The following is a 57,671-nucleotide window of genomic DNA, read 5'->3' on the forward strand; positions in this document are numbered from 1 at the left end:
CGAGCTGTCGCTGAGGCAGCGCGGGATCAAGCCGCGGCTGATGCGGCGAGCCAACAAGCATCATCCGCGCCTGCCGGCGCGCCTGAAGCAGTTCAACCAGCTGATCGCCCGGCAACGCTTTGCCGTCGAGACAACCTTCGCCACCTTGAAGAACCGCATGCGACTTTGCGCCATCCGCTATCGCGGCCTGGCCAAGGCGGCAGGACAGGTCCTCATCGCGGCCATGGCCTTCAACATGCGCCGCTGGGTRACGCTGGCCACCTGAGCCTGGGTCGCACTGCGCCCGAAACCCACCGAATACGCCAACTCCTACCCTATCCGGCCGCAAACCAGCGCCGCAAAGCACCTCCCTGCGCCCCTGCCGCCTCTCCAGGCGTCCAAAGCCCGATAACGCAACAGGCCCACAAGGGGAGAAGGAAGAAGCGCCGCTCAAATCACATTCAATTCCCGGAACGCGCGCCCCTCGGCCACCCGTTCGTACCCAAACGCCGAGCAATCCACCGTCCTGTAGCCGCCATGCACCAGAAGCTCGGCCAGCGCCTTGCCGACGGCCGGCGCCTGCTGCAGGCCGTGGCCGGAAAATCCATTGGCGAAGATGAAATTGCCGACCTCGGGATGCGGCCCGATCACCGCGTTCTGGTCGAGCGTGTTGTAGTCGTAGTGGCCAGCCCAGGCGCGGGTCGGCTTGATCGCCTCGAAGGCCGGGATACGGGTTGCCAGCACCGGCCAGATCACCTCTTCGAACAGCGGCCAGTCGACGTCGAAATCCCGGGGGTCGGCGGGACCATCGCCCTCTTCCGGCTCGGCGCCGCCGGTGAGATAGACCGAGCCTTCCGGCCGGACATAGATGCCGGAGGGATCGACCAGCAGCGGCATATCGGCATATTTCTCCCGCGCCTCGAAGACGAAGACGTTGCGCTTGCGCGGCTCGACCGGCAGCGCGAGCCCGGCAAGAGCGGCGACCTTGCCGGCGTTTGGGCCGGCGGCGTTGACCACGATGCCGGCTTCGAGCTTTTCGCCATTGTCGAGGGTCACGCCAGTAACCCGGCCACCTTGGCGCTCAATGCCGGTAACATCGGCGGCGATGAAATCGATCTTCCTGTCACGCAGCGCCTTGCGGAACAGTGTCAGCATGGCATGGGCGTCGAACCAGCCCTCGCCGCTACGGCCAAAGGCGCCGGCGCTGATGCCTTCCGTCGACAGCCAAGAAAAGCGCTTTGCCAGCTGGTCGGCATCCTCGAGCAGAATGTCGGCGCCCTCGGCGACCTGCGCTTCGTGGTTGGCTTTGAGGATCGGCAGTCCGGCCTCGCCGGCAAGGATCAGATAGCCGCCCTCGCGAAAGCCGATATCGGCATCCGCGCCGAAGGTTTCCTTCAGCCGCCGGAACAGGGTAAGCGTGAACTGCGACAGGCGGATATTTTCCGGGATCGAGAATTGCTGACGGATCGAGGCCATGGAGAGCGTCGTCGCCGCATGGGCGAATTGCGGATCGCGCTCGACCAGAGCGATCGAGCCGGAAAAGCCTTCCTCGCGCAGATAGTAGGCGACCGAGGAGCCGACGATGGCCCCGCCGATGATGACGATGTCGTAGCGCACTCTTGTTCTCCAATCCGCTGGCCTTACGCGGCCGGCAAGGAAATCTCGAAGCGCGTGCCGCGCCCGGAGTCAACCAGCGCGATCGTGCCATCATGCGCTTTCAGGAGGGCCAGCACGATGCCGAGGCCCATGCCGGTGCCGCCGGATTCGCGCCGCGTGGTGAAGAATGGCTCGAAAATGCGAGCCCTGTTGCTCGGCGAAATGCCGGCGCCGTCGTCGCTGACCGTAATGGTTGCCTTGCCATCGGCGCCGGCTGCCGCCAGCAAGACCTGCGTCGCGCCATGCCTCGCCGAATTGTCGATCAGGTTGGCAAGGACGATCGCCGCATTCTCGGCCGAGATGCGCAGGCCGATGGCGCTGCCCGCCTCGACTTTGACCGCCAGCCTGCCGTCCACCGGCAGCAGCGCCAGCGCTGCATCGAGCGATGTGCTTTCGCCGCTCGGCGCCAGGTTTTCGGCGCGCGCCAGGTCGAGCAGGCGGCGAACCAACAGGTTGAGCCGGCCGGCATCGTTGACGATGTTGCCGGAAAACCGCTTGCGCTCGGCGGCGTCCATCGCATCGCCGGAATCGCGCAACAGCTCGGCCGCGCCCTGGATCGCCGTCAGCGGCGATTTGAGCTCGTGCGAGACATGAGTGGCAAAGGTCTGGATGCTGTCGGAGCGCGCCTGCAGCTTTTCAGCCATGTCGAGGAAGGCGGCGGACAGTTCGGCCATTTCGCGCGTGCCGTGGTGGTCGAGCGGCCGGATCGCATCACGGTCACCAGCGGCAATGCGCCTTGTTCGCTCCATCAGCGCGTAGATCGGCCGGCTGACGGTGCGCAGGAAGACCAGCGCGATCAGCAGCGTGCCGCAAAGCATGGCGATGGCCGCCAGCGTCACCTTGCCGCGCTCGCCATAGAGGTGTTTGACGATGTTGTTCGGCGTCCGCGACAGATAGATCACGCCGGCGACCCGGCCATCGACTGCAATCGGCATGGCAACAAAAACGCGGACCTTTGTGCCGCGGCTGACCGAATAGAGCGGCGGCGGCGGCTGGTCGGGAATGCGTTGCCTGAGCACGCTGGCGTAGTGGCCAGCAAGCGCCTCGCGCACCTCCTCGACATGGGCCAGCGACAATCCGACCTCGTCGCGCCCGGCAATGACGACACCGTGCGGGTCGAGCAGCCGGAAGCCCGCCAAAGTGGTTTTCTGCGTGGTGTCGAGAATGCCGGACAGGCTGGCGCCTATCGCCGCAAAGGCTGGATCGGTGGCGGTAGCGATGCCGGCGGGCCGGGTCGGCAGCAAATAGTCGGAGGCGAGATCGAGGCTGGGCTCGATCGGCTGGTAAGGCGAATCGTCGCCACGGCTGGCATCATCGCTCTCCGCCTCCACCGACCCGCCGAGCTTGTCCTGGGAAATGCCGGCGACGCGCACGTCCTGTGCATAGATGGCGGCAATGACGGCGCCTTGCGCAATCAGCTCGCCTTCGGTCTGGCGTATCAGCTGGTTTTCATAAAGCCGAAAGAAGAACAGGCCGACCAGCGGCAGCGCCAGCACCATGATGAGGATGGCGAGAACCACCGTGGCCAGCCTTGGCCGCCATTTGGTGCCGATCCATTTGCGGTCGCTCAGGCGCCGCATCGGCCAAGCCGGAAGCCGACCCCATGCAGGGTTTCGATGGCGTCGAGGCAGCCCACCGCCGCCAGCTTGGCGCGAATGTTGCGGATATGGCTGTCGACGGTGCGGTCGGCGACATGAATGTTGGCGGCATAGGCGCTGGCCACCACCAAATCGCGGCCCAGCACATGCGCCGGCCGCGCCAGAAACCCTTTCAGGATCGAGAATTCGATCGCCGTCAACGCCAGTTCCTTGCCGTCGAAACTGGCGCCATGGCTGGCCGGTGTCAGGCTGAGCTTGCCATGCGCAAAGGCCCTGTCGTCGGCCGGCTCCGGCACGGCGCGGGCGCGGCGCAAAATGACATTGACACGCGCCACCAGTTCACGCGGGCTGAACGGCTTCGTCACATAGTCGTCGCCGCCCATTTCGAGCCCAAGGATGCGGTCGATTTCCTCGTCACGCGCCGACAGGAACAGCACCGGCACGTCCGAGCGTTGCCTGAGCCGCCGGCAGACCTCCAGCCCGTCCATCTCAGGCATGCCGATGTCGAGCACGACGAGATCGGGCTCGCGGCGTTCGATCGCCTGCAGGGCGGCCGCGCCGTCAGACACGGCCTGTGTCTTCATGCCAGCCTTTTCCAGTGCAAAGCAGATGATCTCGCGTATGTGCGGATCGTCGTCGGCGACCAGGATCTGATGCGGCATGAATCTAGCGGTCCAGCACTGAAGGTTGCGAGGGTTGGGTAGGTTGCTGAGGTGGAGGAAGCACGAGCGGGCCTCTTTTGTCGAGAATCTGCACGAGCCTCCAGGCGCGAAAGCTCCAGGCGCGCCACTTCTTCTGTTCGGCGATATAGTCGTCGGCCGTCTGCAGGTAGACCACCCAGGTGGTCAGATGTCCGGTCTGATGCATGTAATAGCGGTCCAGTGCCGGCAGGGCGACGGCGCCGAATGAGCGCAGATACTCGGCATCGAGCGGGGTGCCGGAGCCAGACATTTCAAGCGAGTGGTCGACATTGAAGTTGGCGATCATTGCGGCGAAGTTGATGAAGCAGCAGGCATAAAGCGTCGCCGATAACGTCAGAAGATTGGCCGAGAACAGCCATTCGTTGGATTTTCTGAGAGCAATGCGGGCGATGATCAGCGCAAGCCCTGATGCCACCAGCCCCATCCAGACGAAAGCAGCGATGCGCCAATAGGTCAGCGCATAGACGCCGATATAGAGGTCGAGCCGCAGGATTGACGAGATGACCAGCACGATGTTCTGCGCCACCCAGACATAGACCAGCCGGCGGATCAGCGGATCGCTTGATGTTTCGCTGCCCGGCCGCAGCGCCGCCAGCACGAAGCCGGCGGCGAGCAGCGCGGTGACGATCAGCGGATAGGCACCGCGATGCGCATAGGCGGCATAGCTCATGCCATCGGGAAGGGCGACCCCACCCCAGAGATAGGCGGCGTCGAGCCCGGTCTGCAGCGCAAACAGGGCGTTGAAGACGATCAGCGCGCGCAAGATGGCGCCTTTGCCGAAGACGATATCCTCAACGACATGCCGCTCCGGTTTGGCCGCCGGCTGGGCGCCGGCAAGGTTCTGCCTCGGCCGCGGGATAAGACGCCGGAAGCGCGGCAGACGTGGCCGCAGCAAGGCCCAGACGCAGGCGAGCACGACCAGCCAGAAGGCAATCCGCGCCAGCTGGATGAGATCGAGGAGCTTCATCAGGTCGATCAGCGACAGCCAGTAGTCGATGACCGGATTGGCGGCGCCGAACAGCGTGAGGAAGACGGCGCCCAGCGTCAGCGGCATCACCCAGACCGCGATGGACGCGAACCGGATCCGGCGCCGGCCGAAGCGACGCGCCGTCTTGCGCCAGCGGATGAAATCCCGGATGAACCGCAGTGGCACCGCCAGCAGGAACAGCGCGATCTGGCCGGCAATGCGGGCGATGCGGTGTTGCAACCGCCCGGCCAGCGACAATGCAAACACCACCATGGCCACGAGCGCGACCGAGACCGACAGCGCGCTGACATTTTCAGCCAGCGGCAGCAGCGCGACCAACAGGCAGGCCGGCTTGAGCCACGGCATTGGGGAATTGAGGGCAGCGGGATGCACGGCGACAACCGCGCCGGCAGTCACGATGGCGAACAAAAGGACGGTAATGCCGGCAGGTTGGGCGTAGAAGAGAAAATCCGCCAGCGCGACGAGCAGGACGGCAATGCCGAAGCGGCTGCAGAAGCTGACGAACGATGTCATGCGCGGACTTTCCTGGTGGGCTGGATCCGGCCGACGGGCGGATGCTTGGGTATAAAAGGGAGCAGGCTTGCCTCCGGGCGATGGCGGGCCTCCGGCCGCGGCGGATCGACCAGCCACCAGCTTTCGCTGCGCAGCCGGTAAGGCAGGGACCAACGGTGGATGTTTCGCTGTTGCATGCCGCTGTTGTCGCGGATCCGCATGGATACGGCAGGGCGCAGCGAAGGAGGTTTTCCGCAGACCCGTGCAGTTTTCGTGCAGGAACCAGCCCCCTTCTCCCCGTTCACGGGGAGAAGGTCCCGGCAGGGGGATGAGGGGCAGCGCCGACTTCGGGCAAGCCGCACCCTTGCCTCACCCGCCTGTTGCCGGCATAGATCGAGCATGGAACCCTACCGCCCGCGCCGCTCTGTACTCTACGTCCCCGCCTCCAACGACAAGGCGCTGGCCAAGATCGCGACACTTACCTGCGATGCCGTCATTATCGACCTCGAAGACGCCGTTGCTCCCGCCGACAAGGTCGCGGCGCGTGAAAAACTGGCGGCTATTTTCGCCAGCCGGTCGAAGCGGCGCTGCGAGATGATCGTGCGCGTCAACGCGCTGTCCAGCGAATGGGGCAACCATGATTTGCTGGCCGCGGCGAAATTCGAGCCCGACGGCATCTTGCTGTCCAAGGTCGCCACGCCGCGCGACATCCTCGAAGTCGGCGACGTGCTCGACGATAATTTTGCCCCCGACAGCGTCAAACTATGGGCGATGATCGAGACGCCCAAGGCCATGCTCAACATCGGCGCCATAGCCGAACTCGGCCGCGACCCGGCCTCGCGCCTCAATTGTTTCGTTGCCGGAACGAACGATCTGGTCAAGGAGACCGGCATTCTGGCGACGCCCGACCGGCGCTACCTCGTACCATGGCTGATGCAAATGGTGCTGGCTGCCCGCGCCGGCGGAATCGACATGCTGGACGGCGTCTCCAACGATTTTCGCGACCTCGATGCTTTTGCGCGCGAGTGCACGGAAGCTGCGGCCATGGGGTTCGACGGCAAGACGCTGATCCACCCGGCCCAGATCGAAGCCGCCAACCGCGCCTTTGCACCGGCGCCAGATGCCCTGGCCGAGGCGCGCGCGGTGAAAGATGCCTTCGCCCTGCCGGAAAATGCCGGCAAGGGCGTGATTGCGCTGAACGGCAGGATGGTCGAGCGGCTGCATCTGGCGCAGGCCGAAAAACTGCTGGCGAAGGCCGCCGCCATCGGCGCATGATTGCCGAAGCCGGCTTCGAAAAAGATCCCGCCCGACAAGACAAACTCACGACAGGACTTGAACCATGAGACTCTACCGCTTTTTATCCGCGCCCGACGATTCAACCTTTTGCCACAAGGTCACCGCGGCGCTGAACAAGGGCTGGCACCTCTACGGCTCGCCGACCTACGCCTACGACAAGAAAACCAAATCGATGCGCTGTGGCCAGTCGGTCGTGAAGGATATCGACGGCCAGGAATACGGGCCGGATACGAAGCTGAGCGATTGGTAGGCTTTGCCAAAGCGCCGACGCAGGATGTGTCGAGATCCAGGTCAGGCCGAGTCGAAAATGGTGGCTTCCGAGAACCGGAGCGGAGCGTACTTTAAGTACGTGAGCACCGGAAGCGCAGGAAGCTACTATTTGCAGGCCGGCCTCACCTGAAGATCGGCACAGCCTTACTCCGCCGCCTCTTCAATCTTCTCCATATCATCGTCCGACAGGCCGAAATGGTGGCCGATCTCGTGGATCAGCACGTGGGTGACGATGTCGCCCAGCGTCTCTTCGTTCTCGGCCCAGTAGTCGAGGATGGCGCGGCGGTAGAGGGTGATGCGGTTCGGGCCTTCGCCGGTCTGCGGATTCCAACGCTCGGCAATGCCGCGGCCCTCGAACAGGCCAAGCAGGTCGAACGGCGTCTCCAGCGACAGATCGTCCATGATCTCGTCGGTCGGGAACTCGGCGATCACGATGACGATCTCGCCGGTCAGCTTGCGAAAATCGTCCGGCAGATGCGCGTACGCCTCCAGCGCCAGAAACTCCATTTCCTCGATCGAGGGCGAGAGTTCGTCGTGCCAGGTGCGGGTCTTGTAGATGCGGGCCATGCGTTGTCCTTTGATCCCGGCATATAGGCTTTCGCACCGGACTCGGCAATGAAGCGGCAATTTCATGACGTCAATGGCTATAGAGGAATAAATTCCTTCTGACTCCGCTTGACTCTTGGGGCACCCTCTGGAATCTATAGGAACATAACAGGAACAATTGTGAGAGAAACTGACCGTCATGGCGACATCAGCCGTGGCGCGGGAGACTGTTTTTGCCCTGCGCCGCCAGATCGCGAAGATCGAGGGAACGCTGCCCGAGCGCCTGGCCGCGCCGGCTGGCGAGCGGCCTCGCGCGCGTGCTTACGGCGATGCCGGCGGGCCAGAATCCGATATCGCACCGGACATCACCATCATCCGGCGCGGCCTTGCCGTAGCGTCACCGGATGCCTTCCTGCCCACCGGCCTTGAACGCCTCGATGCCACACTCAGCGGCGGCCTGCCGAAAGCCGCCCTCACCGAGATCCATGGCCTCGAGACCCGCAATGCCGGGGCGGTCGCCGGCTTTGTGCTGTCGCTGGTCAGCCTGATCCTCAGGGGGCAGAGATTGCCCGTGCTGTGGATCGGCACGTCGGAGATTTTTCGCGAGGCCGGCTTTCCCTATGCCAGGGGATTGCAGGGCATGTTCGGCATCGCGCCGGAGCAATTGCTGTTTTCCGAGGCGGCGAAACTCACCGATGCGCTGTGGGTGGCCGAGGAAGCCGCGAAGATGACCGCGCTGGCCGCAATCATCCTCGAAATCCGCGGCAGCCCGCAGCGGCTCGACCTCACCGCAACGCGCCGGCTGCACGCCCGCGCGCAAAGCGCCGGCCGGCCGGTGTTTCTGCTGCGCCAGGCCGGCGAGGCCGAGCCAACGGCGGCACCCGTACGCCTTATCGTGTCGACCGCAGCGGCTGCAAGCCGCCGGACCATCGCCGGGCCGCTCGCCGGCTCGATCGGCCGCCCCGCCTTCACCGTCAGCATCGGCAAGAGCCGTAGCGCTCTGCCGGGACAATTCACACTGGAGTGGAACCCCGATGAACACAGTTTCGAAGAAAGACGGGAAGAACGGCCAGAGAATTCTGTCGCTGTGGTTTCCGCATCTCGGGGCAGAGCGGATCCTGCGCCAGCGCCTGGGACGGTCGTGGCGTTCCCGGCCGTCGGATCATTTGCCTCTGGTGATCAGCCATCGCGACCGCAGCGCCCAGCGCATATCGGCCCTCGACGAGCGGGCTGAGGCGCTGCACCTGAAGCGTGGCATGGGTATCGCCGACGCGCGCGCCATGCATCCCTCGATCGACATTGTCGAGGCCGATCCGGAAGCCGACCGCCGGCTGCTCGAAGGCCTCGCCGACTGGTGCGACCGTTATACGCCGCTGGTGGCGCTCGATGGCGCCGACGGGCTTTATCTCGACGTCACCGGCTGCACGCATCTGTTCGGCGGCGAACGCGCCATGCTGGATGACATTCTTGCACGCTTTTTCCAGCAGGGTTTCGATGTCCGCGCCGGCCTTGCCGCGACGCCGGGCGCGGCCTGGGCGGCGGCGCGCTTCTGTGGCGACCGCATCGTTCCCTCAGGCGAGGAGGAAGCGCTGCTTGCCCCTTTGCCGCTGGCCGCGCTACGCATCGAAGCCGATATCCGCGCCAGCCTGGAAAGTGTGGGCCTGCGCACCGCGGGCGCAGTCATGGCCGCACCGCGCGCACCGCTTGCCCGTCGCTTCGGCTCTACCTTGCTGTTGCGGCTAGACCAGGCGCTCGGCCGTCTCGACGAGGCGGTGTCGCCGCGCCTGCCCGTAGCGCCGCTTTCGGTCGAGCGCCACCTCGCCGAGCCGGTCGTGTTGACCGCCGAGATCGAGCGGCTGGTGGAAATGCTGGCGGTGACCCTGAAGGCCGACCTCGAGCGCCGCGGCGAAGGCGCCCGGATGCTGGCGCTGCTTTTGTTTCGCGTCGACGGCGCCGTCAGCCGCATCGCCGTCGGCACCTCACGGCCTTTGCGCGAACCAAAGCTGATCCAGCGCCTGTTCCACGAGCGGCTGACAGCACTCGAACAGGACATCGATGCCGGCTACGGCTTCGACCTGGTGCGGCTTTCCGTGTTGGCAGCCGCAGCCTTCGACATGCAGCAGGCCGATTTGACCGGAGAGGCGCAAGATGACGGCGCCGACATCGCGCTGTTTGCCGACCGCATCCGCGCCCGACTCGGCGACAATGCTGTGCTCAAAGCGGTCGCCGTCGAGAGCCATCTGCCGGAGCGCGCCGTCGCCACCATCCCCTTCTCGGAGGCGCCGCAACGGACCACGCCGCCGAAAAGATCGGACCGGAAAGACGCGCCGCCGACAACCATCTTCCCGCCGGAGCGGCCGATCCGGCTGTTCCGTTCGCCCGAGCCGATCGAGGTGCCGGCGACCGAAATGCCGGAGGGACCGCCGATGAATTTCCGCTGGCGCCGCGCGCTCTACCGGGTCGCCCGCGCCGAAGGGCCCGAACGCATCGCGCCGGAATGGTGGCAGAAGGGCGAGGAGGACGCGCCGACGCGCGACTATTTCCGCATCGAGGACAGCGACGGCCGCCGCTACTGGCTCTACCGCCAGGGGCTCTACGGCGCCGGCCAGCCTTCGCCGCGCTGGTTCATGCACGGGGTCTTCGCATGAACGCGCTGACCATCATCCCCTATGCCGAATTCGGCATCCAGTCGAATTTCTCCTTCCTGCGCGGCGCCTCCAAGCCGGAGGAACTGGTGGTGGCGGCGAAATTCCTCGGCTTCTCCTCGATCGGGCTAGCAGATCGCAACACCGTCGCCGGCGTCGTGCGCGCCTGGCAGCAGGCCAAGGTTGAGAAGCTCGCCTACCACCCCGGTTGCCGGCTGGTGTTCGGCGACGGCACGCCGGACATTCTCGCCTATCCGCAGAACCGCAAGGGCTGGGGCCATCTCTGCCGCATGCTGACGCAGGCCAATCTGCGCGACGAAAACGAGAAAGGTGCAACTCTTCTCCAGCACAGCGACCTGCTCGAATGGGGCGATCTTCTGTCGCTGGCGGTGCTGCCGGATCTCTCGGCGAATACCGACGATCCCCTGGCATTGATCCGTCAGCTGAAGGATCGTTTTGGCGCCAACCTGCGGCTAGGCGTGGCGCCGGACTATCGCGGCAATGACCGCTTCCGCATCGAGCAGGCGGCCGCCATGGCCGATATCGCCGGCGTGCCGCTGATGGCGACCAACGATGTGCTCTATCACACAGCCGAGCGGCGCTCGCTGCAGGATGTGCTTACCGCCATCCGCCTCAATGTGCCGGTCGCCGAGGTCGGGCTGGAACTGACGGCCAATGCCGAGCGCCATCTAAAGCCGCCGCTGGAAATGGCCCGCCTCTTTCGCCGCCATCCGCAGGCGCTGGCCGAGACGCTGCGCTTTGCCGGCGAGCTGACCTTCTCGCTTGGCGATCTCCAGTACAATTATCCCGACGAGCCGACGCAATCGGGCCTCGGGCCGCAGGCCGAGCTCGAGCGTCTGGCCAGGGAGGGGGCCGCCACGCGCTATCCGGCGGGCGTCCCCGCTTCCGTCTCGCAGCGCATCGGCGAAGAGCTCGCTCTGATCGAGCGCCTGAACTATGCGCGCTATTTCCTCACCGTTTACGACATTGTCCAGTTCGCCCGCAACGAGGGCATTCTGTGCCAGGGCAGAGGCTCGGCCGCCAATTCGATCGTCTGCTTCTGCATCGGCATCACCGAGGTCGGCCCCGAGCGCATCGACACGCTGTTCGAGCGGTTCATTTCCGAGGAGCGCAACGAGCCGCCCGATATCGACGTCGACTTCGAACATGAGCGGCGGGAGGAGGTGATCCAGTACATCTACTCCAAATACAGCGCCAAGCGCACCGCGCTGGCGGCGGCCGTCGTCAGCTATCGCGGCCGCTCGGCATTGCGCGAGGTGGCCAAGGCCATGGGCCTGTCGGACGATGTCCGCAGCGCGCTGTCCAGTTCGATCTGGGGTTGGTCGACCTCGGAGCTCGGCGAGAAGGAGGCCCATGCCGGCGGCCTCGACCGCAACGAGACCTCGACCCGTCACGTGATCGCCCACGCCAACGAGATCATGGGCTTTCCCCGGCATTTGTCGCAGCATGTCGGCGGCTTCGTCATCACCAGGGACCGGCTCGACGAGATCGTCCCCATCGTCAAGACGGCGATGGAGGCGCGCAAGATGGTCGAATGGGACAAGGACGATCTCGACGCGGTCAAGATTTTGAAGGTCGACGTGCTGGCGCTCGGCATGCTGACCTGCCTGAAACGCGCCTTCACCTTGCTCACCAATCATTACCCGGATGCGCGCGATGAGTATGGCAGGCCCTATGTGCTGGGAAGCCTCCCGCCTGAGGACAGGCATGTCTACGACATGATCGGCCGCGCCGACACGCTCGGCGTCTTCCAGATCGAATCGCGTGCCCAGATGTCGATGCTGCCAAGGCTCAAGCCAAAGGATTTCTACGACCTTGTCATCGAGGTGGCGATCGTGCGGCCGGGCCCGATCCAGGGCGACATGGTTCATCCCTATCTGCGCCGCCGGCAAGGTAAGGAGAAAGCCGAGTATCAAAAGCCGGAGCTGGAGGCGATCCTCAAGAAGACGCTGGGCGTGCCGCTGTTCCAGGAGCAGGCGATGAAGATCGCCATCGTCGCCGGCGGCTTTAAGCCGGGCGAGGCCGACGAATTGCGCCGCGCCATGGCCACCTTCAAGCGCACCGGCACCATCGGCAATTATCGCCAGCGCATGATCGACGGCATGGTCGGCAAGGGATACACCAAGGACTTCGCCGAGCGCTGCTTCAAGCAGATCGAAGGTTTCGGCGAATACGGCTTTCCCGAAAGCCACGCCGCCTCCTTCGCGCTGCTCGTCTATGCCTCGTGCTGGTTCAAGACTTTCTATCCCGACGTGTTCTGCGCCGCGATCCTCAATTCGCAGCCGATGGGGTTTTATCAACCGGCGCAGCTGGTGCGCGACGCGCGCGACCATGGCGTCGATATCCGCGACGTCGACGTCAATTTTTCCGGCTGGGACTGCACGCTGGAGGAAGACGAATTCGACCCGGCCCGCATCCTGCCGCGCCATGCCGAGATGCGCGGTGTCATCGAGACAAAGCACGCCGTGCGGCTCGGCTTCAGGCAGATCAAGGGACTGTCCAAGGAGCGCATGGAGCAGTTTGCCGAGCGGCGCGGCGCCGGCTATTCAAGCGTCAGGGATGTCTGGCTGCGCTCCGGCCTCGATGTCGACGACATCGAAAGACTGGCGCAGGCCGACGCCTTCCGCTCGCTCGGCCTCGACCGTCGTGAAGCATTGTGGGCGGTGCGCGCGCTGGACGGCAAGAGTGCCGCCGAAAGACTGCCGCTGTTCGACCAGCCGGCGATCCGCCTGCGCGAGCTCGAACCCGAAACAAAACTGCCGACAATGCCGCTCGGCGAACATGTCATCCACGACTACCGCTCACTCGGCCTGTCGCTAAAGGCGCATCCGGTCGCCTTCCTGCGCGAGCGGCTCGACCGCGCCGGCGTCATCCCCAATGCCAACCTTGGCGCGGTTCGCGACGGCAGGCGGGTTTCCGTCGCCGGGCTGGTGCTGGTGCGCCAGCGTCCCGGCAAGGGCAATGCGATCTTCCTGACCCTGGAGGACGACAAGGCCGTCGCCAACGTCATTTTCTGGGAAAGGACGTTTACCCGCTTCCGCCCCATCGTCATGGGCGCGCGCTTCGTCAAGGTCACCGGCAAGCTGCAGTCGGAATCCGATGTCATCCACATCGTCGCCGAAAAGATCGAGGATCTGACGCCGTGGCTGACGGTGCTGCTGGAGGAGATGACACCGGCCGTGCCAGCCCGGCCGGACATCGCAACGCTGTCAGACAAGGCCGAGAGGGTCATGCCCAAGGGGCGGAATTTTCAATAGGGCTTTATGGAGACGCCCATCGCGTCGTCACCCTGGGGCGAAGCAAGGAGCGAAGCGATGCGGCGCAGACTCCCGGGATCCATGCCGTGACATTAAGGCGTTGAAACGGTGCAGAATTCTGCTCCGCTGCACCCTTCGATCACGTCGCGGCATGGATCCTAGAGTCTCCGCGACGCCGCTTCGCGGCTGCTCCGCCCTAGGATGACGAAGGGAGGAGCGTTTCGGTCAATCTCCAAGGTTTGCGATTTGCCCCCAAAAGGAACGATCAAGGGCTACCTGCCGATCAGCGTCCAGCCTGCGCCGGCCCACTCAGCCGCGGCGGCGACAGCACATCCTCCGCCGAAATCGTCCGCGCCTCCGAGGGCAGCATGATCGGGATGCCGTCGCGTACGGGGTAGGCGAGCTTGGCGATCCGCGAGATCAATTCGCCGCGCTCCGGGTCCCAAGCCAGCGGCCCCTTGGTCAGCGGGCAGGCCAGCAGCTCCAGCAGTTTTGGATCGACATTGGCCGTCTTGCCGTCACGTCCGTCCGCTGCCATCGTTCCTCTTTCAGCCAACCACCGGCCCAAGATGCGTTGACACACCTTACTGCAAACTCGAGCCAAAATCCTCATTCTCGCGCGCCAGTGCCATTTCGGTGATGGCGATCAGCGTCTCGGCACGGGCTCTCAAGTCGGGCGCTTCCAACAGCGCCTGTTTCTCGGCCGGGCCGTAAGGCGCCATCATAGACAGCGCGTTGACCAGCATGGCGTTTTCGGCGCGGCTGACGCTTTCCCAGTCGGCCTCGAGCTCATTGGCCTGCAGATAGGCGCGAAACGCTTTCAAGAGCGCCGGCCGGTCGACCTCGTTTGCCGCCTGGTCTTCGCTAAGATCGGTGAGGAACGGCGCCAGCTTGCATTGCCGGAACGGCGTCTTCACCGGCAGCTCATGCGTGATGCGGAACCGGCACACACCCTGCAGCGAAATCAGATAGCGGCCGTCGCCGCTCTCGGCCATCGAGATGATGCGCCCGGCGCAGCCGACATTGCACAGTTCGGGCTCACCATCGGCACGCAGCGCGCCGTCGAGGCTGGGCTGGATGATGCCGATCAGCCGCGGGCCGGCGATAGCCTCATCCACCATCTGCAGATAGCGCAGCTCGAAAATGTTGAGCGGCATACGGCCGCCCGGCAGGAGCAGCGCGCCCGCAAGCGGAAACACCGGGATGGTCGACGGCAGATCCTTGCCGACCCGGTAATGTGCGTTTCCGACCTGCACTTAAGTCCTCCGATCGCTTCGGGCGCGACAGTATCGGCCTAATCTGGCGCAGCCGACGCCGGCCGCAAGGCCCCAAAACCATTCCGCCGGTAATTTCGCCGGCGAACGGCTCAGGAAAACAGCAGCGACGACAATTTGCGCCGCGCCGCCAGCGTCGCCTCGTCGGTCATGCCCCAGGCCTCGAACAGCTTCAACAGCTGCGCCCTGGCGCCGTCCTCGTTCCAGGTGCGGTCGGCCTTGATGATGGCCAGCAGGTTGTCGGCCGCCGCATGGCGATCGCCTCGCGCATTCTGGACCATGGCTAGATCGAAACGCGCCTGGTGGTCGCCGGGATTGGCGGCCAGGCGCTGCTCGAACTCGGCGGGATTGCCAAGCGCTGCCGCTTCAGCCGCCAGCGTCATCTTGGCGCGCAGCGCGGCAAGTGCTGGCGCATCCTTCTTGGCCTCCGGCGCCGTTGCCAGCAGCGCCTCGGCGCCTTGCGCGTCGCCGGCCTCGAACAGAAGCTCGCCCAGCCCGGCGATCGCCTCGATCGTCTCCGGCGCCTGCGCCAGTATGGCGTCATAGATGTCGGCTGCGGTCTGCGCATCGCCCGCCGCATGCGCTTCGGCTGCCGCGGCCAAAGCTTCTGCGACCGGCGGCGCGCCATTACCCTTGCCGCCGACCTTGGTGATGAATTCGCCGATCTGGCTCTCGGGGATGGCGCCCATGAAGCCGTCAACCGGCTGGCCGTCCTTGAAGGCGATGACCGCCGGGATCGACTGGATGCCGAGCTGGCCGGCGATCGAGGGATGATCGTCGATGTTCATCTTGACCAGCTTGACCCTGCCGCCGGCGGCCTTGACCGCCTTTTCCAGCTGCGGCGTGAGTTGCTTGCAGGGCCCGCACCAAGGCGCCCAGAAATCGACCAGCACCGGCTGTTTCCGCGATTCCTGGATGACGTCGGCGGCGAAGGCGGCGGTCGTGGTGTCCTTGATGAGGTCTCCACCAGCCGGAACGGCGCCGGCTGCAGCCTTGGCCGGCTCGGCGCCGCCATATTGCACGGAGGTGGTGTACTGGCCGGAATTGCCGCCGAATTGGCCGCCAAACGGATTGTTGTTGTCGCTCATGTCGTCGCCCTTCCGGTCGCGCCCCTCGCCAGCGGAGCAGGCGCGACATCCATGCTAGAGGTCAGTTTTCGCCATCCATGTGGCGATCAAGCCGAGACTTTCAAGATAGCAGCATCATGGCCGGTTGCCTCGACGAATCTGATGAGGTCGGCGGAAGCGATCGACGTCGTCGCCTCATTGATCAGCGGATGCGCATTGATGACGTCATGCGCCATCAAATCCTGGTCGAGCACCACCTTGACCCGTCTTTGGGTGTCGTTGATCAGCCCGAACACGGTGACGGCGCCCGGAACGACGCCGAGCAGCTCCATCAGCATCTCCGGCTTGCCGAAGGAGACACGGCTGGCGGCGCCGATGATCGTGTGGATCTGCTTCAGGTCGACGACCGCATCCTCGCCGACGCTGACCAGGAAGAAATTGTCCTTCTTGTCCTTGAGGAACAGGTTCTTCGTGTGGCCGCCCGGTATCACGCCGCGCAGCGACTGCGAATCGGCGACCGTGTAGAGCGGCGGATGACGCACGGTCGACACCGATATACCGAGATCGGCAAGAAAGGAGAAAAGCTCGGCTTCAGTCTTCGGCATCGATGGTCTTTCCCTATCTGGTACAAGTCTGGCCACGCGCAAAGCCGTTTACGGCCAATGATGCCGCCGAGACAAGACCGTCCATGCGGGAAGTCAATGAACCACCAGGGTGGCCAACGAGGTTCGGCCAGGCGATTTGGCGCGACCAAAAAGCCCGTCATTTCCCTGTTGCAATCGCCGCGCTCTTCAGCCATATAGGCCCGGCTTGCGGCCCTAGGGCCGTGTGAGCGGGTGTAGCTCAGGGGTAGAGCACAACCTTGCCAAGGTTGGGGTCGAGCGTTCGAATCGCTTCACCCGCTCCAATTTCCTCAAAGGGAATCAAGCGATGAAGAGGCGCCTTTCGGGGCGCCTTTTGCTTACATGGCTTTCTAAACCGGCAATGAAGGCTCATTGTAGGCGCGTTGCGGGACTCTCGTTCTACCTTAGAACCAAGCGCGGGTAAGACGGCGTGGCGCATAATTCTTTGGTTTCCAGTTCGGCGAACGGCGGCACCGCTGCCGAAGCACTCGCGTGGCTCGCGTTGCGGAACGCCGCGTCGGATTGCGGCTCAGGTTTGCGCTCGATCGACACGCAGCCCCTGCGCGCGCTCCCGGCAGGACGCAAGTGGGCGGGTGAGATCGCCAGGGTGATCGTCGATGGCCTTATGGCGACAAGCCTGTCGGCGCCGGCGCAATTGGCTGCCGGATGGGACAGGTTCGGCGGCGCCATCACCGAGCTGATCGTCGGACTCGGCAAGATCTGGGACAATCCTGCGGCAGCTCGCCGCATCCAGTATCAGCTTGAGCAAATGCTTCTCGACGCCGACGATCTTGCCGCGCCGCGAAGGCTGACGCGGACGCTTGGAATTCGCGTCGACCCTCGAAACCCGACCGCAACCGAACTGCCTGAAGGCATCGATCAGATCTACGCCCACCTGATGATGGATGGCCAGATCGAGGCTATCGTACAGTTCGGCGTACTCGGGACAGTGACAAGGGATCATTGGATTGAATTGATCCAGAATGTCGTGCCCGCTGAGCGGCTTGGCCTTGCAGCTGAGGCATTGTCGACCTCAGCAGAACGCGGGCCAGATCCGGACAGCCATTTCGGCAAACTCGCCCAATTGGCCGCGCAAGCGCGGGAGTTGGTTCGGTCGAGCGCCGAACCTGCACAGCCTCCTGCAACGCCACGCCGAGCACGGACCGCGGACAGGAATGATCGCACGGCGTTCTGGAACAGCTATTTCGCGACCGAGGATCCGTGGAAATACGGCTCGCTCTATGAGCAGGAAAAATATCAGCGGCAGCTCGAAATCCTGCCTGCCGGTCCCATCGGACGGGCGCTTGAGCTGGCCTGCGCGGAGGGCCACTTCACGCGGCAGCTGGCGCCGCGTGTGGGCCATCTGGCCGCAACCGACATCTCCGCCATAGCCATCGAGCGGGCTCGTGCGCGATGCGGCGATCAGCCGAATGTTGAGTTCGGCGTACTGGATTTCGCTGCCGACACGTTGCCGGGCGAGATGGATCTGATCTTCTGTTCGGAAGTGCTCTATTATCTGGACGATCTCGCCGAGTTGCGGCGCATCGCCAAAAAATTCGCTGCGGCGTTGGCGCCTGGCGGCAGTTTCATCAGCGCACACGCATTCGTGCTGCGGGACAATGTCGAAAAGACGGGCTTCGACTGGAACACATTCGGTGCCCAAGCGATCTCGGAGACGCTGGCAGCGACCGAAGGCCTCGTGCTCGAGCAATCGATCCAGACCGAGCTCTACCGCATAGACCGCTTCCGCCGCCTGCCGCCGGACGATGTGGCGACGGAACCGGTGATCGATCATGTGCCAATCCGCGCGCCCATCGAAATCGGGGTCGCGCGAAACATCGTCTGGGGCGGTGCCCGGGCCTTGCGCCGCGACGTCGCGCGCAGCGAGCGGCGCCAACGCATCCCTGTTCTCATGTATCACGGCGTCGCCGATGAAGGTCCGGCGGCGCTCGCCCGTTTTCGGCTCGCGCCCGCCGCATTCGCCAGCCAGATGGCATGGCTGCGCGCCAATGGCTTTCACGCGATCGGGTCCGAGCAGCTGGAAGGCTTCATCGCCAACCGTCAGCCTTTCCCTGGCCGCCCTGTGGTCATCACCTTCGACGACGGCTTCCAGAATTTCGCCGACCACGCCTGGCCGATCTTGCGCGCCAACGACCTGACCGCGGAAGTGTTCCTGGTGACGGACCTGGTGGGTGAAACTGCAGGATGGGACGCCGACAGCGGTCCGCCGGCGCCGCTTATGGGCGCCGGGACGGTGCGACGCCTCGCCGCCGAAGGCGCGTTCTTCGGCAGCCATATGGCGACGCATCGCGCGATCGATGGTCTGTCGAGCGCTGACCTGGCCGCCGAACTCTTGCGCTCTCGCATGTTCATCGAACGGTGGACAGGCCGGCCAACCACTGCGTTCGCGGCACCCTTCTCTGTCACCGACCAACGGCTCGGCCGGCTGGCCAGGGAGTGCGGCTATCGAGTGGGCTTCGGCCGCAAACACGGGCCGGCGGACCTCGATAGCAATCCCATCGACCTTCCGCGCATCGAGATACGCGGGGACCGCTCGCTCGATGACTTTGTTGCCACTGTCAAGGCCGTGCTCGATGAACGCTGAACGTGTCAGTGTCCCGCCCACAATGCGCAAGATACAATCGACGAGACGCCCCGCAGCGTAAGCGCATAGTCCCGTGCGAGCGCCGCCCTAAGTCCTGAGACACGCGAAGGATTCCATCCATTCGCATCGGGCAGGATTTTTAGTAGGCTGCCGCAGGCAAATTGGGGATTTCGGCGTGATGGTGGTCAACGATCGTCTTCTCGAAGGCAAGATGACCGAGATCGAGCAAGCGCGAGCATGGAGTCCGCGCGTCATCTCAAAATTCGAAACGCTTATCAGGAGCGGCGACGACCAGGCGCTCTATCGCGTCAACCCGCTGGCCTTCGCCCGAGACCGCGCAATCGCCGAGCCTGAAGCAATCGACCTTTTCCTTTACGCGGCCCGCTGCGGCCTGTTCGATATGAGCTGGGACGTGCTTTGTCCCCAGTCCGGGATGGTACTCGACAGTTTCGGCGCCCTGCGCACGCTGCAGACGCATTACGTCTGTGGCCTGTGCGACGTATCGGGCGATACCGACCTCGACGACTTCATCGAGGTCTCCTTCTCCGTGTCGCCCCATCTGCGGCGCCTTCCGTTTCACGAACCCCAAACGCTCTCTGTCGAGGATTTTCACTGGAAGCTGCGCTTCGGCAATGACGGGCGGCTGCCCGGGCAGGATGTACGCTTTCTGGATGTTCTGCGAGGCTTCGTGCGCGGCATGACGTTCCTGCCGCCGGGCACCACAACAATGCTGCGCGCTGATCTCGGTCCGGGCTCCCTGTCGGGCGTCAACGTGCAGACACAGGCGGCATTCGCTGTACCCATATTAGGGGATCCGGTGTTGGCGCCGACACTTCTCAAGATCAACTATGACGGCAAGCGTTTCTTGCCGTCGTTGCCGGCAATGCCGCCCGGTCCGGTTGTCATTGAGGTTGCGAATACCGGACCCGATCGTGGCGCGTTGCTTCTCATCAACTGGCCGCCCGAGCTTGTCGCGTTGACGACCAAACCGACGCTCGATTTCGACCCATATGTTTCCGGCGGGGCGCTGCTCGCGCGGCAAACCTTCCGCCACCTCTTCCGTTCCGAGCGTGTCGACGAGAAGGAGGGGCTCGGCATCCGGCAGATCACCTTCCTGTTCACGGACCTCAAGGGGTCCACCGCCATGTATGAGCGCCTTGGCGACCTCAACGCCTATGCCCTGGTCCGCGAGCATTTCGCTCTGGTCAACGCGGCGGTTCAGCAACATTCCGGAGCGGTGGTCAAGACTATTGGAGATGCGGTGATGGCAGTATTTTCTCGGCCATCGGATGCAATCTCGGCCGCACTCCACATCTTTGAAGAAATCGATCGCTTCAACGGCGACCACGACGGGCCGGGGATCATCCTCAAGATCGGTGCCCACTGTGGACCGTCGATTGCCGTGACGCTCAACGACAACCTCGACTATTTCGGCCAGACCGTGAACGTCGCCGCGCGCGTGCAGTCACTGGCGGAAGCCGGACAGCTCTGCATCTCCGAGGCGCTCTATTGCGCGCCCGGCGTGAGTGACCTGCTTGCGGGTCGAAGCGTCGTCGCGTTTGACGCGCCTCTTCGAGGCGTAGAGGGCGATGCAACTGTCTATCGCATCATGCGAGGATAGAACGCGGCTGCGTGCCGCAGCCATTGCCTCGGCCCCAGTAACCCGCCTGTTTACCTCGTTCACAAGCCTATTGGGCGACCTGCGACACGGCTGACATCAGTTCCTGCGGGTTTGGCGCGCCAAACATGTATCGCCCACCCTCCGGCACCTCGGTGAAGCTCCAGCGGACGATCCCCTGCCGGTCCAGCAGGAACTGACCGACCAATTGCCCGTGTCCCGTTGCCATCATCTGCTGGTCGGCGTCGGTCATTTCGTAATGGTCCTTCTTGTCAAGGATTTCGCCGGCCGCCATAGGATTCATAGAACCGGGCAACTCGCCTGGTATGTCGACCCGCATATCCATCACCGATGCCATCGAGACCTTGTACGGCCAGTTCGTCTCGTTCTCGGTGAATTCGAGATTGGGCAGCCCAAAAGCACGATGTGAAGCGCGTTCCGGGTCCGAGGCCGCAAGCAGGTTCGGCATCGGGTGGTAGCGGAAATAGAGACGTGCCCGTTCGATCGGCGTGTTGACCACCGTCAGGCTCTGCACGCCCTTTTCACGCAGCTCCGGATCAAGCCGCGCCTGGGCGGCGATGTGGCGCCGGCAAAACGCACAATGCAGACCTCGAAACAGGCCGACCAGCACGGGCTTTTGTCCGCGAAAGTCGTCAAGCGCGATCTTGCCTTCCTGGGTAATGGCGTCGAGGACCACGTTCGGCGCACGGTCGCCCGGCTGAAGCGGCAACAAGTCACTATGCGCGGACATTTCCAACCTCCACCCCCGGCTAGTCGAGAAACGGCAGCACCACAAGCCCTTCCGGGTCGAGCCCGTGCTGGGCGCATATACCCTGCGCCAGGGAAAAGTAGCGTTCGGCCTCGGGCAGATTGTCGAGGTCGAGATTAAGCGTTGCAAGACCATCATAGCACGGAAACAGCAGTTGCGGTTCGCCCGTTTCGCGGGCTACGTCCAGTGCTTCGTGGAACAAGCCAACCGCCAGGTCCGGGCGGCCGTTGCACTGGTGGATCTGCCCAAGCACGATCAAGGGCACCGCCAGGTGTTCGCGCTGGTCTAGCGCCCGGTCGATCTCGATAGCCTTCTCGGCAGCAGGCACGCCCTCCGTCGGGCAGCGATCCGTGAAAGTACAACAAGCCACCGCCAGATTGACGAGGAGGCGCGCCTGGAAGCCCAGATCACCAATACGGCGCGCCACTTCAAGACCGCGCCGACAGACCTCCATCGCCTTGGCCGGATCGATGGTCGTGTAAAGCACGCCGAGATTGGTGTAGCCGCGGCAGGCCGCGCCCAGCAGACCGGCGGCTTCGGCCAATTCAATGCTGCGCTCGACCTCCCGCACGGCTTCATGGTTTCGCCCAAGGCGAGCCAGCGCAACACCCTTTGTATTGAGTGCCTCGGCCGTCACGAGAGTGGAATCCTCGGGGACATGCTCAGTTGTCAGAGCGCGTAGGCAATCCAGCGCCGCGTCCGCCCATTTTGCCGCGAGCGCGTGATCTCCGCTACGGAACGCCTGTCGGCCACGCTCTTGCCACAGATGCGCCTGCTCGATCGGGGCATCCGCTCCATCGAGGAGCGCCGCCGCTTCAGCATAGCGGGATTCCGCGTTGTCCCGCTTGCCGACGTCCCAGAGCAGTCGACCTATCTTGCGCAAAACGCGCGCCGCAGCGACGCTGTCGGCTGACGCGCGGTATGCCTGCAGCACCGTCTCGTAGTGCTGGTGCGCGATCTCGCGGCGGCCTGCCGGGCCGCTCAAATCGGCAATGCGCTCTGCAATTGCCAGTTTGAGCGGTGTTTGTGCCTTCTCGCCCAACGCGGTCAGCGCGCGCTCGTAGAAACGAAGGGCGTCGTCATTGGCGTATATCATGCGAGCGCGATCGCCCGCCGCCTGCAGGTAATGCGCCCCTCTCTCGCGCTCCGCGCTCAGTGCGAAATGGTGACCGAGCACGGTCAAATCCTCGAGCCGTTCCGGCTTGTCGCCGCACAATCGCTCCAGGGCGGCGCCGACCCGCCCGTGGATGTCGGTCCGGCGCTGCAGGAGCAGATTCTGGTAGATCACGTCCTGCAGCAATGTTTGCGTAAAGCGGTAGCTCTGCGACGAGACAGAACCAGATCCGGCAACTTCCTCGATGATTTCCGCATCGCAAAGCAGTTCGCAGCCGGCCTCCAGGCGGCCGGGGTCGGCCGTTACGGCCTTCAGAAGCGTGGCATCGAAGCGCGGGCCGATTACCGCGGCTTCCTGGGCCAACCGGCGCACGTCTTGAGGCAGCCGGTCGACGCGAGCAAGCAACATTGCCTGGATCGTGGCGGGGATGCCGGTTGCGACTTCGCCTGCCACGGTCCGCCATTGCTGGCCCTCGCGCGTCAATACACCGCGATCGATAAGGCCACGAACGATCTCCTCGATAAAAAGCGGGTTGCCGCCCGCACGCTCAAGGATCTGGTCGAGAAGCCCTCCCGCGGAGTTTACCCAGCTCTCACCGAAAAGTGCCGCCACCAGGCTGCGTCCGTCATGGCTGCTGAGCGGCGAAAGCCTGAGCGCTGTGTGACTGACCCGACTTGAGTCGAGCTGGTCGTTGTCCGGCGCCGGTCGATGCGTGACCAACAACATCAACCGCGTGCGTTCGAGCCTGTCCATCACGAAACGCAGTGCCTCGAGCGAGACGGCGTCGGCCCAGTGCAGGTCTTCGACGACAATTAACAGCGGCGACAACGCAAGCCGCCGTTCGATGATTGTGCGGACTGCGTAGAGAATTTGCCGCCGCAGCTGCTCAGGCTCGACATGCTGCAGAGTGGCATCGGGGTCGCCAAGGCCAAGCACATGGTAGAGCAAAGGCATCAGCCGCTTCGCCTCCTCACCCTGCAGGCCGAGATCGGTCAGCAAGGCTGCGAGCTTGTCTCGCATTTCGTCGCCATTGTCGTTTTGCATCATCCCGGCAGCGCTGCGCACCACTGCGCCCAGGGCGCCGAATGATTGTTCGCCCAGCGGTGAGCATGTGGCCTGCCGCACGGCGACATTGCGAAAACGATCCTCGTCGCCGACGCGGGCGACGAACTCCTTCACCAGCCGCGATTTCCCTATACCGGCTTCTCCGACGAGGCGGACAAGTTGGGCCGAGCCGCCGCACGCCTGGTCAAGGCTCGCCAGCATTCTGTTGAGCTCCGCATCACGGCCTATTATCGGCGCACTGAGGCCGAGCGCCTCGAGTCCACGCGCTGCACGCGGCGCGACCAGCGGTGCATCCAGTCGATGGACGAGCACACTGCCGGCCTTGCCGCGCAAGACGACATCGCCCAGCGACTCGTAAGAGAAGGCATGCCGGGTCAGCCTGTGCGTGAGCTCACCCACCAGCACCTCACCTGGCGCTGCCAGCGATTGCAGGCGTTGCGCCGTGTTCACCGTGTCGCCGGTCACCGAATAGGATTTGGCGGTGCCGATGCCCAATCCGCCGGTAACGACCGGACCCGTGTTTATGCCGATGTGGAGCAGTAGAGGCGAACCGGAGTGGGACGCGCTTTCACCGAGCCGCGCCGTCCGGGCGATCATGTCGAGAGCGGCGCGAAGCGCGCGTTCCGGATCGTCCTCATGCGCGACCGGCGCACCGAACAAGGCGAGCAGTGCATCGCCGATGAATTTGTCGACGAAGCCACCAAAGTTTCGCACGGCCGCCGTCAATTCCTTGAACAGTTCGTTCTGCAGCGCTTGCATGACTTCGGGGTCGAGCTGCTCGCTGAGTGTCGTGAAGCCGCAGAGGTCGGCGAACAGGACCGTTACCGTCCGTCGATCGGCGTCAGAGACGGGAGGCTGCCCTTCCTCGCTTTCGATGTTCGGCGACGGGGTTCGAGAGGGTGGCGCAATGGTCCGGCCTGGTGTCGGAGCAGGCCGTTCAACGGCTTTTGCGGACGCACCGACGCTTGCCCCACATTTCGGACAGAACTCGAAATCGGGTGCGCAGGCGTAGCCGCAACTGGCGCAAGGCACGGGCTGGCGCCGGCCACACTTCGGACAGAAGGCGTAGCCGCCCTCAATCTCGAAACCGCAGCCCGAGCAGTCCATAGTCACCTCACCAGAGCATGATGCCGAAAAGTGTAAAGCGGTTTTCGGACGACATCATGCTCTATCTCTTTGACCGGGGTGATAACGCGTGATCTCGCCACGCTCGTCACGGCCAGCACAAGGATGAACCGATAGCAGTCAACCGGCAAGCGGCAGCGCAAATGGGCATCCGGGTGGGTTCGGCGGCAGAGCGCTGCCGATACGCGGCGGCTAGCCGCTGTTTGCAAAAGTTCCCTCCCAGCCCCCATCTTCCTGTATCGTGGAGATGAGGAGGCGGACGCATGAGCGAGAACCGTAAGCTGGCCGCAATCCTGGCCGCAGATGTGGTCGGATACAGCCGGCTCGCGAGCGCGGACGAAGATCGTACCTTGGCGAGGTTGCGGACGCTGCGCAGCGACCTGATCGATCCGACCATCGCAGTGCACAACGGACGGGTGATCAAGCGCACCGGCGATGGGGCACTGGTCGAGTTCCGCAGTGTGGTGGATGCCGTGCGCTGCGCCGTTGAGGTTCAGAACGGCATGGCTGAGCGCAATGCCGGCGTGCCGCAAGACCGCCGCATCGAGTTCAGGATCGGCATCCATCTGGGGGATGTGGTCGAAGAAAGCGACGGCGACCTGATGGGCGACGGCGTCAACATCGCCTCGCGTCTGGAGGGCGTCGCGGCGCCCGGCGCGATCTGCCTGTCCGAGGATGCCTATCGCCAGGTCAAGGCGAGGCTCGACCTTTCGGTCAGCGATCTCGGCAGCACGCAGCTCAAGAACATCGCCGAGCCGATCCGGGTCTATTCACTGCAAGTCGGGACCAAGGCGGCCGCGACCCCGGAAACCGCGATGAGCCGGCCGGCCACGGCAGCGCCGCCGAAGCTGTCGATCGCCGTGCTGCCGTTCGCCAACATGAGCGGTGACGCCGAACAGGACTACTTCGCCGACGGCATCTCCGAAGACATCATCACGGCGCTGTCCAAACTGTCGCAGCTCTTCGTCATCGCACGCAATTCGTCGTTCACCTTCAAGGGCCAGAATGTCCATGTGCAGGACGTCGGCGCGAAGCTGGGCGTACGGCATGTGCTTGAGGGCAGCGTACGCAAATCGGGCAACAGGGTGCGCATCACCGCGCAGCTCATCGATGCAATTTCGGGCGGCCATCTGTGGGCGGAGCGGTTCGATCGCGACCTGACCGACATATTCGCCGTGCAGGACGACGTGACGCAGCAGATCGTCGGTGCGCTGGCGCTCAACCTGACTGATGGCGCCCGTCCGCGGCTGCCTCCGGAGCCCCCGCGCAACACGGAGGCGTATGACTGTTTCCTGCGCGGCCGGGAGCTGTGGCACCGGCTGACGAAGGAGACGAACACCGCGGCCCGCGACCTCTTGCAACGTGCCACCGAGCTGGACCCGAACTTTGCCTCTGCCTACGCCTTCCTTGCCCTCACGCACGGCATTGACTACCTGAACAGGTGGGGTGCGTCACCGCCGGAATCGATGGCGCAAGCCGAAGAGGCCGCAACGCGAGCGGTGACGCTGGATGACAACGATCCCTGGGCGCACTGGGCGCTGGCGATAGCCAAGCTGTACACACGACGGCACGATGAGGCCGTCGATGAGGTCGAGCGGGCACTGGCCCTCAATCCGAACTTCGCCGAAGCGCATGTCTGCCGCGGCGAAACGCTGTACTATTCAGGCAGACCCGAGGAGGCCCTCGAGAGTTTCGCCCGGGGAAAGACCTTGAACCCGTACTTTCCGGATGTGGTTCTGCACTTCCAGGCTTTGGCGTTGTTTCAACTGGGAAGGTACGACGAGGCCGTTGACCTCTTGCTGCAACGGCTGGCCCGCAACGCTGCCACCGATGTCTCGCGCGCGCTTCTGGCCGCCAGCTACGGCCATCTGGGCCGTTTGGAGGAGGCTCGCGCGGCATGGCAGGAGGTGCTTCGCGTCAATCCCGACTTTTCGCTGGAATACCGTCGCAAAGTCTTGCCTTACAAGAACCCTGCCGATTTCGAACTCATGGTCGACGGCCTCCGCAAGGCCGGCGTGGTGCAATGATCGGGTAGCGGCTTGCTCAGACGCCAAAGGCCCGGCCGATCTTGCGCCATCGGGCGTTTTCGCGAACCAGTTTCAAGTCGTCGGTCGTCTCCGCAAATGTCCGCAAACGGTATTGCCGGAGCAGATCCGGAAAGAGCGCCCCTTCCGGCAGGCCGGCAAGCTGCTCGCGGACCGAGATCTGTTCATCGATGACCCGCATGCCCCAGGCATTTTCCCGAACATGCAGTTCCGCAGCCAGATCGCGCTCCTCGGGAGCGTTTTCATCCAGCGCAGCCAGCAGGATCGAGTGGAAAAGCGCGACATAGCCAATCTGTCTCAGGCCACCCACAACCCGCACCCGCGGCAAAATGGCGAGCACAAGGAACATCAGGAACAAGTTCGGCAAAAGCACGCCGTCCAGCAGCGCCTGCCTGAGATGCAGCCGCTCGAACGGGATGGAAACACCATGCGGCCTGTCGGGCTCGATCAGGCGCCCGTTCTCCAGCACAAGCTTGCGCACGCGCTCTTCGCGAATGCCCCAGAAATAGTCGGTGGCATTGGGCAGGAATCTGCCGAATGGGCCCGATGAGGCCTCTTGCAAGGCATGGTCGAGACGCTGGCGCCTTGCGGGCTCAAAGAGCAGCCTGGAAAGAAGGCTGCCATCATCGTCCAGATGCCGCGCCATGGCGGAAGCGGCGAGCCGATCGTCGATGAAAACCGGCCGGGCCATGCCGGAACGATCCCAATCGGCGACCAGATCCCCGTTGAGTTCTGTCAGCGCATCGGCTGCGGTTGCAAACACCTTGTCCTGGCTGGCGAGCAGTGTACCCAGCCAGCGGCTGGCATCCGTCTCATCGCCCACCGCTTCGAGGGCGCGCTTGTTGAGGGAGACGGGACCGGCCGCGCAGACGCTTTTGCGGCACAGTTTGTGGCGCCCCATGCCAAACAAATTGACCTTGTCGTCGCCGACATCGAGCCATCCCGGTCCCTCCTGGCCGACGGTCTCCATGGTCATCGTCGTTCCCATGAAGCCGAAGAAGGCCGACAGCCCGTTTTCGACCGCGCCGAGCCAGGCAAGCAGCAGGGCATCGAAGGTGATCCGGTCCATCAGAAGCAGGCAGTGCAGGCCGGACTGGATCACTGGTCTGTGCTCGAATTCGTCGAGCGCCTTGCCGACCTCTTCGGGCTGCATGATCGCAGCAAGGCGCTGATGCAGAACGTCGCGCAGGATCGAGCGGGCAGCGATCGACGGGCCTGATGCAGGTCTTGCCACCGGTCGCCACAGATGGCGGGCGTAGTCGGAAACCGGCGCATTCCAGTTCTGCTCGATGTCATGCACCACTTCCGGGCAGAGCAGCGACAGCACGGCCAGAATTTCCGCCGGACGCGCAGGGGCTGGGGCAAGGATGGCGGTCATCAGAACCGCAGCCGCGCCATGCTCAGGAGGTCGTGGTACCGCCCGTCGGTAAAGCCGGCCTTCACATGCCGGCCTTCGACCTCGAAGCCGTGGCTGGTGTAGAGGCGGATGGCCGGTTCGTTGTCGGCATAAACGGTCAATTCGACCCGCTTCAGAGCGCGCCAGTTGTCGGCCACATCAAGCAGCGCGGCGAGTATAGCAGAGCCTATGCCCCTGCCGACAAAGCCGTCGTCAAGGCCGATGTTGATCTCGCCTATATGCGAACGGCGCGGCGAACCTTGCACGACCAGGCTGCCATGGCCGACCACCTTGCCGTCCATCTCGGCAACGATCCAGGTGGTTTCCGGACCGGACTTGGCGATGCGCCGCTCCACCTGCTCCACCATCTCGAACGGCATCCTGAGCGTGCCCCAGCGGAAGCCCGGCATGTTGAAGATGGCGCAAAGCGCCTCCGCATCGCTTGGCCGTACGGCCCGGAGCTGCGGCTGGATCTTCTCTAGGGATGGCGAGGTCATGGTTTTCCTGGCGAAGGCTATCAGCCCCGCACGATGCACCGGACATCACCTGAAAATCCAGCCGTCTCTGCAGCCTATGATGCCGATTGCGCGCTGAAATACCGGGAAGCGGCGGTGAGTTTGACGCCGCCACTGACGCCGATCCAGCCGAAAAGGGCGAGCCAGCACAATGTCCTGGTCGCCGTCCAGTCGATCCTGTGCACCGCAGCGTCGGTGATGATAAGGCCAAGAATGGCAAGCAGGCCAACCAGAAACTGCGCCAGGCCGAGCACCAGCAGCTCCTCGCGCGGTGCGCTTTTCGAGACGAGATATGCGCCGCCAGCGCCGGCGAGGAAGATGGCGCTGTAGACTTGGGCGTGAAAGGGATCGACCGGCCATGGCCAGGTGCTGCTGACCATCAGGGGAAACAGCAACATGCCGACGCCATAGAGCCCAAGGATCGCCGCTTCTGCCAACATGTAGCCGCGCCATGCGGGGTTCAGGGTCATGCCTTTTGCTGAAGGACGGGCCCTGGAACGCCACAGGAACAGCCCGGATACCGCGGCCGAGGCAAGATAGACCAGGAACCATAGCCAGGTCGCTTTTCGCCCGAAGTTGAAATAGCCGAGATTGATCAACGAAACCGCCGACACGATGACGGTGAAGATGAAGGCCATGACGAGCACCAGCCTGCCGGGCGACCAGCGATTCCAGAACAAGAGCGCCGCCATCACCGCCATTTCGGCGGTGTAGAAGCCGCCGAGGAAGCGGGCACTGAATGGCGTGACAGGCCAAGGCCAACGCGGCTCGACCAGTGCCGGCGCGAAAAACAGGCCGGCGCCCACGATCAGGACGATGATGACCCCTAAGGAGAAAATGCGCAGGGCCGCCGGAAATGGCGGGTTGTCGGATGTCGGCATGGAGAAAGCCCCCAAAATGCATGCCCAATGTAGCATCATAGTGCCGCTTGCGGCCGGTGAAAATCGGCGGACGGAAATTGAACTGTCACCAGGCTTGTCTATTCGAATGGCCGTACGGCCCGTTTCGGCGTAAAATGGCGGACTCGGACCAAGGTGCGGTCCGGCCAACCAACCTCGGGGCGCATTTTCCGGAGCCTGCACGATGAACGAAGCTCAGGATCTGTTCTCGCTTCTGCGGCAATCGACCGATGTCGATCCGCAGGCAATCGACGCGATCCGGCGAACCATCGCGGAAGGCAAGGACCGCGAACTTTGCCGCATCAACGCGCTGGCCTTCGCCAGCAAGCATGGCCTCGACGAGGAACGCGCCATCAGCGCCTTTCTCCATGCGGCGCGGGTGGGCATCTTCGACATTTCCTGGAATGTTCTGTGTCCCGGCTGTGGCGGCGTGCTCGACACCAACGCTACGCTGAAAACGATGCAGAGGGACGAATACACCTGCGCGCTGTGCTCCCAGGGCTATTCGCCGACCCTCGACGAGATGGTCGAGGTGACATTCACCGTCAGCCCCCGCATGCGCAGGATTGCCGCCCACAATCCGCACGAACTGCCGTTGATTGAATACTTCCGCCAGATCTACTGGGCGTCCGGCGCCGATCTGCCGGAAGAGGATTTGGCGGAGAAGATGGAAGCGTTCTGGCTCGAGGATATCGAACTTGCGCCCGGTGAAAAGGCGGTTCTGCCCATACAGCTTCCGTCCGAATTCGTCATCGTCTTCGAGCCGGTTACGCATTCAGCGCAGTTCATCGACGCCAAGGGCGAACCCACAAAGGAACGCCGAAGCCTTTCCCTGGTTTTCGACCGCGACCATGTCCAGAACCAGACGCTGGAGATGCAACCAGGTCCGCTGCGCATTTCGCTGGAAAACAGGACCGACACCCGCGTGCTGCCGACGGTCTTCATCGCCGGCCACGCATTGCATGATTTCCTGGGCAAGCGCCGGCCTTTCCTGACCGCCAAGCGCCTGCTCACCAACCAGACGTTCCGCGATCTCTATCGAACGGACACGCTGGACATCAACCAGCGGCTGAAGATCACCAGCCTGACCTTCCTGTTCACCGACCTGCGCGGATCGACCGAGCTTTACGAGCGGGTGGGCGATCTTTCAGCCTTCGATCTCGTGCGCGAGCATTTCCAGGTGCTGCACGAGATCGTCGCGGCGGAGGCAGGCGCGGTTGTGAAGACGATCGGTGATGCGGTGATGGCGACCTTCGCGACGCCAGATCGTGCGATTGCCGCGGCCCTCAGGATGCGCGATGCCATGCGTGCGCTCAATGACAAGAGCGGGCGCGAGGACCTTCTGCTCAAGATCGGAGTCCATGCCGGGCCCTGCATCGCCGTGTCCATGAACGAGCGGCAGGACTATTTCGGCCAGACGGTCAACATAGCTTCACGGGTCCAGAACCTTGCCAAGGCACAGGCGATCTTCGCCACGCGTGCGGTGATCGACGACAATCTCACCGCCGATCTGTTGCAAAGGAAGGCGCTGACGCCCGTGCCTCATGAGGTCTCGCTGCGCGGCATTGAGCGGGAGATAGCAGTCTATACGATCCCCTGAAGACTTGGTCCCTAAAGCAATTCCAGGAAAAGTGTGGAGCGGTTTTCCGTCCGGGAATTGCGAAAAACAAAGAGATAGAGCGGTTCGCCGTTTCCGTGAAACGGTGAAACGCTCTAAAGACCCGTCTCCACCCTCACACGCGCTTGCAGAGAAAATAACGATCGGCGGGCTCCGAAGTCGGCGCCGGCAGGCGTTGCAGCCGCGGGTGATCGAGCGGCGTGCCGCTCACCGCGAAGCCGCCGACGCGAAGCATGCCCGCAATCAGATCGGGAAGCCAGGTGGCGGTCACTGCATCGCGATCTTCATAGCCGGTGCCGATGTCGGCATGGACAAGAGCGGCGTCGATGCCAATGAATCTCCTCGCCGTCTCGCGTATATCGCCGAGCACGAGATTTTCAGCGTCGGGAATTGAGCTGGCGTGTGCGCCAACTTCGCGGTCGAACACCACGATCCGGCGTCCGGGCAGGCGCTCGCGCAGATGGTGGAACGTCCGGCCATTGCCGAGGCCGAGCTCGAACACAAGCCCCTCCATCTTCGCCACCTCGGGGCAGATTTGATTGAGAATGTCGCGCTGTGCGGTCATCCTGCTGATGAAATTATCGAGGCGACTCATATGCGATTGTATGTCCTGAACCAGCAGCCCCGATCGAGGCTTGCCGCATATAGAGGCGAATGACGAACCCTGCAACAACCGCATAGGCTGCCGACAAGGATCATACCGGGTGGAATAGGCGGCCCGCCGCCGCGCAACTGCGATGTCACTTGTAGGGGTCTGCGGCGTCCCGCAAGCCGTCGCCGAGGAAGTTGAACGCCATGATGACGAGGATAACGGGGAGCATCGGCAAAAGCAGCCATGGATAGAACGCGATCACGCTGACGCTGCGCGCCTCGGTGAGCAGGATGCCCCAGCTGGTTATCGGCGCCCTCAGGCCGAGCCCGAGGAAGCTCAGCGCCGTCTCGCCCAGGATCATGCCGGGTATGGACAGCGTCGCCGTCGCGATCAGATGCGACATGAAGCCGGGAATGAGATGCCGCCGGATGATGCGGCTGCTCCCGGCGCCCATCAATTGCGCGGCCAGAACGTAATCCTCCTCGCGCAAGGCCAGAAGCTTTGAACGCACCGCACGCGCCAGTCCGGTCCAGTCGAGCAACCCGAGGATGACGGTGATGCCGAAATAGATCAGGATCGGACTCCAGGTTATCGGCATGATCGCTGCCAGAGCCAGCCATAGCGGAATGCTGGGGATCGATTGCAGAACTTCGATTATCCGTTGAACGATCAGGTCGAAGATACCGCCGTGGTAGCCGGCCAGCCCTCCGATGACGATGCCGAGCAGGAAGCTGAAACTGATACCGACGAGGCCGATCGTCAGAGAAATGCGTGCGCCATAGATCATGCGCGAGAGCACATCGCGCCCGAGCCTGTCAGTGCCGGCCAGAAAGAGCTGGCCGTTTTCGGCCGGGCAGACAAAATGCCTGTCACCTTCGATCAGGCCCCAGAACTGGTAACTGTCGCCCTTGCAGAAGAAACGGAGCCGCTGAACATCATCCTGTTTGTCGATGTAGTTCCGCTTGAGCGTGTCCATGTCCAGCATCATCTGGCGGCCATAGACGAACGGCCCGATGAACTCGCCGTTGTGGAACAGGTGCACCTGCTGCGGGGGCGAATAGATGTAGTCCATGTTGCGCGTGTGCAGATTGTAGGGCGCCAGGAACTCGCAGATCAGTATCCCGAAATACAGCACCGCCAGGAAGATGCCGGATACAAGGGCAAGCCGGTGCTTGCGGAATTTCCACCACATCAGCCGCAACTGCGACGCCTGGAAGACCTTCGACTGCTCCGGCGTCATCGCCTCGACCGACTGCAGGTCAAAGGGCTCGATGGAAATGTAGTGCTGCAGTGGAGCACCCGGGGCGGGCAGCGGTGATTGCGTGTTCATTTGGTGCTGCCGCCCTGCAAACGAATTCGTGGATCAAGCATCGCCAGCGCCAGGTCGGAAATCAGCACGCCGATGACCGTCAGGAAGGCGAGAAACATCAGGAACGACCCTGCCAGATACATATCCTGGCTTTGCAGCGCCTTGATCAGCATCGGTCCGGTCGTTTCCAATGACAGCACGATCGCCGTGATTTCGGCGCCGGAGATGATGGCCGGCAGGATGGAGCCGATGTCGGAAATGAAGAAATTGAGCGCCATGCGCAGCGGATATTTGACCAGTGCCCTGAACGGATGAAGGCCTTTGGCGCGCGCGGTCACGACATATTGCTTGTGTAGCTCATCGAGCAGATTGGCGCGCAGCCGCCGGATCATGCTTGCCGTGCCCCCGGTGCCGATGATCAAGACCGGGATCCAGAGATGGGCGAGGATCGACTTCGCCTTGGCCCAGCTCATCGGCTCGCCGAGATATTGCTGGTCCATGAGGTGGCCGATGGACGTGCCGAACCAGATGTTGGCAAAGTACATCAGGATCAGCGCCAGCATGAAATTCGGAATGGCAAGGCCGAGAAGGCCGAGGAAAGTCAGGCCGTAGTCGCCCCAGCTGTATTGATGCGTGGCGGAGTACATGCCGATCGGAAAGGCAATGAGCCAGGTGAAGATGATCGTGACGAAGGAAACCAGCACGGTCAGCCACATTCGGTCCCCGACGACGTCGCGAACCGGCAGCTCATATTCGAAGGAATAGCCGAAATCGCCGTGTAGCATCCCGCCGACCCAGTAGAAGTAGCGAATGACCGGCGGCTGGTCGAAACCATATTCCTTGCGCATCATCTCGATGCGGTCGGAATCCACCGCTTCGCCCTGGGCCCGAAGCTCGGCGACATAGCTGTCGAAATAGTCGCCCGGCGGAAGTTCGATGATCGTGAACACCAGTGCCGATATGACCAGCAGCGTTGGAACCATCACGGCGATGCGCCAGACAAGATATCGAAGCACGCTCAGGAGCCTCCAAGCCAGAATGTATCCGGCATGTAGACACCGAAATAGGCAGTCGGGTCGTAGCCGTAGAGCGCCTTGTCAGGCAGATTGCGCAGCCGCGAGGACACCAGAATCGGCTGATGCGTTCCGTTCACGGTGCCTATCGAAAACACCTGATCGGTGTAGATCGACAGCATCGAATTCCAGATTTCGGCGCGCTCCGTGGTTGCGGTCGATGCGTTCCAGCGTTCGAGCAAAGCCATCAGCTCGACCACTTCAGGAAGATCGGGCGCCTCGCCCATCTTGCCATGAGATAGGTAGTGCGCGCCCCAGAGCGGCCATTGCAGCTGGTCGTCGATGGTGGGAGCCAGCTGATACGGGTTCATGTCGGCGGTCGCCACGCCATTGTCGATGCCCGACCACATTGACATCATGATCTGGCCGCCAAGCGCGCGGCTGCGGAAGATGTCGCGCTGCGAAGTCCGGATGAACAAGGCGATGCCAATCTTGCGCCAGTGATCGGTGATGAGTTCGAGCGCGTCGGTTTCCAGCGTGCTTTCGCCGGCCGTTTCCACGATGATCTTCGCAGAACGTCCATCGGAAAGCATCCGCAGGCCGTCATCGTCACGTGCCTGAAGCCCGGCCTCGTCGAGCAGGGCATTGGCCTGGTCGGGATCATGTGCGACCCATGCTTTCGCGAATTCCGGCCGGTAGAGCGGGCTCTCCGGAAGGACCGTATCTGCACTTTCCTGCGCCAATCCGTAGAACACGGCCAAATTGATCTCGCGCCTGTCCACAGCGAGCGAAAGGGCGCGGCGCACGCGCACGTCACGCAAAAGGCCACGCCACACCTGGTCGGCACAGTTCAGATTGGGCAGCAGCGCCAGCCGCGAACCCTGAGTGCGTTTCCACAGATGCATCTTCACCGGGTAGCGCTTCTCCGCGTCCTTCAGGAAAGCGTAATCAGTGAAGTCAATTCCCAGGCCTTGCAGGTCGCTCTCGCCCGCACCGGTCTTCGCGGAGATGATCGCCGATGAGCTGACATTCAGGATGATCCGGTCGACATAGGGCAGTTGCCGGCCATTCTCGTCTATTCGATGGAAGAACGGGTTGCGTTCGAAGATGAACTGCTCGGCCGGCGGCTTGGTCCGGTTCTGCCAGGGATCGAGCGTCGGCAGATCAGGGTTCTCCGGGCGATACTGCCGCGACATGCGGATATGCAGGAGCGTCCATTTCTTGGCCCGGTTCTCCTTCATCAGGCCGGCGAGCCGGAATGGATCCTGGTATTTCTTGTGGAACTGCTTGAGATAGGCGGCCGGCAGAACAAGCGATAGCGGCGCAGCGGCAGCGAGCTTGGGCAGGAAGTCGGGATTGGGCGCATCCCAACTGTAGCGCACCGTCAACGGATCGACGATCTCGAAGCGCGGCGGCTTGCCGTCCGCCATCAGGGCCGGAGCGAGCCCGCCTTGCGAAAGCTCATCGTTCAGCCAGACATCTTCCCAGCAATAGCGAAAATCCTCCGGCGTCAGCAGGCTGCCGTCGGACCATCTATGTCCTTCCCGTATCTTGAAGGTGAAGATGCGATCATCCGCTACGTCGAAACTTTCGAGAATGTCGGCTTGCAAGTTAAGCTTTTCGTCATAGCCGACCAGCCGAGAATACCCGTAGATCGTCATCATCCGGATATCTTTCTGGCTGCCGATGATCGTCCGCAGCGTCCCGCCATATTCGCCGGGCTGCCGGCCCATGGCGGCGAGATTCAACGCGCGCGGGCTCTTGGGCAAGCGCTCAGCGAGTGCCGGCAGCGCCTTGGCCGTCAGCTGCGGCTGAAGAAAATCCGGCTCCAGATCACCAGCGCGCGACGTGCCCGGCAGGAGTGCCGAAGCCATGAGGCCAAGGAGGGTGCGACGGCTGATCAATGGCGCAACTCGCTGACATCGGCGGAACGTCGGGCCAGCACGAGATGGCCGCCGCCAAGATCGAGCGGCGACAGCATATCCTCATCGCCCTCGTCGCGGAATTGCGGTCCCCATGCGCTGGTGTCGGAAGCGCCGCCGAGCTTCAGCGTCTTGAAATCCATCGGCCGGTCGAGATCGGGGAAAGGGACTGCGGCGAGCAGTGAGCGCGTGTAGGGGTGGATCGGTTTCCTGAGCAGAATTTCGCGCGGCGCAAGCTCGACGATACGCCCGCCGCACATCACCGCGATGCGGTCCGCCATGTAGTCCACCACCGCCAGATTGTGGGATATGAACAGGTAGGTCAGACCCAGTTCTTTCTGCAGGTCCTTCAGAAGGTTCAGGATCTGCGCCTGGACAGAGACATCGAGCGCCGAAACCGGCTCGTCGCAGATCAGGAGCTCAGGCCCCAGCGCCAACGCGCGCGCGATGCCGATACGCTGACGCTGCCCGCCGGAGAAACTGTGGGGATAGCGCTTGATGAAGCGCGGATCGAGCCCGATTGCCTGCATCAGGCTCTTGACCGTGGCCAGTCGGGACGCGGCATTGCCACGTTGATGGATTTCCAGCGGCTCGCTCAAGATGTTCTCCACCGTCATCCGAGGTGAGAGCGACGAAACCGGATCCTGGAAGACCATCTGGATTTTCGCGCGCAGCAAGCGCAAGGCGTCTCCCTCGGCGTCCAGGACGTCGATCGGTCCTTCGCGACCGTTGAAGACCACGGAGCCGCCGCTGGGGGTGACAGCCCGCATCAGGATCTTGCTGACGGTGGTTTTGCCGCAGCCGCTTTCGCCGACCAGACCCAGGCACTCACCCCGCCTGATGTCGAAGCTCACGCCGTCCACGGCGCGAACCGACGTTTGATGGCTCCCGCCGAACCATCCGGACTTGCGGGTGGTGTAGACCTTTTTCAGATCCCTGACCGACAGCAGGAGGTCGTCCGGCCCCTTCGAGTCCGGCGCCGTCTGCTTGCCCAGCAGGTTGCCGACATTCACCGGCACCTCGCGGAGCGCCTTTAGCCTTTCGCCAGGCTTCAGGTCGAAATGCGGAACGGCTGCCATCAGGCCCTTCAGGTAAGGGTGACCTGGCCGGCGGAATATCGCCTCCACAGGTCCTGCTTCCATGATCTCGCCATGGTACATGACCACCACCTCGTCGGCGACATTGGCGACCACTCCGAGGTCGTGTGTGATCAGCAGCATCGCCATGTTCAGCTTGGTCTGAAGCCCGCGCAACAATTGCAGGATTTGCGCCTGGATGGTGACGTCCAACGCCGTCGTCGGCTCATCGGCGATCAACAGCGCGGGCCGGCAGATAAGCGCCATGGCGATCATGGCGCGTTGCCGCAATCCTCCCGAAAGTTCAAACGGATACATGTCATAGGCGCGCTTGGGATTGGGAAAACCTACAAGGCCGAGCATTTCCTCGGTCCGCACCTTGCGCTCCGCTCGAGCCATGGGCGTATGAATCTGCAGGGATTCGCTGACCTGATTGCCGATCGTGTGCAGCGGCGACAGGGATGTCATCGGCTCCTGAAAGATCTTGCCTATGCGGCTGCCTCTCAACGCCCGGATTTCGGGTCCATCGCGCGGCATCTTCAGGATATCCTGCGTCGTGCCAGGCTTCTCGGGATCGGAAAACAGGATACGGCCGCGAGCATTGGCTGTGTTCGGCAAAATGCCCATCACTGCCTGGCTGAGAACCGATTTTCCGGAACCCGACTCGCCAACAAGCGCGGTAACCTTGCCCGGCAGGACGCGAAGATTTGCGCGCCTGACGGCATGCAACGGTCCCCCGACAATGGCAAACGAGATGCCAACATCCTCGATTCGCAGCAGATCAACGCTCGAATTCATTCTCACACCAGCCCCACTCCTGGCGACCCTGCCGGCCGGCAGGCCCTGAGCGAGACTAGCGCATTGCCAGCTTAGAGCAACTTGGATTCTAAACGAATTCCCCGGCGGAACCGCCGACCGGACTTACAAAGGCGGTCGGATCATCGTGGCGGTTACTGGAGCTTCCTCCGGTCGCCCGCCGACAGCCGCGCGGCATCGCGATGAAGCAGCATGACCTGCTCGGCGTCCGATATCCGGTCGTGAAACGGCTCCAGCGCAGCGTCTTCATCGAGTGCCAGAGCACCCGACAGGTCAGGTGAAAGCACCGTCAGCTTCTGCTTGATACCCGCCAGTTCTTCCTTGCCGAGCGTCAGCCAGCTGTTGGCGCCGCAATAGCCGGCGAACTCTTTGCTGGCGAGAACGCTGTGCGGATATTTCTTGGTCAGGGTCTGGAGGCGCTGGACCTCGTTTACAGCCGAGCCGAAGACCGAGAATGTGAGCCGGTCGGTAAGCCCGACATTGCCGAACATCACATTGCCGACATGCAGGCCGATACCAAATTTTATGTCGCCCAACCCCTGCTCTTTTCTGCGCAGATTGAGCTCCATCATACGCGTGCTGGCCTTGTGCGCTGCCGCAAGAGCAGCCTGGCAAGCGATCTCGGACTGCGCGCGGTGCCTTTCGCAGGGATAGACAGCAATGAAGCCATCCCCCAGGAAACTCATGATCTGCCCGCCTTTGCGATTGAAAGGTGCAGCAATGGCATCGAAAAACTGGTTCAACGTATCGATATAGAGCTCGCGGCCGGAGGTTTCGGCAAGCCTCGTCGACCCGCGCATATCGCCCATGACCAGTGCGGCCCGGATTGTGTCGCCCTCGCCGCGCTTGATCTGGCCGTCCAGCACGCGCCTGCCGGCGTCGCCACCGAGATAAGTGGTCATCATGTTGTCGGCGAGCTTGGTGAGCACCGCCATCTTGGCTGCGATAGCGAGATGGTTCTGGATGCGCAGCAGCGCCGAAATCATGCTGTCGCTGAAGCCTGAAGCGCTGTCCGTGGACCAGGACCCCATCATGCCCTGACTGGTATCGCCGTTGAAGGGATGGACGAAAGCCATGTAATCGGTGACGCCCATAAGCCTGAGGTCATCGAAAACAGGAAACTCCGACCGCACCGACGGGTCGAGCCGGCGGCGCAGATGGTCGAGCTTGTTGCTGAGCAGATGGTAGTATGGGCTGGTTAGGAATCTGTCGGAATGAACGCCGTTCTCACTGCGGAAGCCTTCCACTTCCAGGCCCTGGCCGCGAAGCCAGGTGAAGCCAAGCGCGTCATAAAGCGGATGAAGCATCGAAAAGCTCAAATGCACCCGCTTCAGCGGCACCCCGGCAGCAGCCAGCCGTTCACAAAAGCCCTTTACCAAGGTTTCCAGGTCGTCGCCGGCCAGCGCCGATTGGGTCAGCCAATCGGCAACCTTATCCATGAGAATGCTGGAAATTTCTGCTTGCGTTGTGCTCATGCTATCCCGAAACCCGTCGAAGACGAGCCATCTCCTTTGATCTGCCAAATCCTTGAAGTCAATGAAACCGGCTTCGGGGCAAAAGCCGGCGAAGAATTTCCCGAATGACTGTCCTTGCAGGAAGGAAACAGGCGTAACTGCGTTTACTTCGCGAAACATTATGTGGCGAGGCTGCCCTCGGAGTGCAATCCCAATCCTGACATCGGGCAAAGAATTCGCCGGCTCAGCCGCCGTCAGGCCTTCACCACCGTCTCTCGGGCGAGCCCGAGGCGGCCAAAAACATTGCGTGTGTCGACGATCAGAAGTGCGTGATCAGCGATCGCTTGATAGTCGATCGTGTCGTGGTCGGTTGCGACGACGACCGCATCGAACTCCTTCAAGGCCGCCTCGGTCAGCTCGACCGAGCGACGCCCCTTGATCGCCATATGCTCGCGTGTGGTCGGAATCTCGGTAACATGCGGATCGTGGAATTCCGCCTTGCCGCCCCATTCCTCGATGAGTTCAATGAGCCGCAGTGAGGGGCTTTCGCGGATGTCGGGCACATTTTTCTTGTAGGCGAGCCCGATGATGAGAATACGCGAGCGGCTGAGCGCCTTGCCGCAGCGCCGGTCCAGCGCCTTTGCCAGTTCATCGACCACATGACGCGGCATGGCCGTGTTGATTTCCGCCGCCAGCTCGATGAAGCGGGTTGGTAGTTCGTATTCGCGCGCCTTCCACGTCAGGTAGAAGGGATCGATCGGAACGCAGTGCCCGCCAAGGCCTGGGCCAGGATAGAAAGGCATGTAGCCGAAGGGCTTGCTCTTTGCCGCCTCGATCACCTCCCAGATGTCGATACCCATTGCACCGAGCACGACCTTCAACTCGTTGACGAGGGCTATGTTGACCGAGCGGAAGATGTTTTCCGTCAGCTTGACCGCCTCGGCGGTCGCCGTGCTGGAAACCGGAACGACGGTCTTGACCACGCTTTGATAGAAAGCCTGCACAAGCGTCGCTGCCTCAACGCCGTCGCCTGCCACGACCTTGGGGATCGTCGCAACTTCAAAGCTGCGGTTGCCGGGATCCTCGCGTTCGGGCGAGAAGCCGAGGAAGAAGTCCGTCTTCGAATGCAAGCCGGTTTCTTCCAGTATGGGCTTGATCACGTCGTCGGTGGTGCCGGGATAGGTGGTCGACTCCAGCACGATCAGCTGGCCGAGGCGCAGATGCTTGGCGATGGTGCCTGCCGTGTTCCTGACAAAGGAGAGGTCCGGCTCACGGTGTTTCGTCAGCGGTGTCGGAACGCAGATGATGATGACATCGCAGACGGCCAGTTCGGCAAAATCCGCGGTGGCGCGGAACCGTCCGCTCGCCACATGGCCGGCAAGGGCCGTCGACGTCACGGCCTCGATGTAGGATTGGCCGCTGTTCAGGCTCTCGACCTTCCGGGCTTCGATGTCGAAGCCGGAAACCGGGAAGCCGGCGCGCGCGATTGCAACCGACAGCGGCAACCCGACATAGCCCAGTCCGATCACGCCGACTTGCGCGGCGCGCGTCGAAATCCGGTTCAGAAGACGGTCATATGTCGATCGTGAGGCGTCCAAATCTGCTTTCCCGTCAATTCGGACAGACTATCCGCTCCATGGCGAGGCTCACCTGGCCCCGAGAGCCGTGGCCGAGGCATATTGCGGAAAACCGATTTCCGCAAGCCGTCATCAGGCCGGCGCCTTAGCCTTCAGGCTCGCGGCAGCCATCGCATAGCCACCGTCGGCACCATCGATGAAATGAACGTGATCGGGCTGCAGCGGCGAGATGACGAGGCATGTCATCAAGGCCGATTTCTGGCGGTGCAGGCCATAGCTGCAGATGCCCGCTTCTTCCGCCTGTTTCAGCCGGCTCTCGATCCGTTGCAATACATCCGCGTCAACGTCGATGGTCATCTTCAAGCCGTCGTCGAACTTGCGGAAATCCGAATTGCTGGCTACTTCGCGTTTGTAAACCTTCGGATCGAAACGGCCGATCGTCCAGCCAAATCTGTCGGTGACGGCCGTAAGCGTCATCAGGAATATCACCCACAGCTTCGCCAGCCATCGCCGGCCTGGCGGCGCCGTGGCCCGCGCCTCGACATCGAGGCCGGCGGGCAGCAGACTGTAGGCCGGCCCGTCTACCGGCACCGGGTGGCCATCGCGTTCCTGCCTGCCGGCAAGGGCGATGACGTCGGACGCCAGAAACTGAAAACCGCGCAAATCTCGCGAAGCCCCTGGTACGGCTATGATCGAGACAATTTCGCCGTGCCGGGCTTCAATCGGGTTCCAGCGGCAAGAGAGGCCGGTCAGATCCGGCCGCGCGCCGGCCGGCGCGGGGTCGATGCGGTAGCGCCCCGCTTTCATCTCGGCTTCCGCCCAACTGCCGCCACCGCCGGCGAACATGGCATAGAAGGCCGCTTCGGAGGCCTGGAACCGCGCCACGCGAACGTCGAGGCCGTGCGCTCTTATGTCCTTTATCGGCACGATTGCCGCACGCAAGGTCAGGTCCAGTTCGTCCGCCACCCATCGCTGGACAGAAGCCAGCGCGTTGCGGGCGATCTCCAGCGCCGAGCCGGGAAACGCCACGAGTGCGCCGTCGCCGCCGAAGACATAGGGAAGATCTTGCCGACCCAGCGCATTGAGCAGCGCCGAAATGACGCTGGCGCCGGCCATGTTGACGGTTTTATAGCGCCCGGCCCCGATCGCCTTGGTCGAGCCGACGATGTCGGCGGTGGCCAGCGCCCAGCCATCGGGGAGCGGCCGATAGTTATCGATATCGGCAACGCTTTCGAACTTTGCGAAGACCGGCAAAGAAGCGACAAACGGGTCGGACGCGACAGCTGTTTCCATGAGCATCAGATAGCACATTCCAGCGCTTGAAGGTGAGGTCGATCATGCGTCGAAATTGACTTGGCACAGCTTTGCGATGATAGGATCGCGCAATGCGAATTGCCTTTTACGCGCCGCTGAAGTCGCCCAATGATCCTGTTGTCTCCGGCGACCGCCAGATGGCACGGATGCTGGTCAAGGCGCTGCAGCACGGCGGGCATAGCGTCGAACTGGCATCGGAGTTGCGCTTCTATCTACGCCAGCCGGAGCCGAAAAGTTTCGATGCGCTCAAGATCGAGGCCCGGGACGAAGCCGCGCGGCTGACAAAGCTTTGGGAGCGTGACGGCAAGCCCGATCTCTGGTTCTGCTATCATCCCTACTACAAGGCGCCCGACCTCATCGGGCCAGAGCTGGCGTCGGCCTTTGCTGTCCCCTATGTGACAGCGGAAGCCTCCTATTCCAGGCGGCGCAACGCCGGCTTGTGGGCCGATAGCCAGGCGCTGGTGGCGCGAGCCGTCGAACAGGCGGCGCTGAACATCTGCTTCACACAAAGGGATCGGCAGGGACTGGCAGATGTGATTCCTGACGCCGCTCTCGGCATGCTTTCGCCCTTCATCGACACATCGGCATTCCGGGAAACGCCGGCCCGGGGTTGTCCGACGCGCCTCGTTACCGTTGCCATGATGCGCCCGGGCGACAAAGTCGAAAGCTATCGCATGCTGGCGCAAGCGCTCGGCTCGATCGGCCACCTGCCCTGGACCATGTCGGTCATCGGCGATGGACCTGCCCGAGACGAGGTCAAAGCGCAATTCGCCGGCTTGCCCGCCGACCGTATCGAATGGCTTGGCGCGATCGAGCCGGCCGCCGTACCGGATGTCCTTTATACCAAGGGAATTTACGTCTGGCCGGGTTACGGCGAGGCCTATGGCGTTGCCTATCTTGAAGCCCAGGCCGCCGGCCTTCCGGTGGTGGCTCAGGACATTGCCGGCGTGCCGGAGGTCGTGCGGGATGGCCAGACAGGGTTTCTCACCCCACCGGGCGATATAGCGGCGTTCGCTTCCGCCATTGCAAGGCTCCTGGCCCATAACGACGAAAGGACCATCATGGCCGCAAAAGCCAGGCGTTTCGTCCTCGAAGAGCGCTCGCTGGGTGGTGCGGCGGCGCGTCTGGCCGAACTTCTCAAGAAGATCCCGGTCTCATGACACCCGATCCGATCTGGCAGCCCTTGGTGGACGAACTGGCGCGCCGGCAACGGGCGGGCCGCAAGGCGGAGTTCTGGCTGCGCGACGATGACGCCGTGGATCCGACGGCCGCGCTTGATCGGCTGCTCGACCTCACCGGTGAATTCGCGGTTCCGGTCACTCTGGCTGTCATTCCGGCCGAGACCGACGGCAAGCTTGTCGTCCGGCTTGACGAGGCGCCGCATGCCACGGTCGCCATCCATGGCTGGGCGCACCGAAATCATGCGCCCGCGGACCAGAAAAAGCAGGAGCTCGGCCCGCATCGGCCACGCGAGGCGGTGCTCGACGATCTGGCTCGCGGGCTGTCGCACCTAAGCGGCCTGCACGGCGCACGTGCCGTTCCGATGCTGGTGCCACCCTGGAACAGGATCGACGCCGGTCTGGTATCCGACCTTGGATCCATAGGATTTGCGGCATTGTCGATCTATGGGCCGCCGAAGCCGGCTCCCCTGGCTGTCATCAACAGCAATGTCGACATCATGGATTGGCATGGCACGCGCGGCTGCCGCGACCATGGCCTGTTGGTTCAGGCCATCATCGCGCAATTGCAGCATGCACTTGATGGCGGCGAACCGGTCGGCCTGCTCACCCACCACCTCGTCCATGATGAATCGGCCTGGCTTTTCCTTGAACGGCTGTTCGCAGTCACAGCTCGGACTGAAGCCTGCACATGGCTTCCGATCCGGACATTGATCGGGCGCAGCGCCGCTACAGCATGATCCCGAAAAGTGGAATCCGGTTTTCTCGGACAAACGGTTTCCGTTTGTCCAGAGATCATGCTCAAACAAGGAGAGAAAAATAGCTCAGCGCTTTTTGTGCAACGAGACCGGGAATTGGAGCGTCTGGCCATCCCGCGCGGCAAAAGCGCCGGCAAACCTGTCCTGGGCCAGTTTCTCCATCTCGTCCAGTTGCTCGTCGGTGCGTGTCGGATCGTGGTGAAACAGCGCAAGCCCCCTCGCACCGGCCGCCTCGCACAGCTTGACGCCCTGTTGCCATGTCGAGTGCCCGTTTCCGCGGTAGCGCTCCATTTCCTCCTCGGTGTAGGTGCAATCGTAGATGACGAGATCGGCACCTTCGATCAGCTGAAGCACCGCCTGATCGAGTTTTCCCGGCTCGTGCTCGGTGTCCGTGATCACCGCCACGGCGCGGCCGCCCCATTCGACCCGGTAGCCGATGCAGCCGCCCGGATGGGTAAGACTGCCGGTTCGCAGCACAACCCCTTCGCGCGGCCGAAGCACGGCTCCGGATACGAAATCGCGGTAGTCTAGGCTTGCCCTGCAGATATCCAGTTTTACCGGAAACCACGGCGGCCGAATGAACTCGTCGATCATCTGGCGGGTCGTCATGTGTCCAGCGAGATGCCCGGACCAAAGCGTAAGCTTGATGCCCCGTTCATATATCGGCTTGAAAGCCGGCAGCCCGATGATGTGGTCGTAGTGGCAATGGGTGAAAAACAGGTCGAAATCGGTGACGCCTGACGCCCGAAGCGCCTTTCCGGCAGGCCGCAGGCCGGAGCCCGCATCGAACAGAAGCGTGTGCTCGCCGCATCGCATTTCAATGCAGATTGTGTTGCCGCCATAGCGAGCGAATTCTGGCCCGGATACCGCAATGCTGCCGCGCACGCCCCAAAACCTGACCAGGAAAAAATCGTCGTCCATGCTACCTTTTGCCTACCGTAGCTTCAGGCGTTTCGTGCATCGATCAGATCCGCGGTCGTATGGCTTAGCCGATCGGCAAGAACCCGCACCATCTCGATGGTCATTTCCGGAAACTCCTTCATAAGTCTCAGGAAATGATCCTTGCGGATTCTCAGGACTTCCAGCGAAGTTGCCGCCCTGACGGTGGCGGTGCGGGAGCTGTTGCACAATATGGCGATCTCGCCAACGATCGAATTTGGCAGCAGTTCGGCAACTTTTATCGGCCCGCTGTCGGAATCGACCAGAATATCAGCCTTGCCTGAAAGGATGACATAGGCGGCGTCTCCCTCGTCGCCCTGCCGGAAAAGAATCTCGCCGGCGCTGTAGTTCACGCGGTCGGATGTGAACGCAAGCAGCTTGAGCTTTGCCGGCTCGATGCCAGAGAACAAGGGAACGCGTTGCAGCATTCCAACTTCATCCTTGAGCAGCATTGTCGCAAACCTTCCTAAATTCGCGTCTGCCAGACTATGACAGAAGTTCCTTGAAGATACCGTTCCCTGCCAAAAGTGTCTCGTGCGTACCGTCTTCCACCAATTGGCCAGAGTCAAAGACGATAACGCGGTCGAACATCATCGCCATTGCCGGGTTCGTCACGACCCACACGATTGCCGGCGAATGGCCGTCGCGCCTGGCTTCCTCGAGCACGTTTCGCAGCACCTTGTCCTGAATGCGCTGGTCGAGCGCCGATAGCGGCCGGTTGAGAATGAGAAAATCGGGACGCTTGAGCAAGGCCCGGGCAACATCGAGCTTCTGGCGCTGTCCACCGGTTAGCCGCCTGCCGCCGGCGCCGACATTGAAGTCCAGGCCAACATCCAGCAGCTCGACATAAAGCCCCAGTTCGTCAAGAATGTCATAGACGATTGAGCGTATGCGGTCCGGCGCGTCGGGATGGTTGGTGCCCACGCGCCCGAACAGGACATTGTCCATGACGGTGGCCGCGGCAATGTATTTGTCAGGATCATACCGTTCGATCGCGTTTTGCAGCTGGGGCGGCAGATTTTCATAGAACTGGTTGCGCGCGGCGACGATCTTGCCCATCAGCTCGTCGGTCAGCAGGCCGAAGCGGTGCCGGGGCTCGATATAAGCAAAGCTCAAGGTGATGATCATGGCGCGGTCGGCCTCCGAAACCGCCTCGTAGGGACGGTTCTTGAGCCGCTGCAGCAAGGTCTCGTAGGCGGGTATCTCCTCGGCGCTCATGAAGGCGAGCTGCTGGAAGAACTGGTGATCGGGCGGCAGGTCGGCAAACAGCTCGATCGCCTGTTCGGCAATCTCCATGCCCATTTCGTAGAGCGTGCGGTCGAGGCCGGCTTGCTTCAGCACGGAAGCAAAATAGGGATTGGCCGCCAGAGCCTTGTCGGCCAGCTCGGGGCCGGCGGCAGCGCCGAAAAGCAGGTTCTGACCGATCGTCGCTTCGGTGTTGTAAGCGCCCGGCTCGAAAGGAACCACCAGTTCGCGCAGCCCTTCCTGTTCCAGCCGGGCTCGCAGCGCTGCACGCAGTTCGACGATCCGCCCGGCAAGCTTCGTGTGACGCGTGAGGTCGGCCGAAGAGCGCAAGCCAAGATCCAGAATGTCGCGCGACAGAAGAACCGCGTCGAGTACCCGGCGCACGGCTTCAAAGAGGTCATGCGGGCCGGTAGCACCGGCGGAGATATAGTCGATCCAGTCGCTGTGGATATCGAAATGCGGATTGCCCGACCGGCGCGCCTCGTCGATGTTCCAGCGCTGCTTGTCTGCCGCGGCGCCTTCATAAGTCACCGATGTCAGCGGCGCATGCTTCAACCCGTAGAGCAGGTTATCGCGCAGGCTTGCCTGGAACAGGAAAACATCCGACGAGGCGTAGGACATGCGCCGGCCGGTCACTGCTTCGGGGAGTTCAAGCAGGTCGTCGGCGCCCGAAGCGACCTTTCCGCTTTCCGGCCAGTTCAGCCGTGCGAAGGCTTCTGCCAGCGCCTCCGCTCCACCTGTTGAGGTACTGACCAGCGCCACCGTCTCGCCCGGCTTGACCTGCATGGAGATACGGTTGAGGAGCATTGCGCCGCCATCGTCTGCTATGGACAGACCGACCGCCGACAGCGGTTTTGTCATCCGACCGGGATCGTCGATCGTCAATGCCCCGATATCAGGCGCAATGATATCCTCGACGCTGAACTGTTCGACGACCTGCTGGTATTTGACCTGGACGTCCTGCCGATCCTGATCCCAGTCGATCAGTTCCTTCATCGGTCCGGGCAGGTCCTTGTAGGCGCCGATCACGGCCACCAGTTGGCCGACGTCGAGCCGGCCCGCGATGACCAGATAGCCGCCGATCATGTAGAACAGAAACGGCGTGAGTTGCGCGAGAAAATTGTTGAGGAACTTTACCATGAATTTCCATTGGTAAAGATCGAAGCGGATCTTGAAGATGAGCCCTAGCCGGGCGGCTATGTCGGCGCGCTCGTAGTTCGAGGTGTCGTGGACGTGGACCGCGCCGATGCCGTCGACGATTTCGCCAACCCGGCCCGAAAGCGCGCGCGCCGTCAATTGCCGTTGGCGCCCGAGCACGAGCAGCCGCCGCCGCATGCGCGGGATGAGCACGATCTGGATCACCACGATCACCACCGCAATCATGCCGAGCCAGACGTTCTGGACCATGATGAACAGCATGGCTGTCAGCGCCTGGCCGCCGAGCAGCACCGGCTGCAGGAAGGCATCGCCGATGAAGCCGCCCAGCGGCTCCACCTCGTCCTTCACCATGGTCGCCACTTCGGCTGATTTCACCCGCTTGAAGTAAATCGGCGGAAAACGCAGCACACGATCGATCAGATCGAAGCGGATACGCCGCAGCATGCGTTCGCCGAGGCGGCCTTTGTAGGTATTGATGTAGAGTTTGAACAGGCCGTTGATGACGACCAGCAAGAGGAACACGACGCTGAGGGCAAGCAGCGTCGCCGTGCGGTCGAGTTGAAAACCGGAGAAGAACTGGACCTCGCCAATGAACGGCACGTCATAGTGCAGCCTCATGAAGGGAAGGGTCGCGCCGGGTTGCTCGAAGCCCTTGCCCTGGATCGGGCCGTTGACGATCAGCTTCGGCAGGTTGAAGGACATGAAATAAGGGATCATCGAAAGCAAGACGATCGCCAATATCCAGATCTGCTGCTTCCTGGTGTGCCTCCAGATATAGCGGGCTAGGCTGGGTTCCATATGCGACTGCGGACCCCTCAGGTGGAACGATGCAGGCGGCCAAACGGCTGGCGGCTTGCGTGGGATTTTGGCGAATAGCCCAACAGCAGGGGGCCGCCGCTGCGCGACTCGTGCCGGCGGATGGACGCCAATGGTCCGAACAGATGCAATAGGTTCCCTCCGGCAGCGGGCAATGGCAAAACGACTTGCGGCATAGTCACGTCCGCAAGTCGAACAGCCTCGCGAGAGGCAAGATTGCGTTGTGTCGCCCGAAATCCCAACATAGAAGACGAATATGATGGATGTCACGCAACCACGCAATGCCGGCATGGACGGGCACGAGCAAGCCCTGGACCTCACGCGGGGAATTGCGGCCTACGTCAACCACCCTCTCGTGTCCGCGCTTGCGCGCGTGATCGCCAAGCATCCGCAGGCCGATATCGCCAACGCCTTCAACCACAAGCAGGTCGCCTGCAAGATGTGGGCGCTCGACAGGCTGTTCGAAAGCCGCGGCGGCCGGTTCGGGCGCATATGGGTTCTGGGTGGATGGTACGGCGTGTTGCCGGCAATGCTTTTCAACGACGCCCGTTTCGACATCGCGGCGGTCGATAGCATCGACATCGATCCCGAAGTCGAGGCGGTCGCCCGAACCCTCAACCGGGAAGCCGGCGACCGCTTCCGGGCGCTGACGGACGATATGTACGCACTCGACTATGCGGCCGGGCAGCCTGACCTGGTGGTCAATACGAGCTGCGAACACATAGCCGACCTGCCCGCCTGGCTTGCCCTGCTTCCGCGGGGCACGACTGTGCTGCTGCAATCGAACGATTATTTCAGCGAGCCGACGCACATCAACTGCGTGGCGTCACTGGCAGCCTTCGAAGCCATGGCGGCGCTGCGGGAGATCATGTTTTCCGGCGAACTGCCGACAAAAAATTATACGCGCTTCATGCTGATTGGAACTGTTTGAAGCGCGTTGGGCGAATCGAACCCGGACGCGACCCGCATCAGGTTTTCGGGGACCAGGTCCGATATCGCTCGTGCAGGATTTGCGCCGAGCGGCGCGCGCCTTCCAGATCGAGACGATGCGCGGCCGGCTTCGGTCCCGCAAGCGCCTGCTCGATCGCTTTCGCCAGACCCTCAGGCGTCAGGTCCTTTTCCGCCAGCACCGTCGCCAGACCGAGTTCTTCGAGCATCAGGGCGCGGACCGTCTGTTCGGTTTCCCCGCCGGCCGCGAACGGTACAAGCAGGGAGCGACACCCCGCGCGCAGGACATCGCAGACCGTGTTGTAACCCGCCTGCGAGACCGACAGCCAGGCACCGGTCAGCAGGCTGGCGAAATCCTCGCGGAACCGGAAGATGGACAGGCCCGGCGTGGCATCGCGTGAAATCGTGTCAAACTCATCCTTCGGCAGGTTTGGGCCGGTGATCAAACACCACTTCCGGGCATTGTCGGCATTGTGCGCCGCCGCGATGGTGGATCGGACAAGGCTCTTTCCGGCAGCCCCGCCGCCAACCGACACCACGACGTCGAAGCGCTCGGAAGCTGCGGGCGCCGGGGGCGCGGCAACGAGCCCTGTGTAGGCAACCGCGGCCCTGATCGCTCCCGCCAGTGGAAATGTCTTGTCGATGGTTGCGAAAGCCGGATCGCCATGGACCATGACAAGGTCGAAATGCCCGTTGACGAGATCGACCGTTTCCTCGTTTCGGCCCGGCTTGACGCGCTCCTGAAGGATGTCGCGCACCGACGTCGCCAAAAGCGGCCTGGGCGACATCGCGTCGATGGCCTCGATCAGCGGCAAGAGTTCGAAACGCATCTGCCGGCGTCCAAAGGGAAACGCCTCGACAATGACGATGTCAGGCCTGCAATCGCGGAATGCCTGCAGCAGCATCCCGCAACGCCGCGTCTTGAAATCATCGTCGACGGGCTTGCCTTGCAGGTCGACAAGCCCGGAAAATCCTTCATCGCCGGAGGTGACAGGCGGCAGCGTTACAGATTTTACACCCGGTCCCGGAAAGCCCGCGATCGGCGCTCCCCCGGTCACGACGGTGACGTCAAACCCGTCATCGGCCAGGGCCGCTGCAATGCGGCTGGCGCGGGCGAGATGGCCGATGCCGAGCAGGTGCTGGACATAGAAGAAAGCGCGCAGCCGCTTCATTCGGCGGCCCGCCACTCCCGCTCGAACAGGTCCTTGAGCTGTCCAATGCTTGCCATATGATCGAAATTGCCGCGCACGCGCCGCTCCGCGGCGTCGCCGAGGCGGGCGCGCAGCACGGGATCACGGATCAGGCGCTCCAGCGCCTGTGCCAGGGCAGCCGGGTTTTCCGAGGGAATCAGCAGCCCGGTTTCATCCGACGATAAAAGCTCCGGCACGCCGGAAATATCGGTCGACACGCAGGCAAGCCGCTGGCTGGCCGCCTCCACCAGAACATTGGGCAGACCGTCCCGGTCGCCATCCGCGGTGATCCTGCACGCGAGCGCAAAGATGTCGGCGCTGCGATAGTGCTCGAGCACCTCCTTCTGCGCCAGCGCGCCTTTCCAGGAGACGCGGCCCTCCAGTCCGAGCTTTCGCGCCAGCGCCTTGAGCCGTTCCAGTTCCTCACCGCCGCCGATATGCTCGAACCGCCACGCCAGATCACCAGGCAAGAGGGCAAGAGCCTCCAGCAACGTGTCGTAACCTTTCTTTGCAACGGCGCGCCCGACACTCAAGATGAGGACCGGTTCGTCCGGCGCCGAGCCGTCATGTTGTTTTCGCGCCGCGTCGAAACTGCCAAAGCGATCGAGGTCGAGCCCATGATAGCTCAGATGCACGGACGAGCTGCCGTTGGCGAGTTTTTTCAGGCGGTCGAAGCCGGTTTGCGTGCAGGTGACCGTCCAGCGCGCCGAGGAAAGCTTGCCGGCCAGATCCCAGTCCGCCGAAGTCCAGATGTCCTTGGCATGGGCCGAGCAGCTCCAGGGTTGGCCACGAAGCTGGCTGGCATAGCGCGTCACGGATGCCGGCGTGTGCACGAAATGGGCATGCAGCCAGCCTGCATCTTGCGGCCATTCGGCCGCCAGCACGAGCGCTTGCCCGAAGCGGCGCACGCGATTGCGCGTAAAGTCGCGGGGGACATCTGCAGCCAGCGATTTGAGCGCGCGCCAGAAGCCCGGCCGCAGCAGGGACGCAAACAGCGAGCGAACCACGCGCAGCGGCTCTCTATGCAGATATTCCGGCAGATAATGGACGGGCGCCTTGATCTCGTCATGCACGGGGTGACGCTGTGCGTCGGTCGGCCGCCTGAGCGCGAAGAGTATGAGGTCGAACCCCGCACGCTCCAGACCGAGCAGTTCTTGCGCGATGAAGGTTTCCGACAGCCGCGGATAGCCCTTCAGAACCACGACGATCTTGCGGCTTTGCAACTCAGTTCACACCTTCAATGACCGAAAGGTGATGGCCGGCCCGGCGGTCGAGCAGCTCTGCGACGATTTCGGAAATATGAGGCAGCCCTTCCAGCGTCAGATGCGGATTGCTTTGCGATGGGCGGGGCCGATCCGGCAACACCTTCAATGCATCGGCGAACCGCTGGGAATCCTCGGCTTCTTCCGGCAAAAGCATCTCGATGAGGCCGAGTTCGGCTGCGCGCCGGGCGCGGATCAGTTGTTCCTCGCGGGGCGTGACGCGTGGCACGATCAGCGCCGGCTTGTCGAAAGACAATATCTCGCAATAGGTGTTGTAGCCGCCCATCGCCACCACCGCCTTGGCGCCGGCAATCAGCTCTTCCATGCGGTTGTCGAACTCGATGATCTTGACATAGGGGATCTTGGCACCCTTCCTGACCAGCTTGTTGCGCTTGCGCGCCGGCATGTAGGGCCCCAGCACGATCAGCGCCCTATGCTGCAATTGCGAATCCTGCTGATAGGCATCGATGACGTCGTGGATCAGGTCGGCGCCGTCACCGCCGCCACCGGTGGTAACCAGGATATAGTCGCCCTCGGGCCTGTGGCCGGGCAACTCGTTCTGCTGCAGGCTCCGCTGGAGGAAACCGACAAACTTCATCTTTGCCCTGACCGCCGGCGGCACATCCAGGCCGGTCAACGGATCGTAGAAATCCGGCGGGCCATAGACCCAGACCTTGTCGTAGAACAGGCCGATCTTGCGCATCACATCCCTGCGCGCCCACTCAGCTTCGAGCAGATGCGGCGCGTCCATCACCTCGCGCAGGCCGAGCACGAGCGTGGTGCCCCGCGTCTTGAGGTAGGACAGAGTGTCCTCGATCTCACCGCGCAAGCCGAGCGGCTCCTTGTCGACGATGAAGATATCCGGCCGGAAGCTCTCGGCCGTGTGGCGGATGATCGACTGACGCATCCTCAGCGTCTCATGCAGATCGATATCCTTTTCCAGCGAGGTGTATTCGCCGTTGCGCAGCTTGATGACGCTGGGAATCTTCACGAAGTCGACACGGGCGCGGTAGTCGAAGGCGCCGGCGATGGTCGCACCCGAGATGATAAGCACCTGAAGTCCGCGGAAATCCCCGACCAGCGAATGCGCGATCGTTCGGCACCGCTGCAGGTGGCCGAGCCCGAACGTGTCGTGGCTGTACATCAGAATTCGAGCGTCTTTTGCGTGCTGTGTCATGTTGAACGTCTTTTAGAATTCTCGCCGGACGGTGGGCAACCCCGCAAGCTTCGAAATCATCCGCGGGCCTGCCGACCTGTTCTGAGACATGATGGGCGCGAGGTACACAACGGCGTTCGTCCCCTGGGCACGAATGCCAAGGGGCGCTGTTTGTGGCGCGATCCCTTGTCTTCGCAGACGATAGACGACCCGAGCACAAATCTCTGTCATGAGGCTTGACCCCGTGGAATTACATGCCTGCGGCCTGAGGCAGGCAGCGCGCATATTGCGAAAAGTTGAGAGCGACCAGGGGAAACGAGGTTGCCGCACATTGTGAGGAGAACCCCGCACCTTGGGAAAATGCTTCATAATCCATTGAAACGCAACGACCGCCAGAGGCCGCACGTTGCGGCCTTTTATCCTGCCATCAGCTTAGGCCGGTGGCAAGCTCCCGGTCCCTGCGCCGATTCAACGCGGTGCAACGGCAACGCAAATTGACCTGACCAAGGTTGGGTCGAGCGCTCTAGTCGCTTCACCCGCTTCAATTTCCCCGGGGGGCAAAGCAGATCAGAGACGGCTCCGGGCGGCGTTTTTGCTCGTTTGGGCCCGGCTCATCCTTCTGGAATGGAATTTCGCCGCCCAATCTATCGCGGGAACCCGTCCTTCGGCTCGGAGAACGCCCGCTTGAGTTGAACGGCAAGGACGCACATCACCACGACCGTGGCCAACTGAAACGGCAAAGAAAACAGCAGCATACTTTCAAGTGCCATTCGTTGTTCGGCCTGCTCGTTGAACTGGTTCAAATGGTGGACATTGGCGAGCCAGGAGCCGTAGAGAATGATCGTGCCTGCAAGTTGCGCAACAAGCTGTGCGAGCGTTCCCGCGCGCAGGCAGGTGAATACGGCAACCACGATAATAATGGCGCCCCAGCTCAGCGCCAGTGGCCATGTCAGAAACTCGACTCGGACCAAAAGCATCGCCATCGGCGCTATGCCGTGTCCGGCGACCATCGGTGCAATGGCATAGGTCAGCAGCAGGAGGCACATCTTGAGCATCGGCGGCTTCCGCTTTTTTCCTCGGGTCGGCTCCGGGACTTCGCATCATGGTGCCCGTCCGGCGTCTTGCCAAGATCGGGGTCGAGCGTTCGAACCGCTTCACCCGCTTCGGCTTCCTCAAGCGGAATCAGGCATCGAAATGCCGCGATCCGCCGCGCCTTTTTCGCATTCCGGGGCCGATCGACGCTCTTCTCGAGAAGCGCGGCAATCACCCAGCCGGACAGAGGGCCATCCACGGGACTTGATGCTTGCATCATAGGTCCGCCCGAAAGCATCAGGTCGCGTTGAAAGAAAACAGCGATACGGTACTATCCAACCAGATGTCTGCGACTGCTTGACCGGGGGGGGTGCAGTGGATACGTCTTCTTTCAAGCGCTGGATGCTGCCGGTTATCCCCGGGATGAGCCGTATCCGCCGCAGCACCGCGTCGAAATCGGTGAGCGAGGCCGTGCCGAGCTCGACCACCAGGTCCCAGCGGCCATTGGTGGTTTGGATGGTGGAACCTTGGCACCCGCTCCAGTTTTCTCCCAAGGAAATTAAGCGCTTGTGAGATGGGTCGGATCGCTCCGGCCTTTTTCATTTGTGGCGGGCAGCACGTCTCGCCGCTTAATCGAGACTTGCCCGGTGGGTGTCAATTAGCCTCTTCAACGTGCCCGAAGTCTTTGCCGATGAGATACGCCGCGGAACCATATCGACGCTACCTGCGTATTGCGCGCCCACCGGTGCTGTTGAGGCAGCGTGCCCGTTGCCGTCGACAATAGTATGAAAAAACAGCTGAGCGACCGTTTGACCTGGATAAAGCGTCAATGGCGTCTCGCCCAAATTCCTAAGTTCAAGCGTGAGGTTTCCAGCGAAACCTGGATGGATTCCGATCGCAGTTGCGACAATCAAACCGAGCCGACCCCATGTAGAACGGCCGACGACGTAGGACATTAGATCGCTCGGCAGGCGCATGTATTCCATTGTCTGGGCCAGCATGAACTGATGAGGGTGGATGATTATTTTCCCACCCAACGGCACGTATTGTCGGCGGTAAAGTCGCGAGAACGACGAAGGCGGCACTGTATCTGACGAAGCGAATTCATCTATCGATCCAAACGACGAAGCCGTTACGAGACAGAACTCAAACCCAAGGCGAACGTCGAGCGCGCCTTGGCCGGCCTTTGCCTGGTCGGCCAAATCCAGCAACGGACGCACTACCAAAAGACGTCTCGGATCCTTGGAATGCAATCGCTCAACGATGGCTTCGGTGGAAAGCACTGTCATGTGCTGTGTTCCTGCCACTGTCGTCGTGCTTCGGACAGCTCGACACCTTTTAGGAGAAGTTCGTGAAGACGGTCCATTTTCAGGGTTAGATCGGGCAAGGCCGGGTTGATCTCGGGCATACTATCTAGGCGAGATAGAAGGGCCGCCCAACCAACGTTTAGGATCGAGGCGAGCCCGGCCGCTCTCCACTCCGCCCCGTCGAGGTATTCAATGGGAGGGACCATGCCAACTAACAGGTCAAGGTGGGTCTCCAGGTCCTTGGAAAAATCCACCACGCCGTACATTATGTCCGGTGCTATAGCTTCTATGCGCTTGTGTGCTGCGTCGAAGATCAGCGGAGCCACGTCAGTGATATAACTAACCAGCTCAACGCATATTACAGAATCCCTAATGCTAAATTCTTTTGACAAGTCGATAAATAGATCGTCAGCCGCGGGGCACTGGGTGAGGTTCGGGCTCACAACTTTAACGTCGAGGGCTAAGTTCAGTTTGGAAAGGCAGAGCGTGTGAAAGCTCGGCGTGCCATCGTTGAGCGCGCCTAACAGTGTTTTCAATCGCAAGTCGGACGGTGGATGAGTCGGTGCGATGCCATACCCCGAACCAGCGAGCTCCAAATAAGATGCCAGAGCGAAGAAGAACGCCGGCCCAGCTAGTGTGTGTCCTACCGCGTCCGCCTTAAATTCATTTATCCAGTTGTCCGCTATCTCCTGGCAGCGCAGCTGCTCGGCAGTGCCAAATGAAGCACCGTTGTTACCAAGCCGCGTTGTCACCCGCGCGAAAAAGTCCTGTTCCTGCGTCGCGTACGCCGACAGATCCAAGCTGATTGTATCTTGAATAGCATGCCCTAACTCGTGAGCCACCACCGCGAAATGGGGAAGCATTCCCAACGATTGAGATGGAACGGTCACACGCAAGACTGGCCAATCAATTGCAAGCCGTTGCGTCCACTAAGCTTTGAGATGGCGACGGCAGGTTTGCCGCGTAATTCTTGACGTCGTAGGTCCAAATTTCATAGTTCGAAAGGTGCTCGGCTCGGAAAAAGATCGTATTGTCTATCTGGAGGGCGTCGACCCATCGCTGAAAGGGTGCGACAACCTGATGCGAAATACCTGTCGCGTCTGCCCCTGCCACATGGTTTAGCCATTCGTAGGCTTCGCCGCCGAGTATTTCCGCCCATTGGATGAGTGCCTTAGCATCGGCTTCCGATATTCCCCGTTGATGGGCTAGTTCAAGATACCCCCGGGCAGTATCAATTGCACCGCCTATGAACTTGAGCCATTTGCGAGGGCCTGGATGATGGCCGGGAAAAGATATCTCTTGCAAGCGAGCGACTTCGTAATGCAGTCGCTGCAGAAAGAACAGGCACGAACGACGCGCAAGCTCCGTCGTCACAGGCACGTCAGCCGTATTGGACCATTTTCGGCGCCTGCAGAGGTTTAAGGGCTCGATCCCTTAAAAGCGCGTCCAAAAAGCTCGCCATAAGCGCCGCGGCTCGTTCCTTGGAGATATCGTCGACATCGTCAGCGTTTTTCATCCGACGCAACAGTTCAGTAGTTTCGGAAAGCCGAACAGCCAGTTCAGCCCCATAGACGTCAGTCAAGTACCGATAGAAAACCGTGAAGCGCTCTAAAGCCAAGCGGTCGCCGGCATTGACGGCCAAGTTCTGCATGCCCAGTCGACGCGAACCGCGATCGGCCTCTGAAAAAATCTCAATCAATGCACTGAATGCGTGATCGCGCACGGCCGTATCCTGGATTTGACCACGCATAATGGCCAAACCATTTTGTAGGACATTCTGGAATCCGATATCGCGAGAAGGCTCGAGGCGCATTTTGTCACTCCGTAGCCGCTCTGCGGCTTATCAGCCTATCATTTCGTGTCGAAGTCGGAAACGCCAGTGCTAGTACCCGTGTCGTTTTGCCTGCCCAGATTTGCCTCGACGGCACTTAGCGCCTTCGAAAAGTGACATCATTCCCAAAACACTATAATTGAAGTAAGCTCTAACTTCAATTTATTTGATGGATTTTTAGAAGTTGCCCACACCCCGTAAGGTGCTCAATGGATTCACGGCGCGAGAGGTAGCGACCATCTCGGGCCTGAGCCTTCATATGGTCAACTATCTAGCTCGGGAAAATTATCTCACGGCCTCCCATGGGACGGCCGGTCGAAGGGGCGTGGTTCGGTACTACTCCTATCGAGATTTGGTCGTCGCCCGTCTAATTAATAGCCTGGCTCGATCCGGAATAGAGATTCGGCGTATCAAGCCTGCCATTCAGCTTCTCCGCGAAAGCGAAGTATGGGACAGGGCGGACCGAAAATCGGCTCTGTCTTTCGTGTCCACCGACGGGCAGGAGCTATTTTACCACAACGCAAATGGGACTCTCACCGAGATCACCAACAAAGGCCAACTAGCGTTTGCGTTTGTACTCGATATCGACGAAGCAA

The 57,671-nt window shown here is 62.2% G+C and carries 48 protein-coding genes, 1 tRNA gene and 1 pseudogene (1 of these 50 running past the window's edge); 15 read left to right on the forward strand and 35 right to left on the reverse strand.

The window, feature by feature from the left end:
* Positions 1–265: transposase (locus AC1D1L_RS29470; protein WP_477344825.1), on the forward strand; the 265-nt coding region annotated here is incomplete at its 5' end.
* Positions 266–429: 164 nt separating this feature from the next.
* Here the strand turns inward: AC1D1L_RS29470 and AC1D1L_RS29475 are convergent.
* Genes AC1D1L_RS29475 through AC1D1L_RS29490 form a run of 4 tightly spaced genes read right to left on the reverse strand, consistent with a single transcriptional unit; the run spans position 430 to position 5,435 of the window.
* Entirely contained in the window at positions 430–1,596 is a 1,167-nt protein-coding gene (locus AC1D1L_RS29475) for an NAD(P)/FAD-dependent oxidoreductase (RefSeq protein ID WP_477344827.1), read from the reverse strand.
* 23 nt (positions 1,597–1,619) lie between these two features.
* Positions 1,620–3,215 carry an ATP-binding protein gene (locus AC1D1L_RS29480; protein WP_477344829.1) on the reverse strand — a complete coding sequence of 532 codons (1,596 nt, stop codon included), beginning with the start codon at positions 3,213–3,215 and terminating at the stop codon, positions 1,620–1,622.
* Positions 3,203–3,895 carry a response regulator gene (locus AC1D1L_RS29485; protein WP_477344831.1) on the reverse strand — a complete coding sequence of 231 codons (693 nt, stop codon included), beginning with the start codon at positions 3,893–3,895 and terminating at the stop codon, positions 3,203–3,205. Before AC1D1L_RS29485 ends, AC1D1L_RS29480 begins: the two co-directional genes overlap by 13 nt.
* Before the next feature lie 4 nt (positions 3,896–3,899).
* Positions 3,900–5,435: a DUF4153 domain-containing protein gene (locus AC1D1L_RS29490; protein ID WP_477344833.1), complete on the reverse strand. Its 1,536-nt coding sequence runs from the start codon at positions 5,433–5,435 to the stop codon at positions 3,900–3,902.
* Positions 5,436–5,813: 378 nt separating this feature from the next.
* Here AC1D1L_RS29490 and AC1D1L_RS29495 point away from each other — a divergent pair, with 378 nt between their 5' ends.
* Positions 5,814–6,689 carry an HpcH/HpaI aldolase/citrate lyase family protein gene (locus tag AC1D1L_RS29495; protein WP_477344835.1) on the forward strand — a complete coding sequence of 292 codons (876 nt, stop codon included), beginning with the start codon at positions 5,814–5,816 and terminating at the stop codon, positions 6,687–6,689.
* Between the two features lie 64 nt (positions 6,690–6,753).
* The gene (locus AC1D1L_RS29500) at positions 6,754–6,960 is read left to right on the forward strand and encodes a DUF1737 domain-containing protein (protein WP_023699283.1); all 207 of its coding nucleotides are present in this window, start codon (positions 6,754–6,756) and stop codon (positions 6,958–6,960) included.
* 164 nt (positions 6,961–7,124) lie between these two features.
* On the opposite strand, the gene AC1D1L_RS29505 is transcribed toward AC1D1L_RS29500, so the two are convergent.
* Positions 7,125–7,547, reverse strand: a complete 423-nt coding sequence (locus tag AC1D1L_RS29505) for a metallopeptidase family protein (protein WP_112560156.1) — start codon at positions 7,545–7,547, stop codon at positions 7,125–7,127.
* A gap of 178 nt (positions 7,548–7,725) precedes the next feature.
* On the opposite strand from AC1D1L_RS29505, the gene AC1D1L_RS29510 reads away from it, so the two are divergent.
* The 3 genes from AC1D1L_RS29510 to AC1D1L_RS29520 are packed head-to-tail and all read left to right on the forward strand — an operon-like array spanning position 7,726 to position 13,449.
* Positions 7,726–8,760: an ImuA family protein gene (locus AC1D1L_RS29510; RefSeq protein WP_477344837.1), complete on the forward strand. Its 1,035-nt coding sequence runs from the start codon at positions 7,726–7,728 to the stop codon at positions 8,758–8,760.
* Positions 8,702–10,174 (forward strand): DUF6504 family protein, encoded by a 1,473-nt coding sequence (locus tag AC1D1L_RS29515; protein WP_477344839.1) that lies wholly within the window; start codon positions 8,702–8,704, stop codon positions 10,172–10,174. The genes AC1D1L_RS29510 and AC1D1L_RS29515 overlap by 59 nt, the downstream gene beginning before the upstream one ends.
* Positions 10,171–13,449, forward strand: a complete 3,279-nt coding sequence (locus AC1D1L_RS29520) for an error-prone DNA polymerase (RefSeq protein WP_477344841.1) — start codon at positions 10,171–10,173, stop codon at positions 13,447–13,449. The genes AC1D1L_RS29515 and AC1D1L_RS29520 overlap by 4 nt, the downstream gene beginning before the upstream one ends.
* Before the next feature lie 283 nt (positions 13,450–13,732).
* On the opposite strand, the gene AC1D1L_RS29525 is transcribed toward AC1D1L_RS29520, so the two are convergent.
* From AC1D1L_RS29525 to AC1D1L_RS29540, 4 genes are all read right to left on the reverse strand, one after another.
* A complete protein-coding gene (locus tag AC1D1L_RS29525) occupies positions 13,733–13,987 on the reverse strand; it encodes a Trm112 family protein (RefSeq protein WP_192258776.1) in 255 nt (84 codons plus the stop codon).
* A gap of 46 nt (positions 13,988–14,033) precedes the next feature.
* Positions 14,034–14,705: an LON peptidase substrate-binding domain-containing protein gene (locus AC1D1L_RS29530; RefSeq protein WP_436262131.1), complete on the reverse strand. Its 672-nt coding sequence runs from the start codon at positions 14,703–14,705 to the stop codon at positions 14,034–14,036.
* A 110-nt stretch (positions 14,706–14,815) separates the two neighbouring features.
* Positions 14,816–15,811, reverse strand: coding sequence for a thioredoxin (trxA, locus tag AC1D1L_RS29535; RefSeq protein WP_477344843.1), 996 nt, complete (start codon positions 15,809–15,811; stop codon positions 14,816–14,818).
* An 86-nt stretch (positions 15,812–15,897) separates the two neighbouring features.
* A complete protein-coding gene (locus tag AC1D1L_RS29540; RefSeq protein WP_477344845.1) occupies positions 15,898–16,395 on the reverse strand; it encodes a prolyl-tRNA synthetase associated domain-containing protein in 498 nt (165 codons plus the stop codon).
* Between the two features lie 227 nt (positions 16,396–16,622).
* Here AC1D1L_RS29540 and AC1D1L_RS29545 point away from each other — a divergent pair.
* Positions 16,623–16,697 (forward strand) — tRNA-Gly (locus AC1D1L_RS29545).
* A 245-nt stretch (positions 16,698–16,942) separates the two neighbouring features.
* Here the strand turns inward: AC1D1L_RS29545 and AC1D1L_RS29550 are convergent.
* On the reverse strand, positions 16,943–17,377 hold the full coding sequence (locus AC1D1L_RS29550) for a hypothetical protein (protein WP_477344847.1): 435 nt from the start codon (positions 17,375–17,377) through the stop codon (positions 16,943–16,945).
* A 9-nt stretch (positions 17,378–17,386) separates the two neighbouring features.
* Here AC1D1L_RS29550 and AC1D1L_RS29555 point away from each other — a divergent pair, with 9 nt between their 5' ends.
* Positions 17,387–19,018, forward strand: a complete 1,632-nt coding sequence (locus AC1D1L_RS29555) for a polysaccharide deacetylase family protein (protein ID WP_477344849.1) — start codon at positions 17,387–17,389, stop codon at positions 19,016–19,018.
* Between the two features lie 175 nt (positions 19,019–19,193).
* Positions 19,194–20,639, forward strand: a complete 1,446-nt coding sequence (locus tag AC1D1L_RS29560; RefSeq protein ID WP_477344851.1) for a DUF5939 domain-containing protein — start codon at positions 19,194–19,196, stop codon at positions 20,637–20,639.
* 67 nt (positions 20,640–20,706) lie between these two features.
* Here AC1D1L_RS29560 and AC1D1L_RS29565 read toward each other — a convergent pair whose 3' ends face one another.
* Both AC1D1L_RS29565 and AC1D1L_RS29570 read right to left on the reverse strand, forming a co-directional pair.
* On the reverse strand, positions 20,707–21,387 hold the full coding sequence (locus AC1D1L_RS29565) for a peroxiredoxin-like family protein (protein WP_477344853.1): 681 nt from the start codon (positions 21,385–21,387) through the stop codon (positions 20,707–20,709).
* Positions 21,388–21,406: 19 nt separating this feature from the next.
* Positions 21,407–24,691 (reverse strand): adenylate/guanylate cyclase domain-containing protein, encoded by a 3,285-nt coding sequence (locus AC1D1L_RS29570; RefSeq protein ID WP_477344855.1) that lies wholly within the window; start codon positions 24,689–24,691, stop codon positions 21,407–21,409.
* Between the two features lie 281 nt (positions 24,692–24,972).
* Between AC1D1L_RS29570 and AC1D1L_RS29575 the strand changes: the two genes are divergently transcribed.
* Entirely contained in the window at positions 24,973–26,736 is a 1,764-nt protein-coding gene (locus tag AC1D1L_RS29575) for an adenylate/guanylate cyclase domain-containing protein (protein ID WP_477344857.1), read from the forward strand.
* Between the two features lie 16 nt (positions 26,737–26,752).
* Here the strand turns inward: AC1D1L_RS29575 and AC1D1L_RS29580 are convergent, their stop codons facing one another.
* The 3 genes from AC1D1L_RS29580 to AC1D1L_RS29590 all read right to left on the reverse strand — a co-directional run bounded on the left by AC1D1L_RS29580 (position 26,753) and on the right by AC1D1L_RS29590 (position 29,546).
* Entirely contained in the window at positions 26,753–28,132 is a 1,380-nt protein-coding gene (locus tag AC1D1L_RS29580) for a hypothetical protein (protein WP_477344859.1), read from the reverse strand.
* Entirely contained in the window at positions 28,132–28,647 is a 516-nt protein-coding gene (locus AC1D1L_RS29585; protein ID WP_477344861.1) for a GNAT family N-acetyltransferase, read from the reverse strand. The genes AC1D1L_RS29580 and AC1D1L_RS29585 overlap by 1 nt, the downstream gene beginning before the upstream one ends.
* A 74-nt stretch (positions 28,648–28,721) precedes the next feature.
* Complete coding sequence (locus AC1D1L_RS29590) at positions 28,722–29,546, reverse strand: hypothetical protein (protein ID WP_477344863.1); 825 nt, start codon at positions 29,544–29,546, stop codon at positions 28,722–28,724.
* 202 nt (positions 29,547–29,748) lie between these two features.
* Here AC1D1L_RS29590 and AC1D1L_RS29595 point away from each other — a divergent pair, with 202 nt between their 5' ends.
* Entirely contained in the window at positions 29,749–31,164 is a 1,416-nt protein-coding gene (locus AC1D1L_RS29595; protein ID WP_112560170.1) for an adenylate/guanylate cyclase domain-containing protein, read from the forward strand.
* A gap of 133 nt (positions 31,165–31,297) precedes the next feature.
* On the opposite strand, the gene AC1D1L_RS29600 is transcribed toward AC1D1L_RS29595, so the two are convergent.
* From AC1D1L_RS29600 to AC1D1L_RS29635, 8 genes are all read right to left on the reverse strand, one after another.
* On the reverse strand, positions 31,298–31,777 hold the full coding sequence (locus tag AC1D1L_RS29600; RefSeq protein WP_477344866.1) for a class I SAM-dependent methyltransferase: 480 nt from the start codon (positions 31,775–31,777) through the stop codon (positions 31,298–31,300).
* A gap of 145 nt (positions 31,778–31,922) precedes the next feature.
* Positions 31,923–33,104 (reverse strand): ABC transporter permease, encoded by a 1,182-nt coding sequence (locus AC1D1L_RS29605; RefSeq protein ID WP_192258787.1) that lies wholly within the window; start codon positions 33,102–33,104, stop codon positions 31,923–31,925.
* Positions 33,101–34,099 (reverse strand): ABC transporter permease, encoded by a 999-nt coding sequence (locus tag AC1D1L_RS29610; protein ID WP_477344868.1) that lies wholly within the window; start codon positions 34,097–34,099, stop codon positions 33,101–33,103. Before AC1D1L_RS29610 ends, AC1D1L_RS29605 begins: the two co-directional genes overlap by 4 nt.
* Positions 34,100–34,101: 2 nt before the next feature.
* Positions 34,102–35,970, reverse strand: coding sequence for an ABC transporter substrate-binding protein (locus AC1D1L_RS29615; RefSeq protein WP_477344870.1), 1,869 nt, complete (start codon positions 35,968–35,970; stop codon positions 34,102–34,104).
* 26 nt (positions 35,971–35,996) lie between these two features.
* Positions 35,997–37,892: an ABC transporter ATP-binding protein gene (locus tag AC1D1L_RS29620; RefSeq protein ID WP_477344872.1), complete on the reverse strand. Its 1,896-nt coding sequence runs from the start codon at positions 37,890–37,892 to the stop codon at positions 35,997–35,999.
* Positions 37,893–38,044: 152 nt separating this feature from the next.
* Complete coding sequence (locus AC1D1L_RS29625; protein ID WP_477344874.1) at positions 38,045–39,385, reverse strand: adenylate/guanylate cyclase domain-containing protein; 1,341 nt, start codon at positions 39,383–39,385, stop codon at positions 38,045–38,047.
* A 233-nt stretch (positions 39,386–39,618) separates the two neighbouring features.
* Positions 39,619–40,962: a nucleotide sugar dehydrogenase gene (locus AC1D1L_RS29630; RefSeq protein WP_477344876.1), complete on the reverse strand. Its 1,344-nt coding sequence runs from the start codon at positions 40,960–40,962 to the stop codon at positions 39,619–39,621.
* A gap of 111 nt (positions 40,963–41,073) precedes the next feature.
* A complete protein-coding gene (locus AC1D1L_RS29635) occupies positions 41,074–42,252 on the reverse strand; it encodes a DUF3095 domain-containing protein (protein WP_477344878.1) in 1,179 nt (392 codons plus the stop codon).
* A gap of 74 nt (positions 42,253–42,326) precedes the next feature.
* Here AC1D1L_RS29635 and AC1D1L_RS29640 point away from each other — a divergent pair, with 74 nt between their 5' ends.
* Both AC1D1L_RS29640 and AC1D1L_RS29645 read left to right on the forward strand, forming a co-directional pair.
* Positions 42,327–43,415 (forward strand): glycosyltransferase family 4 protein, encoded by a 1,089-nt coding sequence (locus AC1D1L_RS29640; RefSeq protein WP_477344880.1) that lies wholly within the window; start codon positions 42,327–42,329, stop codon positions 43,413–43,415.
* Positions 43,412–44,173, forward strand: coding sequence for a polysaccharide deacetylase family protein (locus tag AC1D1L_RS29645; RefSeq protein ID WP_477344882.1), 762 nt, complete (start codon positions 43,412–43,414; stop codon positions 44,171–44,173). Before AC1D1L_RS29640 ends, AC1D1L_RS29645 begins: the two co-directional genes overlap by 4 nt.
* 84 nt (positions 44,174–44,257) lie before the next feature.
* Here AC1D1L_RS29645 and AC1D1L_RS29650 read toward each other — a convergent pair whose 3' ends face one another.
* The 3 genes from AC1D1L_RS29650 to AC1D1L_RS29660 are packed head-to-tail and all read right to left on the reverse strand — an operon-like array spanning position 44,258 to position 48,331.
* Complete coding sequence (locus tag AC1D1L_RS29650) at positions 44,258–45,112, reverse strand: MBL fold metallo-hydrolase (RefSeq protein WP_477344884.1); 855 nt, start codon at positions 45,110–45,112, stop codon at positions 44,258–44,260.
* Positions 45,113–45,135: 23 nt separating this feature from the next.
* A complete protein-coding gene (locus tag AC1D1L_RS29655) occupies positions 45,136–45,582 on the reverse strand; it encodes a cyclic nucleotide-binding domain-containing protein (RefSeq protein ID WP_192258797.1) in 447 nt (148 codons plus the stop codon).
* Between the two features lie 34 nt (positions 45,583–45,616).
* Positions 45,617–48,331: an ABC transporter transmembrane domain-containing protein gene (locus tag AC1D1L_RS29660; RefSeq protein WP_477344886.1), complete on the reverse strand. Its 2,715-nt coding sequence runs from the start codon at positions 48,329–48,331 to the stop codon at positions 45,617–45,619.
* 274 nt (positions 48,332–48,605) lie between these two features.
* Between AC1D1L_RS29660 and AC1D1L_RS29665 the strand changes: the two genes are divergently transcribed.
* Complete coding sequence (locus tag AC1D1L_RS29665; protein WP_477344888.1) at positions 48,606–49,280, forward strand: class I SAM-dependent methyltransferase; 675 nt, start codon at positions 48,606–48,608, stop codon at positions 49,278–49,280.
* Positions 49,281–49,317: 37 nt separating this feature from the next.
* Here AC1D1L_RS29665 and AC1D1L_RS29670 read toward each other — a convergent pair whose 3' ends face one another.
* The 9 genes and pseudogenes from AC1D1L_RS29670 to AC1D1L_RS29710 all read right to left on the reverse strand — a co-directional run bounded on the left by AC1D1L_RS29670 (position 49,318) and on the right by AC1D1L_RS29710 (position 57,057).
* Positions 49,318–50,469, reverse strand: coding sequence for a glycosyltransferase family protein (locus tag AC1D1L_RS29670; RefSeq protein ID WP_477344890.1), 1,152 nt, complete (start codon positions 50,467–50,469; stop codon positions 49,318–49,320).
* Positions 50,466–51,710, reverse strand: coding sequence for a glycosyltransferase family 4 protein (locus AC1D1L_RS29675; protein WP_477344892.1), 1,245 nt, complete (start codon positions 51,708–51,710; stop codon positions 50,466–50,468). The genes AC1D1L_RS29670 and AC1D1L_RS29675 overlap by 4 nt, the downstream gene beginning before the upstream one ends.
* A 1-nt stretch (position 51,711) precedes the next feature.
* A complete protein-coding gene (locus tag AC1D1L_RS29680) occupies positions 51,712–52,926 on the reverse strand; it encodes a glycosyltransferase family protein (RefSeq protein ID WP_192258801.1) in 1,215 nt (404 codons plus the stop codon).
* A gap of 623 nt (positions 52,927–53,549) precedes the next feature.
* The gene (locus AC1D1L_RS29685; RefSeq protein ID WP_477344894.1) at positions 53,550–53,960 is read right to left on the reverse strand and encodes a hypothetical protein; all 411 of its coding nucleotides are present in this window, start codon (positions 53,958–53,960) and stop codon (positions 53,550–53,552) included.
* A gap of 381 nt (positions 53,961–54,341) precedes the next feature.
* Positions 54,342–54,461: pseudogene (locus tag AC1D1L_RS29690) on the reverse strand (Lrp/AsnC ligand binding domain-containing protein); the annotation flags it as partial.
* 105 nt (positions 54,462–54,566) lie between these two features.
* Positions 54,567–55,226, reverse strand: a complete 660-nt coding sequence (gene dcd / locus AC1D1L_RS29695) for a dCTP deaminase (protein WP_477344896.1) — start codon at positions 55,224–55,226, stop codon at positions 54,567–54,569.
* Positions 55,223–56,140, reverse strand: a complete 918-nt coding sequence (locus AC1D1L_RS29700) for a M48 family metalloprotease (protein ID WP_477344898.1) — start codon at positions 56,138–56,140, stop codon at positions 55,223–55,225. Before AC1D1L_RS29700 ends, dcd begins: the two co-directional genes overlap by 4 nt.
* 10 nt (positions 56,141–56,150) lie before the next feature.
* Positions 56,151–56,618, reverse strand: a complete 468-nt coding sequence (locus AC1D1L_RS29705) for a hypothetical protein (RefSeq protein ID WP_477344900.1) — start codon at positions 56,616–56,618, stop codon at positions 56,151–56,153.
* Between the two features lie 7 nt (positions 56,619–56,625).
* Positions 56,626–57,057, reverse strand: a complete 432-nt coding sequence (locus tag AC1D1L_RS29710; RefSeq protein WP_477344902.1) for a hypothetical protein — start codon at positions 57,055–57,057, stop codon at positions 56,626–56,628.
* Between the two features lie 220 nt (positions 57,058–57,277).
* Here AC1D1L_RS29710 and AC1D1L_RS29715 point away from each other — a divergent pair, with 220 nt between their 5' ends.
* A protein-coding gene (locus AC1D1L_RS29715) for a MerR family transcriptional regulator (RefSeq protein WP_477344923.1) crosses the window boundary here: on the forward strand, positions 57,278–57,671 show its 5' portion. The gene runs 110 nt beyond the window's last position; the window shows 394 of its 504 coding nt (coding positions 1–394); the start codon lies at positions 57,278–57,280; the stop codon falls past the right edge of the window.

It is taken from the genome of Mesorhizobium sp. P2_D6, from assembly GCF_056404315.1.

Coding starts and splice junctions, on each gene's coding strand:
- AC1D1L_RS29480 (WP_477344829.1), bottom strand. CDS start 3,215: ATGCGGCGCCTGAGCGACCGCAAATGGATCGGCACCAAATGGCGGCCA.
- AC1D1L_RS29485 (WP_477344831.1), bottom strand. CDS start 3,895: ATGCCGCATCAGATCCTGGTCGCCGACGACGATCCGCACATACGCGAG.
- AC1D1L_RS29490 (WP_477344833.1), bottom strand. CDS start 5,435: ATGACATCGTTCGTCAGCTTCTGCAGCCGCTTCGGCATTGCCGTCCTG.
- AC1D1L_RS29495 (WP_477344835.1), top strand. CDS start 5,814: ATGGAACCCTACCGCCCGCGCCGCTCTGTACTCTACGTCCCCGCCTCC.
- AC1D1L_RS29500 (WP_023699283.1), top strand. CDS start 6,754: ATGAGACTCTACCGCTTTTTATCCGCGCCCGACGATTCAACCTTTTGC.
- AC1D1L_RS29505 (WP_112560156.1), bottom strand. CDS start 7,547: ATGGCCCGCATCTACAAGACCCGCACCTGGCACGACGAACTCTCGCCC.
- AC1D1L_RS29510 (WP_477344837.1), top strand. CDS start 7,726: ATGGCGACATCAGCCGTGGCGCGGGAGACTGTTTTTGCCCTGCGCCGC.
- AC1D1L_RS29520 (WP_477344841.1), top strand. CDS start 10,171: ATGAACGCGCTGACCATCATCCCCTATGCCGAATTCGGCATCCAGTCG.
- AC1D1L_RS29525 (WP_192258776.1), bottom strand. CDS start 13,987: ATGGCAGCGGACGGACGTGACGGCAAGACGGCCAATGTCGATCCAAAA.
- trxA (WP_477344843.1), bottom strand. CDS start 15,811: ATGAGCGACAACAACAATCCGTTTGGCGGCCAATTCGGCGGCAATTCC.
- AC1D1L_RS29540 (WP_477344845.1), bottom strand. CDS start 16,395: ATGCCGAAGACTGAAGCCGAGCTTTTCTCCTTTCTTGCCGATCTCGGT.
- AC1D1L_RS29550 (WP_477344847.1), bottom strand. CDS start 17,377: ATGATCCCTTGTCACTGTCCCGAGTACGCCGAACTGTACGATAGCCTC.
- AC1D1L_RS29565 (WP_477344853.1), bottom strand. CDS start 21,387: ATGTCCGCGCATAGTGACTTGTTGCCGCTTCAGCCGGGCGACCGTGCG.
- AC1D1L_RS29570 (WP_477344855.1), bottom strand. CDS start 24,691: ATGGACTGCTCGGGCTGCGGTTTCGAGATTGAGGGCGGCTACGCCTTC.
- AC1D1L_RS29575 (WP_477344857.1), top strand. CDS start 24,973: ATGAGCGAGAACCGTAAGCTGGCCGCAATCCTGGCCGCAGATGTGGTC.
- AC1D1L_RS29580 (WP_477344859.1), bottom strand. CDS start 28,132: ATGACCGCCATCCTTGCCCCAGCCCCTGCGCGTCCGGCGGAAATTCTG.
- AC1D1L_RS29585 (WP_477344861.1), bottom strand. CDS start 28,647: ATGACCTCGCCATCCCTAGAGAAGATCCAGCCGCAGCTCCGGGCCGTA.
- AC1D1L_RS29590 (WP_477344863.1), bottom strand. CDS start 29,546: ATGCCGACATCCGACAACCCGCCATTTCCGGCGGCCCTGCGCATTTTC.
- AC1D1L_RS29595 (WP_112560170.1), top strand. CDS start 29,749: ATGAACGAAGCTCAGGATCTGTTCTCGCTTCTGCGGCAATCGACCGAT.
- AC1D1L_RS29600 (WP_477344866.1), bottom strand. CDS start 31,777: ATGAGTCGCCTCGATAATTTCATCAGCAGGATGACCGCACAGCGCGAC.
- AC1D1L_RS29605 (WP_192258787.1), bottom strand. CDS start 33,104: ATGAACACGCAATCACCGCTGCCCGCCCCGGGTGCTCCACTGCAGCAC.
- AC1D1L_RS29615 (WP_477344870.1), bottom strand. CDS start 35,970: ATGGCTTCGGCACTCCTGCCGGGCACGTCGCGCGCTGGTGATCTGGAG.
- AC1D1L_RS29620 (WP_477344872.1), bottom strand. CDS start 37,892: ATGAATTCGAGCGTTGATCTGCTGCGAATCGAGGATGTTGGCATCTCG.
- AC1D1L_RS29625 (WP_477344874.1), bottom strand. CDS start 39,385: ATGAGCACAACGCAAGCAGAAATTTCCAGCATTCTCATGGATAAGGTT.
- AC1D1L_RS29635 (WP_477344878.1), bottom strand. CDS start 42,252: ATGTGCTATCTGATGCTCATGGAAACAGCTGTCGCGTCCGACCCGTTT.
- AC1D1L_RS29640 (WP_477344880.1), top strand. CDS start 42,327: ATGCGAATTGCCTTTTACGCGCCGCTGAAGTCGCCCAATGATCCTGTT.
- AC1D1L_RS29645 (WP_477344882.1), top strand. CDS start 43,412: ATGACACCCGATCCGATCTGGCAGCCCTTGGTGGACGAACTGGCGCGC.
- AC1D1L_RS29650 (WP_477344884.1), bottom strand. CDS start 45,112: ATGGACGACGATTTTTTCCTGGTCAGGTTTTGGGGCGTGCGCGGCAGC.
- AC1D1L_RS29655 (WP_192258797.1), bottom strand. CDS start 45,582: ATGCTGCTCAAGGATGAAGTTGGAATGCTGCAACGCGTTCCCTTGTTC.
- AC1D1L_RS29660 (WP_477344886.1), bottom strand. CDS start 48,331: ATGGAACCCAGCCTAGCCCGCTATATCTGGAGGCACACCAGGAAGCAG.
- AC1D1L_RS29665 (WP_477344888.1), top strand. CDS start 48,606: ATGATGGATGTCACGCAACCACGCAATGCCGGCATGGACGGGCACGAG.
- AC1D1L_RS29670 (WP_477344890.1), bottom strand. CDS start 50,469: ATGAAGCGGCTGCGCGCTTTCTTCTATGTCCAGCACCTGCTCGGCATC.
- AC1D1L_RS29680 (WP_192258801.1), bottom strand. CDS start 52,926: ATGACACAGCACGCAAAAGACGCTCGAATTCTGATGTACAGCCACGAC.
- AC1D1L_RS29685 (WP_477344894.1), bottom strand. CDS start 53,960: ATGCTCAAGATGTGCCTCCTGCTGCTGACCTATGCCATTGCACCGATG.
- dcd (WP_477344896.1), bottom strand. CDS start 55,226: ATGACAGTGCTTTCCACCGAAGCCATCGTTGAGCGATTGCATTCCAAG.
- AC1D1L_RS29710 (WP_477344902.1), bottom strand. CDS start 57,057: ATGCGCCTCGAGCCTTCTCGCGATATCGGATTCCAGAATGTCCTACAA.